Annotated in this window: 51 protein-coding genes (1 of these 51 only partly in view); 14 read left to right on the forward strand and 37 right to left on the reverse strand. The window is 71.9% G+C overall.

Features of this window, described 5'->3' with window-relative positions; translation table 11 throughout:
* Positions 1-116: 116 nt before the first annotated feature.
* Positions 117-2,936, reverse strand: coding sequence for a preprotein translocase subunit SecA (gene secA / locus PZ894_RS22375; RefSeq protein WP_275748195.1), 2,820 nt, complete (start codon positions 2,934-2,936; stop codon positions 117-119).
* A gap of 173 nt (positions 2,937-3,109) precedes the next feature.
* On the opposite strand from secA, the gene PZ894_RS22380 reads away from it, so the two are divergent.
* Both PZ894_RS22380 and PZ894_RS22385 read left to right on the forward strand, forming a co-directional pair.
* Positions 3,110-3,691, forward strand: a complete 582-nt coding sequence (locus tag PZ894_RS22380) for a TetR/AcrR family transcriptional regulator (RefSeq protein WP_275748197.1) — start codon at positions 3,110-3,112, stop codon at positions 3,689-3,691.
* A gap of 10 nt (positions 3,692-3,701) precedes the next feature.
* On the forward strand, positions 3,702-4,811 hold the full coding sequence (locus tag PZ894_RS22385) for a glycosyltransferase (RefSeq protein ID WP_275748199.1): 1,110 nt from the start codon (positions 3,702-3,704) through the stop codon (positions 4,809-4,811).
* Here PZ894_RS22385 and PZ894_RS22390 read toward each other — a convergent pair.
* From PZ894_RS22390 to PZ894_RS22455, 14 genes are all read right to left on the reverse strand, one after another.
* Positions 4,765-5,973 (reverse strand): crosslink repair DNA glycosylase YcaQ family protein, encoded by a 1,209-nt coding sequence (locus PZ894_RS22390; protein WP_275748201.1) that lies wholly within the window; start codon positions 5,971-5,973, stop codon positions 4,765-4,767. The genes PZ894_RS22385 and PZ894_RS22390 overlap by 47 nt on opposite strands.
* A gap of 153 nt (positions 5,974-6,126) precedes the next feature.
* On the reverse strand, positions 6,127-6,810 hold the full coding sequence (locus tag PZ894_RS22395) for a response regulator transcription factor (protein WP_275748203.1): 684 nt from the start codon (positions 6,808-6,810) through the stop codon (positions 6,127-6,129).
* Between the two features lie 123 nt (positions 6,811-6,933).
* Positions 6,934-7,557 (reverse strand): ribosome-associated translation inhibitor RaiA, encoded by a 624-nt coding sequence (raiA, locus tag PZ894_RS22400; RefSeq protein WP_275748398.1) that lies wholly within the window; start codon positions 7,555-7,557, stop codon positions 6,934-6,936.
* A 406-nt stretch (positions 7,558-7,963) separates the two neighbouring features.
* Positions 7,964-8,719, reverse strand: coding sequence for a phosphoribosyltransferase family protein (locus tag PZ894_RS22405; protein WP_275748205.1), 756 nt, complete (start codon positions 8,717-8,719; stop codon positions 7,964-7,966).
* Positions 8,720-8,802: 83 nt separating this feature from the next.
* Entirely contained in the window at positions 8,803-10,548 is a 1,746-nt protein-coding gene (locus tag PZ894_RS22410) for an LpqB family beta-propeller domain-containing protein (RefSeq protein WP_275748206.1), read from the reverse strand.
* Positions 10,545-12,176, reverse strand: coding sequence for an MtrAB system histidine kinase MtrB (mtrB, locus tag PZ894_RS22415; protein ID WP_275748207.1), 1,632 nt, complete (start codon positions 12,174-12,176; stop codon positions 10,545-10,547). The genes PZ894_RS22410 and mtrB overlap by 4 nt, the downstream gene beginning before the upstream one ends.
* 9 nt (positions 12,177-12,185) lie before the next feature.
* Positions 12,186-12,911 carry an MtrAB system response regulator MtrA gene (gene mtrA, locus PZ894_RS22420; protein WP_345799168.1) on the reverse strand — a complete coding sequence of 242 codons (726 nt, stop codon included), beginning with the start codon at positions 12,909-12,911 and terminating at the stop codon, positions 12,186-12,188.
* Positions 12,912-12,993: 82 nt separating this feature from the next.
* Positions 12,994-14,424 (reverse strand): adenosylhomocysteinase, encoded by a 1,431-nt coding sequence (gene ahcY, locus PZ894_RS22425; protein ID WP_275748209.1) that lies wholly within the window; start codon positions 14,422-14,424, stop codon positions 12,994-12,996.
* A 290-nt stretch (positions 14,425-14,714) separates the two neighbouring features.
* The gene (locus PZ894_RS22430; RefSeq protein WP_275748210.1) at positions 14,715-15,659 is read right to left on the reverse strand and encodes a DUF808 domain-containing protein; all 945 of its coding nucleotides are present in this window, start codon (positions 15,657-15,659) and stop codon (positions 14,715-14,717) included.
* Positions 15,660-15,668: 9 nt separating this feature from the next.
* Positions 15,669-16,796, reverse strand: a complete 1,128-nt coding sequence (locus PZ894_RS22435; RefSeq protein ID WP_275748212.1) for an acyltransferase family protein — start codon at positions 16,794-16,796, stop codon at positions 15,669-15,671.
* 29 nt (positions 16,797-16,825) lie between these two features.
* Positions 16,826-17,857, reverse strand: a complete 1,032-nt coding sequence (locus tag PZ894_RS22440; RefSeq protein WP_275748214.1) for an SIS domain-containing protein — start codon at positions 17,855-17,857, stop codon at positions 16,826-16,828.
* 27 nt (positions 17,858-17,884) lie between these two features.
* Positions 17,885-18,043, reverse strand: a complete 159-nt coding sequence (locus PZ894_RS22445) for a Trm112 family protein (RefSeq protein WP_345799171.1) — start codon at positions 18,041-18,043, stop codon at positions 17,885-17,887.
* A gap of 14 nt (positions 18,044-18,057) precedes the next feature.
* Positions 18,058-19,428, reverse strand: coding sequence for a phosphomannomutase/phosphoglucomutase (locus PZ894_RS22450; RefSeq protein WP_275748217.1), 1,371 nt, complete (start codon positions 19,426-19,428; stop codon positions 18,058-18,060).
* A 26-nt stretch (positions 19,429-19,454) separates the two neighbouring features.
* The gene (locus PZ894_RS22455; protein WP_275748218.1) at positions 19,455-19,826 is read right to left on the reverse strand and encodes a DUF3499 domain-containing protein; all 372 of its coding nucleotides are present in this window, start codon (positions 19,824-19,826) and stop codon (positions 19,455-19,457) included.
* Between the two features lie 49 nt (positions 19,827-19,875).
* Between PZ894_RS22455 and PZ894_RS22460 the strand changes: the two genes are divergently transcribed.
* Positions 19,876-20,328 (forward strand): metallopeptidase family protein, encoded by a 453-nt coding sequence (locus PZ894_RS22460; RefSeq protein ID WP_275748219.1) that lies wholly within the window; start codon positions 19,876-19,878, stop codon positions 20,326-20,328.
* A gap of 6 nt (positions 20,329-20,334) precedes the next feature.
* On the opposite strand, the gene PZ894_RS22465 is transcribed toward PZ894_RS22460, so the two are convergent.
* From PZ894_RS22465 to PZ894_RS22475, 3 genes are all read right to left on the reverse strand, one after another.
* Positions 20,335-21,756 (reverse strand): DUF5719 family protein, encoded by a 1,422-nt coding sequence (locus tag PZ894_RS22465; protein WP_275748220.1) that lies wholly within the window; start codon positions 21,754-21,756, stop codon positions 20,335-20,337.
* Positions 21,753-24,608, reverse strand: coding sequence for a glycosyltransferase family 2 protein (locus PZ894_RS22470; protein WP_275748221.1), 2,856 nt, complete (start codon positions 24,606-24,608; stop codon positions 21,753-21,755). The genes PZ894_RS22465 and PZ894_RS22470 overlap by 4 nt, the downstream gene beginning before the upstream one ends.
* A 93-nt stretch (positions 24,609-24,701) precedes the next feature.
* Entirely contained in the window at positions 24,702-24,956 is a 255-nt protein-coding gene (locus PZ894_RS22475; RefSeq protein WP_011754873.1) for a WhiB family transcriptional regulator, read from the reverse strand.
* A 246-nt stretch (positions 24,957-25,202) separates the two neighbouring features.
* On the opposite strand from PZ894_RS22475, the gene cofD reads away from it, so the two are divergent.
* The 3 genes from cofD (at position 25,203) to PZ894_RS22490 (ending at position 28,001) form a co-directional block, all read left to right on the forward strand.
* Positions 25,203-26,216 (forward strand): 2-phospho-L-lactate transferase, encoded by a 1,014-nt coding sequence (gene cofD / locus PZ894_RS22480; protein ID WP_275748225.1) that lies wholly within the window; start codon positions 25,203-25,205, stop codon positions 26,214-26,216.
* Entirely contained in the window at positions 26,213-27,175 is a 963-nt protein-coding gene (gene cofE / locus PZ894_RS22485; protein ID WP_275748226.1) for a coenzyme F420-0:L-glutamate ligase, read from the forward strand. The genes cofD and cofE overlap by 4 nt, the downstream gene beginning before the upstream one ends.
* Positions 27,176-27,248: 73 nt before the next feature.
* Positions 27,249-28,001: a DUF3105 domain-containing protein gene (locus PZ894_RS22490; protein WP_275748227.1), complete on the forward strand. Its 753-nt coding sequence runs from the start codon at positions 27,249-27,251 to the stop codon at positions 27,999-28,001.
* A gap of 60 nt (positions 28,002-28,061) precedes the next feature.
* Here PZ894_RS22490 and PZ894_RS22495 read toward each other — a convergent pair whose 3' ends face one another.
* On the reverse strand, positions 28,062-29,141 hold the full coding sequence (locus PZ894_RS22495) for a mannose-1-phosphate guanylyltransferase (RefSeq protein ID WP_275748228.1): 1,080 nt from the start codon (positions 29,139-29,141) through the stop codon (positions 28,062-28,064).
* A 181-nt stretch (positions 29,142-29,322) separates the two neighbouring features.
* On the opposite strand from PZ894_RS22495, the gene PZ894_RS22500 reads away from it, so the two are divergent.
* On the forward strand, positions 29,323-30,048 hold the full coding sequence (locus PZ894_RS22500; RefSeq protein ID WP_275748230.1) for a TIGR03089 family protein: 726 nt from the start codon (positions 29,323-29,325) through the stop codon (positions 30,046-30,048).
* A 32-nt stretch (positions 30,049-30,080) separates the two neighbouring features.
* On the opposite strand, the gene PZ894_RS22505 is transcribed toward PZ894_RS22500, so the two are convergent.
* The 10 genes from PZ894_RS22505 to PZ894_RS22550 all read right to left on the reverse strand — a co-directional run bounded on the left by PZ894_RS22505 (position 30,081) and on the right by PZ894_RS22550 (position 44,378).
* The gene (locus tag PZ894_RS22505) at positions 30,081-32,897 is read right to left on the reverse strand and encodes an FG-GAP-like repeat-containing protein (protein WP_275748231.1); all 2,817 of its coding nucleotides are present in this window, start codon (positions 32,895-32,897) and stop codon (positions 30,081-30,083) included.
* A 209-nt stretch (positions 32,898-33,106) separates the two neighbouring features.
* A complete protein-coding gene (locus tag PZ894_RS22510) occupies positions 33,107-33,883 on the reverse strand; it encodes an ABC transporter ATP-binding protein (protein WP_275748233.1) in 777 nt (258 codons plus the stop codon).
* Positions 33,883-34,794, reverse strand: a complete 912-nt coding sequence (locus tag PZ894_RS22515) for an ABC transporter permease (protein ID WP_275748235.1) — start codon at positions 34,792-34,794, stop codon at positions 33,883-33,885. The genes PZ894_RS22510 and PZ894_RS22515 overlap by 1 nt, the downstream gene beginning before the upstream one ends.
* On the reverse strand, positions 34,791-36,815 hold the full coding sequence (locus tag PZ894_RS22520) for a glycosyltransferase (RefSeq protein ID WP_275748236.1): 2,025 nt from the start codon (positions 36,813-36,815) through the stop codon (positions 34,791-34,793). The genes PZ894_RS22515 and PZ894_RS22520 overlap by 4 nt, the downstream gene beginning before the upstream one ends.
* A complete protein-coding gene (gene glf, locus PZ894_RS22525) occupies positions 36,812-38,020 on the reverse strand; it encodes a UDP-galactopyranose mutase (RefSeq protein ID WP_275748238.1) in 1,209 nt (402 codons plus the stop codon). The genes PZ894_RS22520 and glf overlap by 4 nt, the downstream gene beginning before the upstream one ends.
* A gap of 6 nt (positions 38,021-38,026) precedes the next feature.
* Positions 38,027-38,995, reverse strand: coding sequence for a glycosyltransferase family 2 protein (locus PZ894_RS22530; RefSeq protein ID WP_275748240.1), 969 nt, complete (start codon positions 38,993-38,995; stop codon positions 38,027-38,029).
* Positions 38,996-39,009: 14 nt separating this feature from the next.
* Positions 39,010-39,966 (reverse strand): glycosyltransferase family 2 protein, encoded by a 957-nt coding sequence (locus PZ894_RS22535; protein WP_275748241.1) that lies wholly within the window; start codon positions 39,964-39,966, stop codon positions 39,010-39,012.
* 108 nt (positions 39,967-40,074) lie between these two features.
* Positions 40,075-41,322 (reverse strand): arginine deiminase, encoded by a 1,248-nt coding sequence (locus PZ894_RS22540; RefSeq protein WP_275748242.1) that lies wholly within the window; start codon positions 41,320-41,322, stop codon positions 40,075-40,077.
* 26 nt (positions 41,323-41,348) lie between these two features.
* Entirely contained in the window at positions 41,349-42,797 is a 1,449-nt protein-coding gene (locus tag PZ894_RS22545; protein WP_275748244.1) for a basic amino acid/polyamine antiporter, read from the reverse strand.
* Positions 42,798-42,923: 126 nt separating this feature from the next.
* Positions 42,924-44,378 (reverse strand): LCP family protein, encoded by a 1,455-nt coding sequence (locus PZ894_RS22550; protein ID WP_275748245.1) that lies wholly within the window; start codon positions 44,376-44,378, stop codon positions 42,924-42,926.
* Positions 44,379-44,509: 131 nt separating this feature from the next.
* Between PZ894_RS22550 and PZ894_RS22555 the strand changes: the two genes are divergently transcribed.
* Together PZ894_RS22555 and PZ894_RS22560 are read left to right on the forward strand one after the other, a co-directional pair.
* On the forward strand, positions 44,510-45,712 hold the full coding sequence (locus tag PZ894_RS22555; protein ID WP_275748246.1) for an LCP family protein: 1,203 nt from the start codon (positions 44,510-44,512) through the stop codon (positions 45,710-45,712).
* A complete protein-coding gene (locus PZ894_RS22560) occupies positions 45,709-46,575 on the forward strand; it encodes a crotonase/enoyl-CoA hydratase family protein (RefSeq protein ID WP_275748247.1) in 867 nt (288 codons plus the stop codon). The genes PZ894_RS22555 and PZ894_RS22560 overlap by 4 nt, the downstream gene beginning before the upstream one ends.
* Before the next feature lie 110 nt (positions 46,576-46,685).
* Here the strand turns inward: PZ894_RS22560 and paaK are convergent, their stop codons facing one another.
* From paaK to PZ894_RS22580, 4 genes are read right to left on the reverse strand one after another with little or no spacing between them, the layout of a single operon-like run.
* A complete protein-coding gene (gene paaK / locus PZ894_RS22565; RefSeq protein ID WP_275748249.1) occupies positions 46,686-47,957 on the reverse strand; it encodes a phenylacetate--CoA ligase PaaK in 1,272 nt (423 codons plus the stop codon).
* Positions 47,954-48,370, reverse strand: coding sequence for a hydroxyphenylacetyl-CoA thioesterase PaaI (paaI, locus tag PZ894_RS22570; protein ID WP_275748250.1), 417 nt, complete (start codon positions 48,368-48,370; stop codon positions 47,954-47,956). Before paaI ends, paaK begins: the two co-directional genes overlap by 4 nt.
* Positions 48,371-48,389: 19 nt before the next feature.
* Positions 48,390-49,124 (reverse strand): dienelactone hydrolase family protein, encoded by a 735-nt coding sequence (locus PZ894_RS22575; protein ID WP_275748251.1) that lies wholly within the window; start codon positions 49,122-49,124, stop codon positions 48,390-48,392.
* Positions 49,125-49,156: 32 nt separating this feature from the next.
* Positions 49,157-50,341 carry an acyl-CoA dehydrogenase family protein gene (locus PZ894_RS22580; RefSeq protein WP_275748253.1) on the reverse strand — a complete coding sequence of 395 codons (1,185 nt, stop codon included), beginning with the start codon at positions 50,339-50,341 and terminating at the stop codon, positions 49,157-49,159.
* Between the two features lie 78 nt (positions 50,342-50,419).
* On the opposite strand from PZ894_RS22580, the gene PZ894_RS22585 reads away from it, so the two are divergent.
* A complete protein-coding gene (locus PZ894_RS22585) occupies positions 50,420-51,082 on the forward strand; it encodes a TetR family transcriptional regulator (protein WP_275748255.1) in 663 nt (220 codons plus the stop codon).
* A 75-nt stretch (positions 51,083-51,157) separates the two neighbouring features.
* Here the strand turns inward: PZ894_RS22585 and PZ894_RS22590 are convergent, their stop codons facing one another.
* Positions 51,158-52,009: an Ig-like domain repeat protein gene (locus PZ894_RS22590; protein ID WP_275748257.1), complete on the reverse strand. Its 852-nt coding sequence runs from the start codon at positions 52,007-52,009 to the stop codon at positions 51,158-51,160.
* Positions 52,010-52,169: 160 nt separating this feature from the next.
* Here PZ894_RS22590 and PZ894_RS22595 point away from each other — a divergent pair, with 160 nt between their 5' ends.
* The 3 genes from PZ894_RS22595 to arfB are packed head-to-tail and all read left to right on the forward strand — an operon-like array spanning position 52,170 to position 53,373.
* Positions 52,170-52,577 (forward strand): CoA-binding protein, encoded by a 408-nt coding sequence (locus tag PZ894_RS22595; RefSeq protein ID WP_275748259.1) that lies wholly within the window; start codon positions 52,170-52,172, stop codon positions 52,575-52,577.
* Entirely contained in the window at positions 52,574-52,945 is a 372-nt protein-coding gene (locus tag PZ894_RS22600; RefSeq protein WP_275748261.1) for a YrdB family protein, read from the forward strand. The genes PZ894_RS22595 and PZ894_RS22600 overlap by 4 nt, the downstream gene beginning before the upstream one ends.
* The gene (gene arfB, locus PZ894_RS22605; RefSeq protein WP_275748262.1) at positions 52,945-53,373 is read left to right on the forward strand and encodes an alternative ribosome rescue aminoacyl-tRNA hydrolase ArfB; all 429 of its coding nucleotides are present in this window, start codon (positions 52,945-52,947) and stop codon (positions 53,371-53,373) included. The genes PZ894_RS22600 and arfB overlap by 1 nt, the downstream gene beginning before the upstream one ends.
* 155 nt (positions 53,374-53,528) lie before the next feature.
* Here the strand turns inward: arfB and metG are convergent, their stop codons facing one another.
* Positions 53,529-55,316 carry a methionine--tRNA ligase gene (gene metG / locus PZ894_RS22610; RefSeq protein ID WP_275748263.1) on the reverse strand — a complete coding sequence of 596 codons (1,788 nt, stop codon included), beginning with the start codon at positions 55,314-55,316 and terminating at the stop codon, positions 53,529-53,531.
* Between the two features lie 53 nt (positions 55,317-55,369).
* Entirely contained in the window at positions 55,370-55,912 is a 543-nt protein-coding gene (locus tag PZ894_RS22615; protein ID WP_275748264.1) for a TIGR03086 family metal-binding protein, read from the reverse strand.
* A gap of 23 nt (positions 55,913-55,935) precedes the next feature.
* Between PZ894_RS22615 and PZ894_RS22620 the strand changes: the two genes are divergently transcribed.
* The gene (locus tag PZ894_RS22620) at positions 55,936-56,616 is read left to right on the forward strand and encodes a GPP34 family phosphoprotein (protein ID WP_275748265.1); all 681 of its coding nucleotides are present in this window, start codon (positions 55,936-55,938) and stop codon (positions 56,614-56,616) included.
* On the opposite strand, the gene PZ894_RS22625 is transcribed toward PZ894_RS22620, so the two are convergent.
* A protein-coding gene (locus PZ894_RS22625) for a DsbA family protein (RefSeq protein WP_275748266.1) crosses the window boundary here: on the reverse strand, positions 56,609-57,141 show its 3' portion. It continues 73 nt past the right edge of the window; 533 of the gene's 606 nt are visible here — the last part of the coding sequence; its start codon lies beyond the right edge, outside the window; its stop codon occupies positions 56,609-56,611. The genes PZ894_RS22620 and PZ894_RS22625 overlap by 8 nt on opposite strands.

Consider the following 57,141-nt stretch of genomic DNA (forward strand, 5'->3'; position numbering starts at 1 on the left):
CCCACGCATCGGCGAGCGAAGCCGCCACCCAGCTCGAAACCACCCGTGAGTCGGTGGTTTCGAGACGGGACTCCGTCCCGCCTCGACCACCGTGCCGGCTCGACCGCCGACGTCGTTCAGGACACCCGGGCCGTCAGTCCCGTCGGGCCGCCGGGGCGGCCGTGGCACATCTTGTACTTCTTGCCCGAGCCGCAGGGGCACTTGTCGTTGCGACCGACCTTCGCGAACTGGTCCTCGGCCGGGGCGTCCTCGGTCTTGACCTCGGCCTCACCGACCTCCGAGGGGGCCGAGTAGGCGAGCTTCTGCGGGGTCGCGGGCCGCTCGAGGCCCCTGGCCCGGATGCTCGGCTGCTCGGCGGACGGCAGGGTCCGCGCCATCGGCTCGACCGCGTCCTCGTCCTCGTCCTCGACCTCGAAGTCGACCTCGCCCTCCGGCTCCTCCTCGACCTGGACCTCGAGGTTGAACAGGAAGCCGACGGACTCCTCCTTGATGCCGTCCATCATCGCGGCGAACATGTCGAAGCCCTCGCGCTGGTACTCGACCAGCGGGTCGCGCTGCGAGTAGGCCCGCAGGTAGATGCCCTCGCGCAGGTAGTCCATCTCGTAGAGGTGCTCGCGCCACTTGCGGTCGAGCACCGAGAGCACGACCCGGCGCTCGAGCTCACGCATGACCGGCTCGCCGATCTCCTGCTCGCGGTCGTCGTACGCCGTGTGGGCGTCGGCCTGCAGCGCGGTGATCAGCTCGTCGCGGTCGACGTGGTCGACGCCGCCGGCCTCCTCGACGATCGCCTTGTGGTCGAGGGCCACCGGGTAGATCTGACGCATCGCGTTCCACAGCGCCTCGAGGTCCCACTGCTCGGCGATGTCCTCGGTCGCGCCGTTGACGTAGCCGGCGACGGTGTCGTCGAGGAAGCCGCTGATCTGCTCCTGGAGGTCCTTGCCCTCGAGGACCTCGCGGCGCTCTGCGTAGATCACCTTGCGCTGGCGGTCCATGACGTCGTCGTACTTGAGGACGTTCTTGCGGGACTCGAAGTTCTGCGACTCGACCTGGCCCTGGGCGTTGGCGATCGCGCTCGTGACCCGCTTGTTCTCGATCGGGACGTCGTCGGGGATCTTCAGGACCTGGAGCACGCGGTCGACCCAGTCGGACTTGAAGAGCCGCATGAGCTCGTCCTGGAGCGAGAGGTAGAAGCGCGACTCGCCCGGGTCGCCCTGACGGCCGGAGCGCCCGCGGAGCTGGTTGTCGATGCGGCGCGACTCGTGGCGCTCGGTGCCGACGACGTAGAGGCCTCCGGCGTCGCGGACCTCGTCGTGCTCGGCGGCGACCTGGGCCTTGATCCGCTCGACCATCGCGGGCCACGCCTCGTCGTACTGCTCGGCGGTCTCGCCACCGGGCTCGAGGCCCTGCCGGCGCAGCTCCTGGTCGGCGAGGAACTCGACCGAGCCGCCGAGCATGATGTCGGTGCCGCGGCCGGCCATGTTGGTCGCGACGGTGACCGCGCCCTTGTGACCGGCCATCGCGACGATCTTGGCCTCGTCGGCGTGCACCTTGGCGTTGAGCACGGAGTGCGGGATGCCGCGCTTGCGCAGCTTCTGCGAGAGGTGCTCGGACTTCTCGACGGAGACGGTGCCGACGAGGACCGGCTGACCCTTCTCGTGGCGCTCGGCGATGTCGTCGACGACCGCGTCGTACTTGGCCTCCTCGGTGCGGTAGACGAGGTCGGCCTGGTCGATGCGGGCCATCGGCTTGTTGGTCGGGATGGGGACCACGCCGAGGTTGTAGATCTTGTCGAACTCCGACGCCTCGGTCATGGCCGTGCCCGTCATGCCGGAGAGCTTGTCGTAGAGACGGAAGAAGTTCTGGAGCGTGATGGTCGCGAGGGTCTGGTACTCCTCGCGGACCTGCACGCCCTCCTTGGCCTCGATCGCCTGGTGCAGGCCGTCGTTGTAGCGGCGCCCGGCCAGCATCCGGCCGGTGTGCTCGTCGACGATGAGCACCTCGCCCTCCATGACGACGTACTCCTTGTCGTTGCGGAAGAGCTCCTTGGCCTTGATCGAGTTGTTCATGAACGAGATGAGCGGCGTGTTCACCGAGTCGTAGAGGTTCTCGATGCCGAGGTGGTCCTCCACCTTGGTGATGCCCGGCTCGAGCACCGAGATCGTCCGCTTCTTCTCGTCGACCTCGTAGTCGACGTCCTTGTCGAGCTTGCGGGCGACCTTCGCGAACTCGGCGTACCACTGCACGTCGTCCTGCGTCGGGCCGCTGATGATCAGCGGGGTGCGCGCCTCGTCGATGAGGATCGAGTCGACCTCGTCGACGATCGCGAAGCTGTGGCCGCGCTGGACGCACTCCTCGATGGAGCCCGCCATGTTGTCGCGCAGGTAGTCGAAGCCCAGCTCGTTGTTGGTGCCGTAGGTGATGTCGCAGTTGTACGCCGCGCGCCGCGCGTCGGGACGCATCTCGGGCAGGATCACGCCCACGGTGAGGCCGAGGAAGTTGTGGACGCGGCCCATCATCTCGGACTGGTACTTCGCCAGGTAGTCGTTGACCGTCACGATGTGGACGCCGTTGCCCCCGAGCGCGTTGAGGTACGCCGGCAGCACCGCGACCAGCGTCTTGCCCTCACCGGTCTTCATCTCGGCGATGTTGCCCAGGTGCAGCGCGGCCCCGCCCATGACCTGGACGTCGAACGGCCGCAGCCCGAGCACCCGGCGCGACGCCTCCCGCGCGGTCGCGAAGGCCTCGGGCATCAGGTCGTCCAGCGACTCTCCGTCGGCCAGCCGCTGCCGGAGCTCGTCGGTCATGCCCCGCAGCTCGTCGTCGCTCATCGCGACGAAGTCGTCCTCGATGGCGTTGACGGCCTGGGCCACGGCCTCGAGCTGGCGCAGGATCTTGCCCTCGCCGATGCGGAGGATCTTGTCGAGAATGGCAGGCACTGGTCCAACTTCCTGAGGTCGCCGTCGGAAGCCCGGTGTCAAGGAGCGGGCGGCGCCACTCTACCCAGCGGGACCCAGCCTCCGAAGCCGTGTAGGTCTCGCGGAGCCGCGCGCAATATTCATGTCAATTGGGGTTGACATGAATGGTCCATTTCGCGTCAATTGTCACTGTCATGAAAACGACGCGCCGCTACACGATGACCGCCAGGGCCGAGGCCGTGGAACGCACTCGGCTCCGGCTGCTCGACGCCGCGATCGAGCTCGCCGAGACCCGACTGGTCTCCGAGATCTCGCTCGACGACATCGCCGCCACCGCTGGCGTCAGCGTGCAGACGCTGCTGCGCCACTTCGGCAGCCGGGCGGGGCTGATCGAGGCCGCCCGCCGGCACGCCCTCACCGTGGTCGGCGAGGAGCGGCGCACGCCCATCGGCGACCCCGACGCCGCCGTGCGCACCGTGCTCCAGCACTACGAGCGACGCGGCGACACCGTGGTCACGATGCTCGCCCAGGAGCACGCCGACGCCGCGACCCGCGAGGTCACCGACGCCGGCCGGGCGTTCCACCGGGCATGGGTGGCGGAGGTCTTCGGACCGCTGCTCCCCGACGTAGGCGCGGAGCGCGAGGTGCTGACCGACCTGCTCTGCGTCGCGACCGACGTCTACACATGGAAGCAGCTGCGCCGTGACCGCGGCCTCGGCCCGGCCGCCACCGAGACCCGGGTCCGCGCGCTGGTGCGCGCGCTCCTGCCTGCCTGAGGGAGAAGCCATGTCCGCACTGCTCTTCGTCACCTGGGACGGCGGCGGCAACGTGCCGCCGGCCACCGCGCTCGCCCACGAGCTGGCCCGGCGCGGCCACGCCGTGCGCTTCCTCGGCCACCCCTCCCAGGAGCGGCCGCTGACGTCGCAGGGCTTCGCCTTCGTGCGGCCGCGGCACGCGCGCGCCTTCGACGCCACCACGGACTACCGGCCGCTCCGGATGCTCGGCGTCCTCGCCGACGTCGGGATGGGCCGCGACCTGCTCGACGCCGTCGCGGCAGAGCCGACCGACCTCGTCGTCATCGACTCGCTGATGTTCGGCGCGCTGGACGCCGCGCGCCGGGCCGGGCTGCGCTACGCGGTGCTCGAGCACATGTACGCCGCGGCGTACCGGTCCGGCATGCTCGGCGGGCCGATGGGCCTCAACCTCAGGCTGCGCGGGCTGGCACCGGCCCGCGCGCTCGACGACGCGGCCCTGCGCCTGCTGATGACGCTGCCGCAGCTCGACCCCGCTCCGGCCGTCGCCAACCTGAGCCAGGTCGGCCCGCTGGCCACCTGGTCACCGCGCGTCGAGGCCGAGCCGACGGTGGTCGTCGGGCTCAGCACGTTCGGCTACCCCGGGATGGCCCCCGTCCTCCAGCGGCTGGTCGACGCGACCGAGGGGCTGTCCGCGCGGGTCCTGGTGTCGACCGGACCGACGATCGACCCCGCGGCGCTGCGCACTCGACCCGGGGTCGAGGTCCATCGCTGGCTCGCGCACGGCGAGAGCCTGCCGGGCGCCTCCGTGCTCGTCACCCACGGCGGCCACGGCTCGACGATGGCCGGGCTCGCCCACGACCTGCCGCTGCTCGTCGTGCCCCTCGACGGCAAGTCGGACCACGAGGTGGTCGGGCGGAGCATCGAGCGGGCCGGCGCCGGGCGGATGATCGGACGGCGGGCGAGCGCCGGGGACCTCCGCGACGCCCTGCGGTCGCTGCTCGAGGAGCCTGCCTACGCGGCAGCGGCCGGCCGCCTGGGCGCGGCGATCCGGGGGACCGACGCCGTCGGCGACGGGGCGACCGCGCTGGAGGCGCTCAGCAACGGAGCGCCGACGCCAGGTCGCCCCGCGGCTCGACCGTGACCGACGCCAGGCCGAGCCACCGACCCAGGCGGACGAGCTCGGCCGACAGCTCCTCCGCGGTCTCCGGCGGCGCGCCCGGCTCGGCGTACGCCGCCTTGACGACCAGCCGGCCGGCGCCCGCGTCGAACTGGCGGTCGGCCTTGAGGTCGACCCGCGCCACGATCCGGTCGCCGAGGAGGAACGGCAGCACGTAGTAGCCGTGCACCCGCTTCTCGGCCGGGACGTAGATCTCGATCCGGTAGTGGAAGTCGAAGAGCGCCTCGGTGCGCGCCCGCTCCCAGACGACCGGGTCGAAGGGGCTGAGCAGGGCACGGGCGGCGACGCGACGGGGCACGCGCGCGTCGCGATGGAGGTACGCCGGGCGCTTCCAGCCGTCGACGGTCACCGGCACCAGCTCGCCCTCCTCGACGAGCACGGCCACCGCCGTCGCGGTGTCGGCGACCTCCATGCGGTAGTAGTCGCGCAGGTCCTGCACGGTCGCCACCCCGTGGGAGCGGGCCGCCCGACGCACGAGCTCACGCGCCGCCTCCGCGCGCGTCGGGACGGGCCGGGCGAGGACGGCGGGCGGGACCACCCTCTCCGGGAGGTCGTAGCGGATCTCGAACTGGCTGTTGCGGCTCGCGATCGCAACCTGTCCCGACGTGTAGAGGTAGTCGAGCATCCGGCGGGTCTCGGACCAGTTCCAGCCCCAGTTGTCCTTCTCCCGGGGCATACCGTCACCCACCCACGAGGCAGCGTCTCGGGCGGTGGCGGCGCCCCGCTCGGCGATCTCGGCCAGCAGGGTCTTCTCCAGGACGTCGTTCTCGGCGACGAACCCCCACTTGCCGCGCTTGGCGCGGTAGTCGTCCATGCGGTGCTGCATCACCGGCCAGAGCTCGACCGGCATGTAGGCCTGGACGTGGGCCCAGTACTCCACGATCCGCCGGGGCCGCCGCTCGGCCGCGCGGCGGAGCAGCTCGACGTCGTAGGGGCCCATCCGCGAGTAGAGCGGCATGTAGTGCGCGCGCTGCAGCACGTTGACGGAGTCGACCTGGAGGACGCCGGTGCGCTCCAGGGTGCGCTGGAGGGTGCGCAGCGTCGGCACGGCGTGCGCCTTGTCGAGGAACCCCTGGGCCGCGAGGGCGATCCGGCGCGCCTGGGGAAGGGAGAGCGAGTCGACCACCCGTGAACTCAACCACGACGCACCGACAGTGGTTGCGGCTGCTTCCCGGCTCACCGGGTTTCGAGACGCGTCACGCAGCCCGTCGCAGGCTCCGGTCTGCGTCGACCCTCCTCAACCTGACTTGCCGTAGACCGGCCTCGTTCCTCGGCCGGTCTACGGCAAGTCAAGCAGCTTCTCCTTGACGGCATACATCACGGCCTCCATCCGGGAGTGCAGCTGGAGCTTCTCGAGGATGTTGCGCACGTGGTTCTTCACCGTGTTGTCGCTGATGTAGAGCTCCTTGGCGATCTCGCGGTTGTTCATGCCGCGGGCGACCAGCCGGAGCACCTCGAGCTCGCGGTCGGTGAGCCGCAGGCCGGAGGTGTGGTCGCGCTCCGGACGCGACATCTGCTTGAACTCGTCGATGAGCTTGACCGCCATCGAGGGGCTGATCAGCGACTGCCCGTCGGCGACGACCCGCACGGCCTGGGCGACCTCCTCGATCGAGGAGTCCTTGAGCAGGTAGCCGGCGGCACCGCTCTTGACCGCCTCGTAGAGGTCGGCCTCCTCGTCGGAGACGGTCAGCATCACGATCTTGGCCGAGGGCACGGCCTCCTTGATCGCCAGGCACGCCTCGATGCCGGAGCGCTTGGGCATCCGGATGTCGAGCAGCACCACGTCGGGCGCCGTGCGCTCGGCGAGGGCGGTCCCCTCGACGCCGTCGCCCGCCTCGCCGACCACCTCGACGCCGGGCTCGGCGCTGAGCAGCATGGTCAGCCCGCGCCGGAACAGCTCCTGGTCATCGACCACCAACACACGGATGGGCTCCCGCCCCGCCTCCGTCGTCTGCTCCGCCACGGGGGCATCATGGCACGACCGGACCCCTGAGTGCCCACATCCGGGGGATCCGACACGACGGCGGGATGACCCGTCCGGGCCACCCCGCCGTCGTTCCACGTCGAATCGGTCTCCAGCGGCGCCTCAGTCGATGGCCCCCACGTCGAGCGAGATGACGCCGTAGTCGTAGCCGCGGCGGCGGTAGACGACCGACGGACGCTCGCTCTCCTTGTCCACGAACAGGTAGAAGTCGTGACCGACCAGCTCCATCTCGTAGAGGGCCTGGTCGAGCGTCATCGGCTCGGCGGCATGGGTCTTCTCGCGGACGACGAGCGGCCCGTCACCGGTCACGGTGATCGGACCGACCTGGCGCTCCTGGGTGACCACGTCGTCGGTCGTCTTCTCGACCGGAGGCGCGCCGTTCGCGAGCGCCTGACCCACGGAGACGGGGGTCTTCCCGCCCCGGTGGACGCGCCTGCGATCCGATGCCCGCCTCATCTGGGTGGCCATCTTGTCGAGCGCCAGGTCGAGCGCGGCCATCTTGTCGGCGGCACTTGCCTCGGCCCGGATCACAGGACCCTTGGAGAGCGCCGTCAGCTGGAGGCGTACCGCACGATCCGCCTGCCGCGGGTTGCGTTCGCACTCCACCTCGACGTTCACCCGGATGATCCGATGATCGTGCTTCTCGAGCCTCGACAGCTTCTCTTCCACGTGACTGCGGAACCGATCAGACAGCTCGCAGTGCCGACCCGTGACCACAACTTCCATGTGAACCTCCCGATTGCACACTTGCTTCTCGGCGTTTCGGCGGTCAGCTCCAGCCGTACCCTCCTCGGGGTACGCCGGAGCACCGGTGCCCCGCGGGGCCCGGCGTCGGGGAGGAGTCCGTCCGGCCGACCTGGTCTTCGACCCCACAATCGCCTGCTGAGGCGCTCGCAGCTTCTCTGCCACTACTGACCTTCTCCCGGCCATCGCCGCATCTGACGACGACGCCGGGGCAGGACTTACCACTAAGCCGCACCGTGATCGACGGTTCGCCCCGCGGGGCGGAGCAGACCGTCTTACGTGGACCGCTTTGCCTGCGACTGGCATCGGCTAGCCGGCCCGGCGCCCGGGTGGACCGGGGCGCCTGGACGACGCAACCACGGACCCGGACGGACTCCATGCAGAGACGTTAGTCCGTCGCCCAAGGAGACGAAAGGGCCGGAGGTCCATTGGCCGGGATCCTGCGGCGTGTCGCGGCCACCGCGGCCACGGCGACCACCTCCAGGCCCACCGCCTCGAGCGCGCGCTGAGCCTCACGGAGGGTGGCTCCGGTGGTCACGACGTCGTCGCAGACCACGACGCGGGCCCGGGTACGCCGGGCCGCCAGCGCTCGCAGCCCGGCGGCGGGACAGTGCATCGAGCCGGCCAGGTTGACCGCCCGCGCGGCGGCGTCGAGCCCGGCCTGGTCCAGGACGCCCGTTCGGCTGCGCAGCACCGGGGCGACGGCGACGTCGGCGCCGGAACGCCGCAGCAGGCGCGCCGCACGCGTCGTGATCCGCAGCGTCGGGTCGTGGCCACGCGCTCGTGCGGTGCCCCGACGCGACGGCACCGGCACGAGCACCACCGGACCCGGCGGCTGGTCGGCGAGCGCGGCGCGGACCGCCTGGACGAGCAGCCGGGCCAGCGGGTCGCGCAGCCCGAGCAACCGGCGCTCCTTGTGGCCGAGCAGCAGGTCCCGGACGACCCCGGCGTACTCCCCCGCCGCGAACGGCGTCGCCAGGCCCGGGGGGACCGGGTCCGGCCAGGCCGGGACCGCGCCGACCGGCAGTGCGTCGGCACAGGCCGGGCAGAGCACCCGGCCCGAGCGCCCGCAGCCCGCGCACCGACCGCCGAGCAGGAGGTCGGCGGCCGCGTCGACCACGCCGACCCAGGAGTCGCGGAGCACGCACCGATGCCACCACCGGCACCGCGCCAGCTCAAGGCCGTCGTCGCCGCACTGTGGATCGGCCCCAGTCGATCGGCGGAGAATCACCCGACGTAGGTGATGCCCGTCGTCCCCTCGGCCACCGGAAGCGTCTGGCGGCCGTCGGCCGAGAGGTTGGTCAGGGCCCGCCGGCTCACGCCGAGAAGGGGGTCGTCGGCCGCCGGGGAGCCGGCGAGCGAGCGCACCGGGCCCTCGCGCGTGGTCGAGCTGCCGTCGGGCGCGGGCGACCCGTCGACCGAGGCGGCGTGCAGCTGGGCCAGCGAGGTCGAGGCGAACGGGCTGAGGATGCCCAGGAGGGTGGGTCGGCGCCACGCGATCGCGCGGATCGGGAGGTCGCGGTCGGGATCGCCCGAGATCCGCCGCGCGGGCGTCGCCCAGAGCACCCTGCCGCTGCGGTCGCGGGCGACCCGGCTGAGGCGGAGCACGTCCCCGGCGGGCGTGCGCACGACCGCGATCAGCCGGGTGCCGTCGCGGGAGACCACGAAGCCGCGCACCTGGCGGCCGCTGACACCGGGCACGTCGAGCTCGTGGTGGCGCTGTCCGTCGACGTAGGACACCACGGCGCCGGCGGCGGTCCGGTCGACCAGCCACATCCGGTCGGAGGCGTCCCACGCGGGCTTGAGGAGATCGGTCGCGCCGGTGACCACCGTGCGCACCTCGCCCTCCTCGGTGCCGCTGACCGGCGCGACGACCACCGAGCTGCCGTCGTCGCTCACGCCGGCGGCCCGGCTCGCGGTGAGGCTCACCCCGACGCTCCGCACCCCGAGCGCGTCGGCGCCCATCGGTCCGCTCACCGGCTCGAGGGTGCCGTCGGTGCCGGATGCCAACCGACCGTCCCGCAGTCCGTAGAGCAGCGGGCTGGCCTGCCAGCCGCTCGGGTCGTACTCGCTGCCGCCGTCGACCCGGTAGGCGCTGACACCGCCGGGCAGCGGGACGGCCTCCCCGTCGATCGAGACCCGCAGGGCCTCGATGGCGGTCTCCTGCCGCAGCGTCCACGCCAGCTGGGCCATCATCAGCTCGATCGACTGCGGAGTCAGGTCACCGGCGTCACCCTTGAGCGCGATGTCGGCGACGCCCTCGTCGGAGATGGGGACCGAGAAGTTGGTCAGGCCGGGCGGGATGAAGCTGCGCACCACGCGGTCGAGGCCCTCACCGGGCCCGAGCAGCAGCGCCTGGGTGAGGGTGCTGGCGAGCTGCTTGCCGGTCGGCACGTAGACCGGCTCGGGCGCGAGGATCGACGCCGTCGGGTCGAAGTAGTAGAGCGAGACCTGGCGGTAGCGGCGGGCGAACCACGACTCCGGCACGATCAGCGCGTTGGGCGCCCGGTCGATGCGCCACTCGCCGTCCTCGAAGGCCATGGGGACCTCGAAGGTGTGCCGGCCGCGGGGCAGCGGCCCCTGCCAGGCGCCCTGGGCGTCGAGGCGCACGGGATCGCTGAGCGAGACCGAGACGCCCACTCCGCTCTCGGTGACGCGGGGCGTCCCCGCGTAGGTGATCGTCTCGTCGTCGGGCGTCCACGACGCCGCGGCGTCCTCGGTGAGGAACTCCCGCGCGGTGTTGGTCTGGATCGGCGTCGCCTGCATCGCGGCCAGGAAGCCCTGGACGATGCCGGCGCGGGTGTCGCCGGTCTGCGGCGGGCGCGGGTCGATGTAGACACCCGGGTCGCCGGCGTCGCCGCCACCGGACTGGGTCTCGACGACCGGGCCGTCGGTGGGTATCCCCACGCACCCGCCGAGCATCACGGCGGCGGCCAGGGTGGCGACGGCGACGAGAGTACGCCGGGACCTCATGTGACGGGCTCCGTCACGTCGACCGGCACCAGTGGCAGCGGGCTGTGCCGCAGTACCCCGCCTGCCCGGCGCGGCAGCGACAGGCGGAACTGCGCGCCCTCCCCCGGCCGGCCCCACGCCTGGAGCCAGCCGCCGTGGAGGTGGGTGTCCTCGAGCGAGATCGACAGGCCGAGGCCGGTGCCGCCACTGGTGCGCGCCCGCGCGGGATCGGCGCGCCAGAACCGGTTGAAGACCATCGCCGCCTCGCCCGGCGCCAGCCCGACGCCGTAGTCGCGCACGGTGATCGCGGCCGCGTGGTCGTCACCGGCGACGGTCACGACGATGTCACCACCCACCCGGTCGGTCCCGGTGTGGTCGATGGCGTTGGTGACCAGGTTGCGCACGACGCGCTCGATGCGGCGCACGTCGGCCTCCGCCAGGCAGGGGTGGCCGGGCGCCTCGACGACGATCCGGACGCCGCGCTGCACGGCCAGCGCCTGGGTGGCGTCGACCACGCGGTGGGCGACGTCGACGAGGTTGAGGTCGTCGAGCTCGAGGACGGCCGCACCGGCGTCGAAGCGGCTGATCTCCAGGAGGTCGGCGAGCAGCGTCTCGAACCGATCGAGCTCGGTCTGCAGCAGCTCCGCGGCCCGCGCCGTGGCCGGGTCGAAGTCGCGACGCGCATCGTGGAGGACGTCGCCGGCCATCCGCACCGTCGTGAGCGGCGTGCGCAGCTCGTGGGAGACGTCGGAGACGAAGCGGCGCTGCAGCCGGCTGAGCTCCTCGAGCTGACGGATCTGGCGCTGCAGGTTGCTGGCCATCTGGTTGAACGACGTCGCGAGCCGCGCCAGGTCGTCCTCGCCCGACACGCGCAGCCGCTCCTGCAGCTGCCCGGCGGCGAGACGCTCCGCGACGCGGCGGGCCATCCGGATCGGGGTGACGACCTGACGGGTCACCAGCCAGGTCATGCCGGCGACCAGCACGACCAGCAGCACCGCAGCCGTCAGCAGGGCCCTGGTGACCAGCGCCATCGTCTCCTCCTGCTCGTCGAGCGGGAAGAGGTAGTAGAGCGTGTAGGTCTGCGCGTCGGCCGGGAGCAGCACCTGCGAGCCGACGACGATGCCCGGCCGCTCCGTCGTCACGCCGGTCACGTCGGTGCTGCGGATCGTGGTGTAGGTCCAGGCCGTCGGCGCCTCGTCGTCGAAGTGCTCCTCGAGGTCCAGCGGGACACTGCCGGTGTCGAGGCCCTGCGAGAAGTTCGTGCCGCCGTCGGCGATGCGGCCTCCGCCGCCCGTCGGACCCGCGAGCACCACCGAGAAGCCGCGGGTCAGGCCGGCCTGGATGATCGAGTCGGCGAGCTGGGTCTTCTGGCCGGCGACGTCGGCGTCCGTGCCTCGCGCGGCCTCGAGGCGCTCGCGGGCCTCCGCGGTCTCGTCGTTGGCCTCCGCGACGACCGCCTGGACCCGGTGGTCGAGCAGGCCGTCGCGGGTCTGCTGGAGCAGGAACCACCCGACGACGCTGATCACGGCCGCGGAGAGCAGCACGGTGCTGGCGACCACCCGCGCCTGGATGGAGCGGCGCCAGAAGGTCAGCGCGCGGCGTACCGGCTCAGGGAGCCAGTGCGACCCGCGGGGGCGCAGGTGCAGCATCGCGGTGCCTCACGCAGTCCCGGCCTTGTAGCCGACACCCCGGACCGTGACCACGATCTCGGGGTTCTCGGGGTCGTGCTCGACCTTGGAGCGCAGGCGCTGCACGTGGACGTTGACCAGGCGGGTGTCGGCGGCGTGCCGATAGCCCCAGACCTGCTCGAGCAGCACCTCGCGGGTGAAGACCTGCCAGGGCTTGCGGGCCAGGCAGACGAGCAGGTCGAACTCCAGCGGGGTGAGGTTGATCGGCTCCCCGGCACGCGCGACGGCGTGCCCCGCGACGTCGATGGCGAGGTCACCGATCGTGAGCGTCTCGGAGGTCGGCGCGTCGAAGCGGCGCATCCGCGCCCGGATCCGGGCCACCAGCTCCTTGGGCTTGAACGGCTTGACGACGTAGTCGTCCGCACCGGACTCCAGGCCGACGACCACGTCGACGGTGTCGCCCTTGGCCGTGAGCATGACGATGGGCACGCCTGACTCGGCGCGGATCTCCTTGCACACGTCGATGCCGTCCTTGCCGGGCAGCATCAGGTCCAGCAGCACCAGGTCGGGCCGGTAGGCGCGGAACGCCTCCAGGGCCTCGTCGCCGCGCGTCACCATCCGGCTGCCGAAGCCCTCCTGGCGCAGCACGATCGTGAGCATCTCCGCCAGCGGCGCGTCGTCGTCGACGACCAGGATCCGCCCCCTGGCGTCGGCGTCCGTGGTGGGGCCGGACGGTGCTCCGGCGGGCTCGCTCATGGCATCCATAGTGCCTCAACGCCCTCGGTCCGGGCCTGCGAAGGCCGCGACCCGAGCATGCGGGCCGCGGCGTACGCAGTCATCAGTAGCGGTACTGCTCCGGCTTGAACGGACCCGCGACCTCGACGCCCAGGTAGGACGCCTGGTCGTCGGTCAGCGTCGTGAGCTTCACGCCGAGCGAGTCGAGGTGCAGCCGGGCGACCTCCTCGTCGAGGTGCTTCGGCAGCACGTAGACGCCGACCGGGTACTCCTCGGTCCTGGTGAAGATCTCGATCTGCGCGAGCACCTGGTTGGTGAAGGAGTTCGACATCACGAAGGACGGGTGGCCGGTCGCGTTGCCGAGGTTCATCAGGCGACCCTCGGAGAGCACGATGATCGACTTGCCGGTCGAGAAGGTCCAGACGTCGACCTGCGGCTTCACGTTCTTGCGCTCCGCGACGCCCGGCGCCTCGAGGCCGGCCATGTCGATCTCGTTGTCGAAGTGGCCGATGTTGCCGACGATCGCGTTGTGCTTCATCGACCTCATGTGGTCGAGGGTGACGACGTCCTTGTTGCCGGTCGCCGTGATGATGATGTCCGCGATCGGGAGCGCGTCCTCGAGCGTGGTCACCTGGTAGCCGTCCATCGACGCCTGCAGCGCGCAGATCGGGTCGATCTCGGTGACGATCACGCGGGCGCCCTGGCCACGCAGCGACTCGGCGCAGCCCTTGCCGACGTCGCCGTACCCGCACACCACGGCGACCTTGCCGCCGATGAGGACGTCGGTCGCGCGGTTGATGCCGTCGATCAGCGAGTGACGGCAGCCGTACTTGTTGTCGAACTTCGACTTGGTGACCGAGTCGTTGACGTTGATCGCCGGGAAGAGCAGCGTGCCCTCGCGCATCATCTCGTAGAGGCGGTGGACGCCGGTGGTGGTCTCCTCCGTCACGCCCTTGATGGAGTTGGCGATCGGGGTCCAGTGGTTCGCGTTCTTCGCCAGGACCTCGCCCAGGACCTCGAAGATGATCCGCTGCTCGTTGCTGGTCGCGGTCGCCGGGTCGGGCGCCTGGCCGGTCTTCTCGGCCTGGACGCCGAGGTGGACGAGCAGGGTGGCGTCACCGCCGTCGTCGAGGATCATGTTCGGCTGCTGACCGCCGGGCCAGTCGAGGATCTGCTGGGTGCACCACCAGTACTCCTCCAGCGTCTCGCCCTTCCACGCGAACACCGGCACGCCCCGCGGGTCGTCGGCGGTGCCCTCGGGGCCGACCGCGATCGCCGCGGCGGCGTGGTCCTGGGTCGAGAAGATGTTGCACGAGGCCCACCGGACCTCGGCCCCGAGCGCCACTAGCGTCTCGATGAGCACCGCGGTCTGGATGGTCATGTGGAGCGAGCCCGCGATCCGGGCGCCCTTGAGCGGCTGGTCCGCGCCGTACCGCGCGCGCATCGCCATCAGGCCGGGCATCTCGTGCTCGGCGAGCTGGATCTCGGTGCGGCCGAAGTCGGCCAGGCTGAGGTCGGCGACCTTGAAGTCCATCGATGCTCCTGGGGCGTGTGGCGGGGCTCTCTTCCTCCGACGAGGTTAGAACGCGCTCCAGGCTTCCGCAGAATCCTCGGCACCGCGCGACGCTGACCCGGCAACCCGGCGCCGGAACCGGCGTGCGGGCGCCACCACGGGTCTGCAGCTTCATCAAGGGATGCAGGTCGAGCCCCGGTTCCCTCGACGAGTTCACCGCGGCAACCGCGACTTCGCCCACATCCCTTGATGAAACGCTGCTTCGTCACCAGGTCGGGCCCGGCCCCGGCGCACCGACCACACGGCGGCCCTCAGTGCGCGTCGGCGGCCTTCCGGCGCGGGAGGAGGTGGAGCACGCCGAGGACGAGCGCGCCGACGAGGAGTCCGAAGACCGCGGAGAGCAGGGTGTTGGTGATCCAGCCCGCGATGCTGCCGAGCGTGCCCTGCAGGGCGTCGTGGACGGCGTGCTCGAGGTCGTGGACCAGGGCGTACGGCGCGTGCCAGCCCAGCTCGTCGAGGCCGTTCAGCTCGATGTGGCCGCCGACCCACAGCATCGCGGCGACGCCGACGACCGAGATGAACGAGAGCAGCTTCGGGGTGCCGACGAGCAGGCCGTGGCCCAGCTTGCCCAGGAGCCCGCGCGAGCGCTGGGTGAGCGCGAGGCCGATGTCGTCGAGCTTGACGATGATCGCAACCACGCCGTACACCGCGATCGTGATGGCGATCGCCACGACGACGAGGATCGCGAGGCGGCTGACGAACGGCTCGTCGGTGACCTCGTTGAGCGCGATCACCATGATCTCCGTCGAGAGGATCAGGTCGGTGCGGATCGCGCCGGAGACCATCGCCTTCTCGGCCTCGGCCCCCTCGGCGGTCACCGGGACCGCGTGGCCGCTGTGGCCGCGCAGGGCGCCCCAGACCCGCTCGGTGCCCTCGTAGCAGAGATAGGCGCCACCGACCATGAGGATCGGCGTGAGCAGGCCCGGCACGAACTGGCTGAGCACCAACGCCACCGGCAGGATGATGACGAGCTTGTTGCGCAGCGAGCCGACGGTGATCTTCTTGATCATCGGGAGCTCGCGGTCGGCGGTCACGCCGTGGACGTACTGCGGCGTGACGGCCGTGTCGTCGACGACCACGCCCGCCGCCTTGGTGGTCGCCCGGCCGGCGGCGGCGCCCACGTCGTCGATCGACGCAGCGGCCAGCCGAGCGAGGGCGGCCACGTCGTCGAGCAGTGCGAACAGCCCTCCAGCCATGCAGTCACACTATCGGGAGGGCGCTCCCGCCTGGTGGTCCAGGCCGGCGTCGACTCCCGCCTCGATCTCGGCCTGCACCCGGGGCTGCACCCGGTCCTTCGCCGCGGTCAGCGCCACGGCGTGCTTCACGTGCCGCTCGGCGTAGCCGAGCGGGTCGACGAGCTCGGTCAGCCGGGAGGACACCGGCCGCCACGCGAGCAGCAGCGCGAGCACCACGGCGCCGACGGTGGTGACGCCGAAGGCGATGACGGGGTGCCCCTCGGCCCAGCCGCCGAACCCGGCGTACCCGGCGCCCTTCACGAAGAAGCCGTGGAACAGGTAGACGACGAGCGTGGCGGCGCCCATCCGGGCGAACCAGCCGCCCACCCGCGGCACGAGGGCGAAGAACGCCCAGGCCCCGAGCGTGCCGATCGCGAGGACGAGCGTTCGCGTGAGCAGCGCCTGCACGTCGTCGGCGTACCCCATCTCGTCGTACCGCGAGCGGTAGTAGAGCCACTCGGTGCTCGCCCAGGCGTCGGTCCACGTCGTCAGCACCCAGATGCCGACGAAGACCGCGACCGCGACCGCCTGGGCCGGCTTGCGGCGCAGCCACTCGAGCCGCTCCGGGGTGGCCTTGAGCCCCATCACGAAGAACGGCAGCAACCCGAGCACCCGCGCCAGGTCGAGGGTGTCACCGGCCTGCAGGCCGGCGGCGAGGCTGACGCCGACCGCCAGGGCGAGTCCGCCCCACATCGGCCGGAAGACCGGCGTGAGGAGACGCCAGAAGAAGAGGGCGGAGAGGTACCACATCGGCCAGTGCGGGTCCTGGAAGAGGCCGTCCATCTCCTCGCCGCCGACGTAGATGCGGAAGAGCGCCAGCGCGGTCTCGAAGAGCAGGTAGGGGACCACGACCGTGCGGAAGAGCTGCCACATCCGCACCCGGCTGTACACGAAGCTGCGGGAGAGGTACCCGGTCACGAACACGAACGCCGGCACGTGCCAGGCGTACAGGAAGTCGTAGAAGTGCTCGACGACGGCGTCGTCGGGCAGCAGGACCCAGGAGTGACCGACGACGACGAGCGTCACCAGCATCATCTTGGCGTTGTCGAACCAGGGGTCACGGACGACAGCGGTCGCGGGCGCTGGTTGGGTCGGCATCCCTTCCGCTTACCCGGCCGCGCGGGCGATCAGTCGTCCACGAGGCCGATTCTCAGGTACTCCGCGGCGTAGGTTCCGCTCAGCAGAAGGGAGGCGTACCGCGCCACCTCGGTCGTCGCGTCGGTCGTCACGGTCTCGACGCGCACCCCGCGCTCGGAGGCCGCGGCGGTCAACCGTCCCCGCTGCTCGCGTACGACGGGCTCCTCCGCGCCGTCGTCGAGCACGACCAGCACCGGCCGTCGGTCGCCGGACCCCTCCGCGAAGGGGTCGTCGAACACGTCACGCTGGCGGGCCGCCTCGATCACCGGCAGCAGGTGCTCCGCGTCGCCGGCGAGCGACGAGCGGCCAGTGGCGCGCCGGATCGACTCGGCGACCCGGCGCGCCGCTCGCGCGGCGAGCACCGAGCCGCCCCACACGACGGGGTTGGTGTCGGCGAGCGCGATCGCCAGCATCTTCGCCGGGTTGACGGCCAGGTCGCGGTGCGGCGAGCACGCGATCGCGACCGCGTCGAGGGCCTCCGCGACCTGCTCGGCGTCGGCGCGAGGGCCGAGCGAGACGCGGTCGAGGTACTCCAGGACGACCACGGCCGTGGCGAGCGGGTCACGGGTCGACGTCGGCAGGATCGCGCTCCACCGGCCGGCGGCGTGATCGGCGACCAGAGATCCCGGAGGGCAGGCCACGACCAGCTGGCAGCCACGGCGTACCGCCTCGGCGACCGCGGACGCGGCCCCGGTGTCGGCGCCGTCCGGAGCCAGCACGACGACGAGGTCGAGGCTGCCGGCCCAGCCCGGCAGACCGGCCGCCGGCCAGGCCACGAACGGGACGGGGCACCACGGCTCGAGCACCGCGCGCAGCAGCCGGGAGTCGGGGCCGGCGGCCAGCACGGCGCGCGGGCGGGCGAGGTCGTCGGCCCGGGTGACGGCCTCGGCGGTCGCTGCCGCCGCCTCACCCGCGGTACGACGCACCCGGGAGCCCGACTCGGCCAGCGTGCGCAGCACGAGGTCGCCCGCCTCCAGCGCGGCGGCGTCGTCGAGACGGGACTCGTCGAACCAGGTCGCCATCGCCCCCACCCTCCTCGTCGCCGCCCGTCAGGACGGCTTGCGCGCCTCGTCGACCAGCAGCACCGGGATGTCGTCGCGGACCGGGTAGGCCAGCCCGCAGCCCTGGCAGACCAGCTCCTCCCCCACGACGGACAGCTCTGCGCGGCAGGCCGGGCAGACGATGATCTCGAGCAGTGCGGGATCGATGTTGACGGGCGAGCTCATCGGTGACTCCTGATCTGGGCGAGCACGGTGTCGCGCACGTGGGCCATGGTCTCCTCGTCGCGGCCCTCGGCGTTGAGGCGGAGCAGCGGCTCGGTGTTCGAGGGACGGACGTTGAAGGTCCAGTCGGCGTGGCTGACGGAGAGGCCGTCGAGCCGGTCGGTCGTGACGCCGTCCTGCGCGGCGTACGCCGCCTCGATCTCGGCGGTCACCGCCGCCTGGTCGGCGACCTGGGAGTTGATCTCGCCGCTCAGCACGTAGCGGTCGAACTGCGCGAGGAGCCAGGACAGCGGCTGCTCGGTCTCGGCCAGCGCGGCGAGCGTGTGCAGGGCGGCGAGCATGCCCGAGTCGGCGCGCCAGAAGTCGCGGAAGTAGAAGTGGCCGCTGTGCTCGCCGCCGAAGATCGCGCCGGTCTCGGCCATCGTCGCCTTGATGAAGGAGTGTCCGACCCGGGTGCGCACCGGGTTGCCGCCCCGCTCCGTGACGATCTCGGGGACCGAACGGCTCGTGATCAGGTTGTGGATCACCGTGGCGCCGGGCTCCTTGGCGAGCTCGCGGGACGCGATCAGGGCGGTCAGGGTCGACGGCGAGACCGCCCGGCCGCGCTCGTCGACGATGAAGCAGCGGTCGGCGTCGCCGTCGAAGGCGAGACCCACGTCGGCGCCCTCGGCCAGCACGCGCTCCTGCAGGTCGACGAGGTTCGCCGGCTCGATCGGGTTCGCCTCGTGGTGGGGGAAGGTGCCGTCGAGCTCGAAGTACATCGGCACCAGCGCCACCTGGTCGCCGAGCCTGCCGAAGACCGCCGGCGCGGTGTGGCCGGCCATGCCGTTGCCGGCGTCGACGACGACCGTGAGCCGCCGACCGTCGACCGGCGCGAGCGTGAGCAGGTGCGCGGCGTACTCCTCGAGCACGTCGCGCCCGCTGACGGCGCCGCGCGGACCGACGACCGGACGCGGGTCGAGCACGAGGTCGCGGATCTCGGCGAGGCCGGACTCCAGCCCGATCGGTACGGCGTGGGCGCGGCACATCTTGATGCCGTTGTACTGCGCCGGGTTGTGGCTGGCCGTGAACATCGCGCCCGGGTGGCCGAGGTGGCCGGAGGCGAAGTAGAGCTGGTCGGTCGACGCCAGGCCGATCATCACCACGTCGGCGCCCGCCTCGGTGGCGCCCTGCGCGAAGGCGTCTGCCATGCCGGGCGAGCTCGGGCGCATGTCGTGGCCGACGACCACCGTCGCCGCACCGACGACCTGGGCGAACGCGCGGCCCGTGGCGCGGGCGAGGGGCTCGTCGATCTGGTCGGGGACCGTGCCGCGCACGTCGTACGCCTTGAAGACGGCGTCGACGTTCGCCGGGTCCAGGGAGTCGGCCATGCAGTCAGGTTAGTGGGGCGGGGCCGTCACTCGGACGTCAGGACGCGCAGGTGCCCACGGCGCCCGGTCTCGCGGCCGGCCCCGCGAGCGCTCTCCTCGGCGGGGGCGACGCGCAGCGGGGTGACCGGGCGGCCCGCCTCGCGCACCGCGTCGGCCAGGGCGAGGAGGTCGTCGCTCGACGGGCCCGGCGCCGTGAGGTCGCCGGCCAGCCGCAGCACCTCCCACCCGCGGGGCGCCGAGAGGCGCTCGCTGTGGACCTCGCACAGGTCGTAGGCGTGGGGCTCGGCGTAGGTGGCGAGCGGGCCGAGCACCGCCGTCTGGTCGGCGTAGACGTAGGTCAGCGTGGCCACCGCGGGACGGCCGCAGGCCGTGCGCGAACAGCGGCGGGCAGGACTCACGTCGCAGACGGTACCTCCCGCGGCCGGTGGCGCCGATTAGGCTCGCGGCGTGGACGACGCGAGCGGATCCCAGGGGCCGGCGAGGCGGCGCAGCCGGGACCGCCGGGGGCGCGGGATGCGCGGCCCCGCGGTGCTGCCGCGGGTGCCCGGCCACCCCGAGCTGCGCACGGCCCGCGAGCGGTTCGACGACCTCGCACTCGACATCGTCACCGAGATCGAACGGCGCTGGCAGGACCGGCTGGGCCTGGTCGAGTACGCCGTCGAGGACACCCCGCACCTGCCCGACGACTGGTCCCCGGGCACGGTGCCGCTCTCCTCGCTGGTGCGGGGCGCCGGCGCGACGCCGACCCGGCTCGTGCTCTTCAGGCGTCCGATCGAGCACCGCTGCGACAACCGCGCCGAGCTCGAGGCCATGGTGCTGACCGTCGTCGTCGAGCAGGTCGCCGAGCTCCTCGGCATCGACGCCGAGGACGTCGACCCGCGCTACGAGGGCGGTCTGTAGGGACTGCTACGGCAGCCCGGGCCGCACGTCCGGCACCAACCCGTTGCGCACCGGGACCGTCAGCGGCAGCACCGAGTCGCCGCCGCGGGAGCTGGTGAGCACCGCCCCCGTCACCGACGTGCGCGCGGGCAGCACGGCGACCAGCCGCGCCCGGGCCGGCACCTTCACGACCTTCCCGCGGTCGGGCACCACCTCGACCTTGGTGTGCCGGATCCGGTCACCGCCGGCGGTGCGGGCGACGACCGTGACGGTGCCGGCCGCGGTCGCGCCGGCGAGCACGACGCGACGCTCGGCGGCCCGGCTCCCCTCCTCGGGCTCCTCGGGGACGAGCACGGTCGCCTCGTCGGCGAACGCCGTGCCGGCGGTGGCGAGCGACAGGTCGTTGTCGACGATGGAGCGCAGGGTCGTGGTCACCGGTCCCGACGAGGTCACCAGCAGGCCCAGCGCGCCCTGCCGCACGGCTTCGTTCACGATCGAGGACACCGGCACCCGCTTCACGCTCTGCGGCGGGATCCGGATCTCGTCGGCGCCGTCGGGGGCGAACACCGACTCGGAGTCGATCACCTTGATCCCGGCTCGCACCTCGTCGGTGCCGGGGTTGGCGATCGCGAGGGTCCGCTTGCCCTTGCCGGGTGCGAGGCCGGGGAGCAGGCTGCTGGTCGCCGGTGTGGTCTCGGCCGGCATCCAGTCCTGGGTCAGCGCGGCGCGACCGGGACGGTCGAAGCGATCCACCAGCGCGGCGCCGACCCGGCCCCGGGCCGCGACGACCTCGAGGGCCAGCTCGTCGGTGCGCGGGACCTGCGCCGCCAGGTCGAGCCGGACCGTCGAGCCGCCGGGCACGGACACCCCGCGCAGGCGCGGCGAGTCCACGACGCCGTTGCGGCCGAGGACCGTGACGTCGGCGACCGCCGTGCCGGCGTCGGGGTTGGTCAGCTCGAGCACGGACCGGTGGCTGGCGCCGGCGCCCACCCCGGTGAACCACTGACTGGCCGCCGGCGGCAGGCAGCCGGCCACCGCCTGTTCGGCGCCGCCACCCCGCCCGGCGACCAGACCGGGGGCCGCGTCGCCCTCCCCGGTGACCGCGACCGCATCGGGGTCGTCGACCGACGTGACCCGGCCGGATGCGAGGTCGGCGTCCTTCGCATCGTCGCCGGACCCGACGCCCACCGAGCCGTCGACGTCGTCGGCCACCGTCGTGAGCGAGACCTCCGGCGCGTCGGGCAGCGCGGCGGGGCACACCAGCGTCGCGGTGGTCAGCGTCGTCCGGGCGGGCGGATGCGTCGTCGTGCCGGCCTCGTCCGTCTGCACCAGCAGCAGGACGGCGACGCTGAGGAGCGGCAGCAGCAGGGCGAGCACCGTGGTCAGGTTGAGACGGCTCTTCCTGCGGGCAGTACGCCGTCCGCCGCGCGTGGGCTGTGGCTGGCTCATCGCTCTGCCCGCCTCGGGTTCGTGGTCGGCAGGCAGAGCACGACGACGACCAGCGCCGTGGCCCCCTGGACCACCAGCAGCACGATCCGCAGCCACGACACCGGGCCTTCGAGCAGCGAGCCGTCGAGCGGCCGGTCGACCTGCCAGGCGCGGGTCGTCCGCTCCTCGGCACTCGCCTGGACCAGGCCGGACGCGGCGTCGAGCACGGCCGCCACGTCACCGTCGGCGGGCGAGGGCAGCACGACGTACTCGATGCCGCTGCTGCCCAGCGCGTCGACCACGTCGGGCGTGGGGCGCGAGACGAGCGCCTGGACCTCGGCGGAGAACCGCTCGTCCTCGGAGGTCAGGTTGATGACCTCGTCCTCGCCGAGGGTGATCCCGTCACCGCGACGGACGGTGTAGGTCAGCCCCTCGTCGACGCTGCCGCGGATCGCGAGGATGCCGTGCTCGGGGCCCTCCTCGGCGCTCTGCACCATGTAGACGGGGATGTCGGTCTCGATGCCGTCGTCGATGGCGGGGTCGGAGCCGACCCACCAGACCAGGCCGCCGACCGGCACGGCCGCCGCCACGACCACGAGGACCCCGGAGACCACGCGGCGCCAGGGGACGGTCTCCACGCCCAGGCCGACCGCACCGATCGACGCGGCGACGACGAAGGCGCCCTGGAGCACCAGCAGCAGCGCGCCGAGGCCCGCGCCGACCGAGATGGCGGCGAGGTCGACGGTGAACACGCCGAGCACCGCGGCGAGGACGGCCGCCACGAGCGCGACGACCCAGCACACGAGCACGGGGATCCGGGTCGCCCGCGGCAGGAGGGCGAGCACCGCGAGGGCGGCGAGGACGACGCCGAGCCACCACGGCGCCCCCAGCCCGTCGAAGCGTCCGCTCAGCAGGTCGAGGGTGTCCACGGTGGGCGTCGGCAGGCGGCCGGTGTCGAGCAGCATCCCCTCCGCGGCGGAGCGCTGCACGGCCGGCACCCACCACGGCGAGAGCAGCACCGGACCGAGGCCGAGGGCGACCGCGGGCGGTCCCCAGACCGAGCGGTCCCGCACCGCGCCGCGCACGACGAGGGCGGCCGCGGCGGTGACGACCAGCCCCAGCACCGCGGCCAGCAGCCACAGCACCGGCGCGAAGGCGCTCGCCACGGCCAGCAGCAGGCCGACCCGCCACGCGGCGCGCCACCGGCGCGCGGGCGCCGGCTCGGCGAAGCCGAGTGCGGCGTGCGCCAGCCAGGGCAGCAGCGCCGCGACCACGACCAGGCCGAGCCGGCCGTCGCCCCAGGCTCCGCTCGCGGCCGGCACCAGGCTCCACGTGGTGGCGCCCCACAGCAGCACCCAGCGCGACGCGCCCGTGAAGACCACCAGTCGGCCGACCACCCGCAGGAAGCGCCACGCGCCCCACAACCCGAGTGGCACCGCCGCCACGAAGACCACCGAGACCGCCGCCGACGGGCTGCCGCCGAGCAGGGTCGCGAGCAGCGCCATGGGGAGGACGTACGCCGGCGCCGGCACCGCGGTGCCGGTCCCCAGCGGGTGCCAGGTCTCCACCTGCAGCCGCCACCAGTCGCCGGCGTCCGGCGGGGCCGGCGACAGGCCGCCGCCGGCGATCGAGCCGTACGCCGTCCGCGTCGCCACCAGCGCGACGACCACGACCAGCGCCGTGAGCAGCGCCACCGGGTTCGTGAGGAACCGGGCCAGCAGGCCGGAGTCCTCGGCGATCAGGTCCTCGTCCTCGGGACGGGGTCGTGACGCGTAGCTCGCCGGCGCGCGCTCGGCGGCCGCCGCGCGGCGTCGCTCGGCGACGTCCTGCGCCTGGTTGGTCGCGGCGGCGGCCAGGTCGCCGACGAAGTCGAGCCCGTGCCGGTAGGGCACCCACCAGGGGGAGAGCAGGGGCGCGGCCCGCCGCGGGTCGGCGCCGGGCTGCTCGCGACGGACGCGGCGTGCCCGCCGTACCTCGCCGGGGTGGGAGTAGAGGGAGAGCAGCGCGGCGAGGTCGTCGAGCGCCTCACCCACGGCCCGCACGACCAGGAAGCCGATCATCCGCAGCACGGTGCCGAGGGCCAGCCGGACCACCAGCCAGGGCAGTTTGCGGCCCGGGGCGTTGGCGAGCAGCGTGAACAGCGCGGCGCGACGCTCTTGGTAGTGGGTGTGCCGTCCGGTGAGCGGCGTACGACGCACGCCCCGGTGGGCCGCCTCGGCGTGGAAGACCACGGCGTCGGGGACGATGAGCGTCCTGTGGCCGGCCGCGGCGGCCCGCCAGCCGAAGTCGATGTCGTTGCCGAAGATCGGCAGCTGCTCGTCGAGGCCGCCCAGCGACTCGAGCACCGAGCGGCGTACCAGCATGCCGGCGGTGTTGACCGCGAGCACCTGGCGCACCTCGTCGTGCTGGCCCTGGTCGTACTCACCGCGCTCCAGCCCGGTCTCACGTCGCCCGGTGCCGCTGAGGGTGACCCCGAGCTCGAGGAGCCGCTTGAGGGAGGGCCACTCGCGCAGCTTGGGACCGAGGACGTCGGCGTCGGGGTCGGCCGCGGCGACCTCCAGCAGGGCCGCCAGCGCGCCGGGGTCCGGGTTCGCGTCGTCGTGCAGGATCCAGACCCACTCCGGCGCCTCCTGCCGCTCGCGCAGGCGGTCGAGCCCCAGCGCCACCGCCGCCGGGAAGGAGGTCGCCCCGCTCACGCGGAGCACGTCGCCGAACGCGTTGGCGAGCAGGTCGGCGCTGTCGTCCTTGCTGCCGGTGTCGACCGCGACGACCGTGGAGATCGGTGCCCGTTGCGCGCGGATCCCGTCGATCACGGCGGGGAGCCAGCGCCCCCCGTCATGACTGACGAGCAGGGCCGCGACGGAGGAAACCACGATCGAGAACCCTAGCCGGGGCGCGCCAGCGGACCGGCTGACGGTGGTCGAGCGAGCCGCGCGACCGAGGGACGAGGTCGCGCTGCGGTGCGCTCAGACGGCGCGCTTCTTGAGCTTGCGACGCTCCCGCTCGGAGAGCCCGCCCCAGATCCCGAAGCGCTCGTCGTTCATCAACGCGTACTCGAGGCAGTCGTCGCGGACCTCGCAGGTGAGGCAGACCTTCTTCGCCTCCCTGGTCGATCCCCCCTTCTCAGGGAAGAAGGCCTCGGGATCGGTCTGCGCGCAGAGCGCTCGCTCCTGCCATCCAGCTTCCTCGGCGTCCCCGTCGAGGAGAAATAGTTCTCTCACGGCTTTCGCCCTTTCGACCCGGTGTTGCTCCCACATCCCCGAGTCCTGCGCGGCTCCCGGTGGAGACCACCGGGCCCGGATGACCGCGCCGAGACTCGCGAACGACACTGTGGGAATTACATGCCTGTCGTACCCCGAAAGTCAACCCCGCATGTGCTATCGCACCCCGGGTACCTACCGGTTCCCCTCGACCATCGGCGGGCACCGCGCGAACCTGAGCAACAGCCCGTGGGGCAAGGTATCCGCATGCAGAACATCACGGTGCTCTCGGGGGGGATGGGTGGTGCCCGCTTCCTCCAGGGCCTGCTCCACGGCATCGCCTGCGGCCGGCTGCCGGGCGTCGCGCCCGACGCGAGCGTCACGGTCGTCGCGAACACCGCCGACGACCTCTGGATCCACGGTCTCAAGGTGTGCCCCGACCTCGACACCGTCATGTACACCCTCGGCGACGGCATCGACCCGGGGCGCGGCTGGGGTCGCCGCGACGAGACGTGGAGCGTGAAGGAGGAACTGGCGGCGTACGGCGTGGAGCCGACCTGGTTCGGCCTCGGCGACCGCGACATCGCCACCCACCTGGTGCGCACCCAGATGCTCGAGGCGGGCTATCCGCTCTCGGAGGTGACGACCGCGCTCTGCCGGCGCTGGCTCGCCCCGGCCCACGCCGGCCGCGTCCGACTGCTGCCGATGACCGACGACCGCGTCGAGACCCACGTCGCGATCGCCGACCCCGAGTCCGCGAGCGGTCGACGCGTGGTGCACTTCCAGGAGTACTGGGTGCGGCTGCGGGCCGCCGTGCCGGCCGAGCTGCTCGTCTTCGTGGGGCTCGACGAGTCCACTCCGGGACCCGGCGTCATCGACGCGATCACCGACGCCGACCTCGTCGTGCTGCCGCCCTCCAACCCGGTCGTGTCGGTCGGCACGATCCTCGGGGTGCCGCGGCTGCGTGACGCGCTCGTCGCCACGAAGGCACCGGTGGTCGGGCTCTCCCCCATCGTCGGCGGCACCCACGTGCGCGGCATGGCCGAGCAGATGCTGACGTCGGTCGGCGTCGAGGTGAGCGCCGCGGGCGTCGGGCTCCACTACGGCGCGCGCACCGACGGTGGCGTCCTCGACGGCTGGCTGGTCGACGAGGTCGACGCCGACCAGGTCGCGCGGGTCGAGGCCGCGGGCCTCCCGTGCCGCGCCGTTCCGCTGATGATGACCGACCCGGACGCCACCGCCGCGATGGCCGCCGCCGCGATCGAGCTGGTCGCGCGATGACCCGTCTCGAGGTGACGGCCCCCGACGGCGTTCCGGAGGTGGTGCCGGGCGACGACCTCGTCGAGCTCGCGCTCGCCTTCACCGAGCTGGTCGACGGCGACGTGGTGGTCGTCACCAGCAAGGTCGTGAGCAAGGCCGAGGGGCGGATCCGGAGCGGCAGCCGCGACGATGCCCTCGCCGGAGAGACGGCCCGGGTCGTGGCCCGCCGCGGCGAGACCGCGATCGTGCGCAACCACCTCGGCCTGACCATGGCCGCCGCTGGCATCGACAACTCGAACGTGCCGCAGGGGCAGGTGGTGCTGCTGCCCGAGGACCCCGACGGGTCCGCGCGCCGGATCCGCGAGGGCATCGACGAGCGGAGCGGCGTCAACGTCGCCGTCGTCGTCAGCGACACCGCCGGTCGTGCCTGGCGCGAGGGCCAGACCGACATCGCCATCGGCGCCGCGGGACTGCTCGTGGCCGAGGACTACGCCGGGCGCACCGACGCCCACGGCAACGAGCTGGCCGTGACCCTGCCGGCCGTCGCCGACGAGCTCGCCGGCGCCGCCGAGCTCGCGACCGGCAAGCTGGGTGGGCGGCCCTTCGCCGTCGTTCGCGGCCGGGTCGACCTGGTGCTGCCCCGCGGCGAGCACGGCCCCGGCGCGGCGGCGCTGGTGCGGCCCGACGGCATGGACCTCTTCGGGTACGGCGCCCGCGAGGCCGTCGTCCGCGCGCTCCTGGCGCGGCCGGAGGACCGCCGCCCGTTCGGGGCACCGGCCGCACCGACCGAGCTCGCGGCCGCGATCCGCGACGTCATCGGCCTGCTGCCCTCGCACACCGGGGCCCCCGACGGCGCCCTCGTGGTGACGTATCCGCGTGGGCTGAGCCGGGCGCTGGCGGCCCTGACCTTCGCGCACGGGTGGACCGTGAACGCGACCGACCACCCGCACGAGGCCCGGTTGAGGCCTGCGGACGACTGAGCCCCCCGTAGACTCTGCCGACGACGACCGACCCCGCGAGCGCCGACCGCTCCGCACGACCGAGGAACACGACGTGGCCAAGCCCGCCAAGACCGACCGCAAGGCGGTCATCGACAAGATGCGCAAGCAGCAGAAGAGCGCCGAGCGACGCCGCGGCGCCGTGATCGTCACCGTCTGCGTCCTCGTCGCGCTCGGTATCGTCGCCGCCGCCGCCGTGCCGATCTTCATCGACAAGTGGAACGACCGCGAGCTCGACAACACCGCGCTGGCCGACATCGGCGGGCCGGCCTCGACCTGCCAGGAGATCGAGACCAAGAAGGCCGACGGCAACCAGCAGCACGTGCCGGTCGACACCCCGGTCGACTACACCACCGCCCCGCCGGCGTTCGGCCCCCACTGGAACCAGGCCGGCGTCGCGCCCGCGCCGTTCTCGCGCAAGTTCTACACCGCCGACGACCGTCCCGCCCTCGAGTCGCTCGTGCACAACCTCGAGCACGGCTACGCGATCCTCTGGTACGACGAGACCATCGCCGACGACCAGCAGGCACTCGACGACATCGAGGCGATCTCGCGCAAGTTCGGCGAGGACAACTTCCGCGACAAGTTCATCGCGGCCCCGTGGCTCTCGAGCGACGAGGACGGCAAGAAGTTCCCCGACGGTCAGCACGTCGCCCTCACCCACTGGTCGGCCGGCGGCAACGGCGTGACCGACGTCAGCAAGCAGGTCGGCGTGTTCCAGTACTGCTCCGGCGTGAGCGGCGAGGCGGTCGAGGCCTTCATGAAGGAGTACCCCTACACCGACTCGCCCGAGCCCGACGCCATGTGAGCGCCGCACCCGCCCGATGACGCCGACCCGCCCGAAACGTTCGGGCGGGTCGGCGTCATTTCAGGTGAGGTGAGTGCGGCCGGACTCCTTCAGGGCCGCGACGACCTGCTTGACGTCCTGCGCGCGGGCGCGGGTGGTGACCAGCAGCGCGTCGGGGGTGTCGACGACGACCACGTCGTCGAGCCCGACGACCGCGACCACGCGCTGGCCGGCCGGCACGACGAGGCCGGTGCTCTCCACGGTCAGCACCTGCGCGGCGTCGCCGAGCACGGTCCCCCCGGTGCCGTCCGCCCCCAGCAGCGCGGCCAGCGCGTCGAAGTCGCCGATGTCCTCCCACGGGAACGACGACGGCACCACGGCGACGCGGCCCGCGTCGGCGGCCGGCTCGGCGACCGCGTGGTCGAGCGCGATCCTCGGCAGCCCCGGCCACAGCTCGGGCAGCCGGTCGGGGTCGGCGGCGATCGCGCGCAGGTCGGCGGCGAACCCGGGGTGCCACTCGCCCAGCAGGTCCAGCAGCACTCGCGGGCGTACGACGAACATGCCCGCGTTCCAGCGATACCGGCCGGTCGCGAGGTAGCCCTCCGCGGTCGCCGCGGAGGGCTTCTCGACGAACTCCCGCACCCCGGCGGCGCCCTCGTGGCCGGGCAGCGGGTCGCCGACGTGGATGTAGCCGAACGCGGACGACGGGAAGGTGGGCGCGATCCCGAGCGTGGCCAGCCAGTCGTCCCGGGCGACCGCGACCGCGCGGCGTACCGCCTCCTCGAAGGCGGCGGCGTCCGCGATCACGTGGTCGGCGGCGAAGGAGCCCATCACCGCGTCCGGGTCGGACCGCTCGAGCAGCGCGGCCGCGAGGCCGATCGCGGCCATCGAGTCGCGCGGCGAGGGCTCGGCCACCACGGACCCCGCGGCCACCTCCGGCAGCTGGTCGACCACGGCCTCGCGGTGCGCCTCGCCGGTCACGACCATGATCCGGTCGTCGGCGAGCGGCGCGAGCCGGTCGCGGGTCTCCTGCAGCAGGGTCCGGCCGTGGCCGCGCAGGTCGTGGAGGAACTTCGGCGCCGACGAGCGCGACAGCGGCCAGAGTCGGGTGCCGGCTCCCCCGGCCGGGATCACGGCCCAGAAGTGGTCGATCGAGGTCACGATGAAACCCTAGTGCCGCGCGTCGGAAGTTCCTGTGCGCTTCGCGCACACATGGCACGCGCTCTGCTGCGTTGCCGAAGCTCGCGAGACGGGCGGGTATGGCGTCGCTCCGGCGCCTTGCAGCGCACGCACCCTGAGCACGCCAACCGTTCAACAACATCCGACACACGACACTAGGCCCATGACGACCTTCGCCGACGTGCTGGGAAGCCAGCTGCGACAGGACCCGGGCCGGCCACTGGTGACCTTCTACGACGACGCGACCGGCGAGCGGGTCGAGCTCTCGGTCACCACGTACGCGAACTGGGTGGCGAAGGTCTCGTCGCTGCTGGCCGACGAGCACGACCTCGAGCGCGGGCAGCGGCTGTGCCTCGACCTGCCGCCGCACTGGCTGGGACCGGTGTTCCTGGGCGCCGCGTGGACGGTCGGACTGACGCTGGTCGGCCCCGACGACACCGGGGCGGACGCTGTCGTGTGCGGGCCGGACACCCTGGCGACCTGGGCGCCGCGCGCGGACGAGATCCACGTCCTGGCGTGCTCGCTGCTGCCGCTCGGGGTCCGGTTCGCCGACCCGGTGCCGCCGGGGGTGCACGACGTCGGTGCCGAGGTCTGGTCGCAGCCGGACGCGTTCGCGCCGTGGGACCCGCCCACCGGCGCCGACCTCGCGACCGCGGGCGGGTACGGCGAGCGCGGTCACGCCGAGGTGTGGACGGCGGCCGCCGCCGGGAGCATCGTCACCGACGGCGGCCGCCTCCTCTCGGAGGCGAACCCGGCTTCCCCACCAGGACTCGCCACCTTCACCGAGCCGCTCAGCAAGGGCGGCTCGCTGGTGCTGGTCGTCCACTCCGGCCCGGAGCGGCTCGCCGCGACGTACGCGGCGGAGCGCGCCACGGCCCGCTTCCCTTGAGAGGCGCACAGCACCACGTCTGATCACCGGCGTCACCCGGCCAGGTCGTAGCCCCCCATCCCCTGTGCGAGGTAGCGCGGCTTCGCGAAGCCCTTCCTCGTGGCGCGGATCAGGTAGAGCGCGCCCGACGACTCGCGGCGGACGACGAGGTCCGCGTGGCCACGCAGGCCGATGTCGCTGATGCCGATCACCCAGTCGTACGGCGTGAGGTCCACGCCGACCGAGCGGCCCCTGGTGAGGCCGCCCGGGCCGTTGCCGGGGTAGAGCAGCGTGCGCTTCCCCGACCGGAAGAGCGAGTCCGGGGCGCCGTCGCCGTTCCAGCGTCCGACCGCGACCTGCGCGGTGGCGTCGATCGCGCTGTGCGCCACGTATCCGGCGCGCAGCCCGTCGACCCCGTTGCCGGGGTAGATCCGGATCGCGCCGCCCGCGGGCTGGCCCATCAGGTCCGGCCAGCCGTCGCCGGTCATGTCGCCGACCGCGGCCAGCAGGCTCACCGAGCCGAAGCCGGTGCCGAGGACGATCGGGGCCCCGAAGTGGCCCGCACCGTCGCCGCGGCGCAGCTCGAGGACGCCGCCGGTGGTGCGGGAGACGAGGTCGCCGACGCCGTCCCGGTCCCAGTCACCGGCGTTGAGCAGCGCGTCGGCGTCGTCGAGCACGAGGCCGGTGTCGATGGGGGCCAGCATCTCGGTGCCTCCGGCGTTGCCGATCACGCGGATCGACCCCCGCGACCGGACGACGACGTCGGGTCGGCCGTTGCGGACCAGCTGGGCGACGCCGATGACGCGGCCGGACCGGGCGAAGACCCGCAGCGGGCCGTGGGCGTGGCCGAAGGTGCCGTCGCCGCGGCCCGGGAGCACCCGGCCCACGCCGTTGCGCTTGAGCCGGACGAAGAGGTCGTCGGCGCCGTCGCCGGTGAAGTCGCCGAGGCCGCTGATGCTGGCGTACCGCTGCCACGCCCCCGCGAGCTTGACGGGCGTGCCGAAGCGGCCGTGGGCGGCACCCGGGAGCAGCCACAGCCGCCCGGCACGGTTGCGTGCGAGCAGGTCACGACGACCGTCGTCGGTGACGTCTCCGATGCCGGTCATCAGGTTGAAGCGGGAGCCGTCGACCTTGGTCTTGCGCACGACGAACCGGCCGTGGCGCACCCCGAGCAGCGTGTCGACGCGGCCCGTCCGCGTCGCGCGGGCGACCAGGTCGTTGCGGCCGTCTCCGTTGAGGTCGCCGGCGGGAGTGACCAGGTCGCGTCCGGCGAGCCGCCGGATCGCCCGCCCCTCGGGCGCCGCGAAGGTGCCCGCGTCGGTGCCCGGACGCACCACCGCCACCCCGCTCCTGCGCTGGACGACGAGGTCGGCGACGCCGTCGCGGGTCAGGTCCGGGGAGACGACCGTGCGTTGCCGTGCCTTGATCCCGGTGGCGGCGGCGACCGGCTTGCGGAAGCGGGTCAGACCACCGGTCGGCAGCACGAACACGCGCCCGTCGGCCGCCCGGCGTGCGACCAGGTCCGGGTGCGGAGTCGCCGCGAGGTCCGACTCGAGCTCGCGTCCGGCCCAGCCCCGCTGCGCCTCGGCCGCGATCCTGCGGATGTCGGGGAGCCGGGCATAGAGGTACTTCCCCGGGCACGCGGTGGCGCCGGCGTCGCGGTGACCGTTGATCGCCGGGAACGTGCGGGAGCCGACGACCTGTCGCGACGACGAGGCGTCGACGCCGTGCAGTGACAGCTTCCAGGCGAAGAGCGCGCCGTACGCCTCGACCATCGCGTTCGAGGGCCGGGCGGTCTCGTAGTTGCCGATCGCCGACATCGCGAACGAGTAGTCGTTGTAGTGCAGCGTGTGCGCGCCGACCACCGGCCGGTCGACGCCGCCGTACCGACCCTCCCAGATCCGTCCGAACCGGTCGACGAGGAAGTTGTAGCCGATGTCCGACCAGCCGCGGCTCTGCGTGTGGTAGGCGTAGATGCTGCGGATGATCCCCGGCACCTCGTCGCGGCTGTAGTCGTTGGCGTTGACGGTGTGGTGGACGAAGCCCGCGTGCACCTCGAAGTAGTGCAGCGAGCTCTTCTCGCGCATGCTCTCGTCGGCGCCCCACTGCGCGCGGGAGTAGATCTGGGGGCTCCGGGTGTACGCCGCGCGCGCGGCCGCGCCGACCCGTCGATCGCCGCCCGGCGCGCCGCCTGAAGCGGTGTCCAGCGCCGGTCGCTCCACGGCCGTCCGCGCCGTGCGGCCGGGGTCGACGACCGCGAGCCGCAGCCCCGGTGGCAGGTCGCGGGACTCGGTCCGCACCCGCACCTGGACGTCGTCGACGTCGCCCACCAGCAGCGCGTCGGTGCCGGGGCGGGCGCGCCGCCCCTCGGCGGAGTCCGGGTCGGGGCCGTGCTCGGCGTCGTACTGCAGGTCCATCCACGACGACCAGTCGGCGCCGGTGCGGGTGCGCACCTGGAGCGAGACCTCGTCCTCGTCGACCCGTGCGCCGCGCTCCCAGGTCACGCCGACGGCACCGTATCCGACGACGGGCTCGGGCACGCTGGTGACCGCGCGGTGGTCCGCCCGCTCGGCCGCGAGCATGCCCGCCTTCGTGCGGGCGCGGGCGCGCGACCCCGCGGTGGACGTCAGCGCATACTCCGTCACCTTCGGGTCGACGGCCCGCGCCGGGACCCGCGACGCGCGGCGTGCCTCGGCCGTGTAGGCGCGCAGCTCGACCGCCGCCTCGGGCGCGACGAAGCCCTCCTGCGGCCGGTCGTGCACGACGTCGAGGCTGATCACGCTCGCCGCCGGCGTCAGCACCGCGAGCACGGCGCCGAGCGCCAGGACCTGTTGGCAGGCCGTGACGAAGCGGATCTTGCTGGGTGGCATGAAGAGGCTGCTCCGGTGCGGGGGAAGTTCACACGGGACAGCAACTTTCACACGCGTCACAGCGGACGCGGAAGGGATCGTGAGTAACTACAAGACTGTAATTTCCACTCGACACGCCGACGTTCTCGAGAATTGTCAAGAAACTTCAGGCGTGTGATTCACCGGTCGCGCCGAGCCGGCGCCAGCTTCTCGCCGAGTATCTAGCTCCGCTAGATGTCCGCGCCGAGCTCCTCGTCCTCCTGCTCGGTGGCGTCGTCGGTGTCGCCGTCGTACTTGACGTACTTGATGCCGGCGTCGACGTCACCGTCGAAGCCCAGCTTGCCGTGCTCGAGCACGATGACCCGGTCGCACATCTTGCGCACCGAGCCGGCGGCGTGGCTGACGTAGACCAGGGTGCGACCGCTGTCGCGGACCTCCTGCATCCGCTGGAGGCACTTCTTCTTGAAGGGCTTGTCCCCCACGGCGAGCACCTCGTCGGCCAGGAAGATGTCGGAGTCGACGTGGATGGCGACGGAGAAGCCGAGGCGGGAGTACATGCCGGACGAGTAGTGGCCGACCTCGGTGTCGAGGAAGCGGCCGACGTCGGCGAACTCCACGATCTCGTCGAACTTCCGCTTGGTCTCCGCCTCGCTCATGCCGAGGATGGCGGCGTTGAGGAAGATGTTGTCGCGGCCGGTGAGCTGCGGGTGGAAGCCGGCGCCGGTGGCGATCAGGCCGGCGATCCGCCCGCGGGTCAGCACCCTGCCCTGGTCGGGCCGCATGATGCCGTTGACCAGCTTGAGCAGCGTGCTCTTGCCGGAGCCGTTAAGACCCATCAGACCGATCGACTCGCCCTGCTCGACGGTGAAGGAGACGTCGTCGACGGCCGTGAACGTGTTGCTGACCTGCTGGCGCTTCAGGCGGGCCATGGCGACCTGCTTGAAGGTGCGGTGGTAGCGGAGCGTGAACTCCTTGGTCACCTGGTCGACGACGATCGACTCGGTCATCAGAGGCGCTCCGGGATCTTGTTCTCGAGCCGCGAGAAGACGAGCTGCCCGAAGCCCAGGAGCACCAGCGACAGCAGCAGCGCCATGATCCCGCGGGTGAAGAGGTGGTCCGGGAGGTGCGTGCTGGCGGTCGCAGCGGGATCCTCGGTGCTGCCGACCCAGAAGGCTCGCTGCATGAGCAGCACCGAGCTCGCGAGCGGGTTCGCGAGGTAGATCTCGGTGTGCCCGTGGAACCGCTGGGCGACGAGGATGTAGGGGTAGATCATCGGGACGCCGAAGCGCACCAGGTTGTTGACGATCTGCACGACGTTCGAGATGTCGCGGAAGAAGACGTTGGCGGCGCTGAGCATCAGCGCGCCCGCCATCCCGACCGTGACCGTGATGAGCACCGAGAGCACCAGCGCGACCATGCCGAGCGGATCGGGCGTCCAGCCGGTCCACACACAGGCGATCGCCAGGATCACGATCTCGGGCAGCACGTGGTACGCCGAGACGAGGACCGCCGCGACCGGGAACATCTCCCGGGGCAGCGCCATCTTCTGCACCAGCCCCTTGTTGCGCACCACCGAGCGGGTGCCCGCGCTGAGGCACTCGGTGAAGATGCCGGTGATGATGATGCCCGCGAACATGTGGATCGCGAAGTTCTCCACGTTGTCGTGGAGGTTGAGGATGAACCCCATCACGAAGTAGTAGATGAGGAACTGCGACAGCGGGTTGATGTAGGACCAGATCATCCCGAGGGCGGAGCCCTGGTAGCGGGCCGCGATCTCGCGGCTGACCAGCAGCCGGAGCAGGTAGCGACGGCGGAAGACCTCGAAGAGCCCGGTGGTGGCCGACGGGGGCGCGAGCTGGGGCTGGACCCCCTGGCCGCCCGCGTGGCGGGCCTCGCGCCGGTCCGCCACGTGGCTCATGCCGGGTCTCCGGGGTCCCCGGTCCAGGGACGGAAGGTCTCCTCCCACGCCTCCGGAGATGTGATCTGCGGCAGCTTGGCGCGGTACTCGGCCGAGAGCTCGGGCCACCGGCGGTAGAGCTCCAGGTGCAGCTGCACGATGCGGCGCGCCTGGTCGCGGAACAGCTCGGGGTCGCGCGTATAGAGGGCGGCCGCGGTCTGGTCGGGCATCGACACGATCGCGGAGTCGTAGCGCGCGAGGCGGTACCAGCGGGCGTCCATCGCGGCGATCTCGGTCTCGGGGAAGTCCCGCGACAGCTTGCGCGGCGGGCGCAGCTGCCGCAGCGGCGCGAGCGCCGCCGTGATCAGCTGGGAGCGGCGGGTCGGCACCTCGAGCTCCTGGTGGGAGCGGCGCGTGGGCTTGCGGCGTACGGGCGGGAATGCGTCGGGGTCGGCCTGCAGCTGCGCGTCGGAGAACTGCTTGCGGAAGGCGTTGACCTCGGCGAGACGGGTCGGCAGCACCTCGTGCAGCGTGTCGGGCCCGGCGAGCACCTCCTCGAGCGCCTGCTGGCGCAGCTCGACGGTCGAGTACTGCATCGACACCAGGTGGGCGATGGAGTGGTTGAGGCTCTCGCGGACCACCCGGCCGCCGTGCGGGTACGGCGAGTGCAGCAGCGCGGAGACCAGCCGGTTGCGCTGGTGGAAGAACGCCTGCCAGTCGAGTGCGTCGTTCTTGTCGGTCCACGGCACGTGCCACACGGCCGCGCCGGGGAAGGTCACCGTCGGGTAGCCGGCCTTCTTCGCCCGGACGCCGAACTCGCTGTCGTCCCACTTGATGAAGATCGGCAGGGACAGCCCGATCTCGTCGAGCACGGCCCGCGGGATCAGGCACATGAACCAGCCGTTGAAGTCGACGTCGACGCGCCGGTGCAGCCAGCGCGTCGAGCGCAGGTTGCGAGCGCCGAAGTCCCACTCGGGTAGCACGTGCTCGGGCGACATCCACCACCAGCGCCAGGTCTGGATGATCTCGCCGAAGCTGTGCAGTCGGGAGCGCGAGTAGAGGCTGAACATGTGGCCGCCGACGATCGTCGGCCGGCGGGCGAGGTCGCCGAAGGTGACGGCACGCAGCAGGCTCTCGGGCTCGCAGACGACGTCGTCGTCCATCATCAGTGCGTACGTCGAGACGCCGGCGCGCACGGTCTCGAGCTGCCCGCGGGCGTAGCCGCCGGAGCCGCCGAGGTTGCCCTGCTCGATGATCCGCAGCCTGCCCTCGAGTACCTTCTCGGCGGCCGGGAAGTCCGCGGAGTCGACGACCTTCCTGGTCCCCTGCTCCATGACGAGCACCTCGTCGAGCAGCGCCAGCACGTCGTCGTCGGCGCCGAGCTGGGCGAGGAGCTTCGCACAGAAGTCGGGCCGGTTCATCGTGGTGATCGCGACCGCGACCGTGCCGGACTCGGCGCGGTCGGCGGGCACCTCGGCGTCCCAGGTCGCGTTGACGACGACGTCGTGGTCGCCGGCGGCGACGTCGTACCAGTACCAGCCACCGTCGGCGAAGGGGCCCAGCGGGAGCTCGAACACGAAGGTGCCGGTGTCGCCGTCGTCGACCTGGCGGGCGTCGACGCGCTGGGACCGGCCGTTGGCCATGGACTTGTAGACGGTGACGCCCGCACCGCGACCCCGCAGCTCGACGGTGAGCCGGACGGTGTCGACGACCGTCCAGCGCCGCCAGTAGGACGCCGGGAACGCATTGAAGTAGCTGCCGAACGACAGGCGGTCGCCCTGGAGGACGCGGACCGCGTGACGGTCGACGATCTGGTCGGGGTGGATGGTCTCCCCCGAGCTCACGGCCTGCCGCAGCGACGCCCAGTTGAGCTCCTTGGCGGCCTTGTTGCCGCCCACGGCGTACTTGTCCGCGTCGAGGACGGCCGCGTCGGGGTCGACGTACAGCGGCAGGACGTCGACGTCGCGGTCGAGCGGCATGATCTGCCGCTGCAGGACGCGACGCACGCTGCCAGTGGTCGGGCCGCTGGTGGAGTTGTTCATTCGTCGACGCCTCCGCTGGTCAGCGGCGCGCCCTCGGCGAAGTGCGGCCGCAGCTTGTTCTCGAACATCGACAGCGCCGACCCGATCGCCATGTGCATGTCGAGGTACTTGTAGGTGCCGAGGCGGCCGCCGAAGAGGACCATCGGCTCCTGCTTCGCGAGCTCGCGGTACCTCAGCAGCTTGGCCCGGTCCTCGGCGGTGTTGATCGGGTAGTAGGGCTCGTCGCCGTCCTCCGCGAAGCGGGAGTACTCGTGGACGATGACGGTCCTGCCGGGCAGGTGGGTCTTCTCGCGCTCGGGGTGGAAGTGCTTGAACTCGATGATGCGCGTGAACGGCACTTCCCGGTCGTTGTAGTTGACCACGCCGGTGCCCTGGAAGTCGGCGACGTCCTCGACCGACTCCTCGAGGTCGACGGTGCGCCAGGAGAGGCGGCCCTCGGAGTTGCCGAAGTACTCGTCGACGGGCCCCGTGTAGACGATCGGGACCTTGCCGACGTACTCGTCGCGTACGTCAAAGAAGTCAGCCTCGAGACGGATCTCGATGTTCGGGTGGTCCGCCATCCGCTCCAGCCACGCGGTGTAGCCGTCGACCGGCAGCCCCTCGTGGGTGTCGCTGAACCAGCGGTTCTCGAACGTGTAGCGGACCGGCAGCCGGGTGATGATGTCGGCGCTGAGCCTCGTGGGGTCGGTCTGCCACTGCTTGGCGGTGTAGCCCTTGATGAACGCCTCGTAGAGCGGCCGGCCGATCAGGCTGATCGCCTTCTCCTCGAGGTTGGTCGCGTCCTCGGTGCGGATCTCGCTCGCCTGCTCGGCGATCAGCGCGCGGGCCTCGTCGGGGGTGTGCGACTTGCCGAAGAACTGGTTGATCAGCCCCAGGTTCATCGGCAGCGAGTAGACCTGCCCCTGGTACTTCCCGAAGACGCGGTGCTTGTAGTCGGTGAAGTCGGTGAACCGGTTCACGTACTCCCAGACCTTCTCGTTGGAGGTGTGGAAGAGGTGGGCGCCGTACTTGTGCACCTCGATGCCGGTCTCGGGCTCGCGCTCGGAGTAGGCGTTGCCGCCGAGGTGGTGGCGCCGCTCGAGGACCAGCACCCTCAGCCCCAGCTCGGTCGCACACCGCTCCGCGATGGTCAGGCCGAAGAAGCCGGAGCCGACGACGACCAGGTCAGGGCTCGGCTCTGCTGCACTTCGCGGAGGGGTCGACACGGTTGGTCAGTCTACGGATCCGGTGGGCGCGATCCGCATTCCCCGCGCGTCGCGCATGGCCCGGATCACATTGGCCGCCTCCGCCCTCCCGCCGCGCACGGGGCAGAGCAGGACGACGGCCGCCGTGACCAGCCACGGCTTCAGCCGCACCAGCACGTTCTCGCCGTACCGCAGATGGACCACGAAGAGGTTCCGGTACATGTAGTAGCCCTTCCAGCCGCTCAGGTCGTGCTGCTGGTCGAAGTCGAGCTGGCGCACGAGCACGGCGTCGCGGACCGCCCAGATGCGGAAGCCGGCGCGGCGGGCGCGGACGGCGAAGTCCACGTCGTCGTAGAAGATGAAGTACGACGGGTCGGGCAGCCCGATCGCGTCGACCACCGACCGGCGGACCATGAAGCCCTCGAAGGCGACGTTCTCGACCTCGACGACCTCCGGCATCCGGTCGCGTCGGCCGTAGTCGGTCTCGACCATCGCCTTCTTGGGGCGGATCGCGATCGGGTTGCGCAGGTCGAAGCGGGTCGCGGCCTTCTCGACCAGCCGCCCGGCGGTGTCCTCGCGGACCGCCATCAGGCAGTCGTCGTCGCGCGCCATCAGCACGGTCAGGCAGTCGGGGGCCGGGACGACGTCGTCGTCCATCAGCCAGATCCGGTCGAACCCACGGGCGTAGGCCTCGCGCACGCCGTGGTGGAAGCCGCCGGCGCCGCCGAGGTTCTCCTCGGTGCGGAGCACCTCGAGCCCCGCGACGTCGCAGGCCTCGAGCACCTCGGCGGTGTGGTCGGTGCTCGCGTTGTCGACGACGATGACGGCGTCGGCGGGGCGCTCCAGCGCCGCCAGCCCCTCGAGCATCCGGGCGAGCAGGTCGGCGCGGTTGTAGGTGACGACGACGACCGCGACGGTCTCCGCCCCGGTGGTCGAGGAAGGCGCGCCAGCGCCTGCCCTTCGAGACGGCTGCTGCGCAACCTCCTCAGGAGCCATCTCGGAACCCCCGGTCACGACAGATACCTCTCGTGGCCGGTGAAGTCGCCGCGCAGCCCGGCGTACATGCCCCGGGCGCTGGTCGCCAGCCGCCGGACCGACGGCCTGGTGAAGGCGTAGAACCAGGTGGTCTTGGCGACGAAGGCCAGGGCGTGCGGCCAGCCCCTGTGGTCGCGCAGGTTCACGAGGTTGTTGCGGGCCATGCAGTAGTGCTTGAGCTCGCTCGGGCTGTGGTTGTACGTCGTGCGCCCGAACATCATCGGCGTCCCGAGATCGCCCACGGCGGGGTGCCGCACCTGCGCGTCGACCAGCGTCGCGATCCGGGCGCCGGCGGCCTCGGCGCGCAGGCGGTACTCGTGGTCGTCGCCCCAGATGAAGAACTCCGCGCGCGGCAGGCCGATCCGCTCCACCAGCGCGCGGGTCACCAGCACGCCGTTGAAGGGGATCACGATGCCGTCGATGCGGCCACCGGTCGCGGCGCGGCGTACATCGTCGAGCCGGTGCACCACGCGGGCACCCCCGGGCAGCCGGATCGGGAAGACCAGCCGGGCGGGGTCGCGCTCGTCGACGACGAGCGGGCCCCAGAAGTCCAGGTCGGGCTCGGCCAGCAGCCGGCGCAGGCAGTCGGGGTCGGGCAGCCCGTCGTCGTCCATCAGCCACACGAGCTCGGCCCCCCGCTCGAGCGCCCACCCCAGGCCGTCGTGGAAGCCGCCTGCCCCGCCGCCGTTCCGGTCGAGCGTGCGGCCGAGCACCGGCGTCACGGGGTGGTCGGCGCCGCCGTCACGGTCAGCCAGCCCCGCCAGCCACTCCCCGGTGCCGTCGGTCGACGCGTTGTCGACCACCAGCACCTCGCTGAGCTCGGGCACCGCGTCGAGGCGCTCCACCAGCCGCCGCAGGAGCTCCAGCCGGTTGAAGGTGACGACCACCGCGACCACGCGAGCGCCGTCGCGCGGAGTGGGCTGGTCGGACACGCGGACCACCCTAGAGGGCGGGACGTCCGATCCCCCGAAGCGGGTGAACGCCCCCGTCCGCGGTGCGGAGCGATCATGCGGATCCGGTGGTCCGGCCGCCCACGGACGTCAGAAGTCGACCGGATCCCGGATGATCGGGCAGGTCATGCAGTGGCCGCCGCCCCGGCCGCGACCCAGCTCGGCGCCGACGATCGTGATCACCTCGACCCCGGCCTTGCGCAGCAGCGTGTTGGTCAGCGTGTTGCGGTCGTAGGTGAACACCACACCCGGCTCGAGAGCGACCGCGTTGTTGCCGCTGTCCCACTGCTGGCGCTCGGACTGGTAGACGTCGCCGCCGGTGTCGATGACCCGGATGGACGGCAGCCCCAGCTCGCGCGCGACGACGTCGACGAACGCCGCCGCGCCCTCGTCGCGCACCTCGACGCCCGGCGCGCGGTCCGAGGGCGTCAGCGTGAAGGTGTGCACGCCGTCCATGATCGTGGGGTAGAGCGTGACGATGTCGCGGTCGACGAACGTGAACACCGTGTCGAGATGCATCGCGGCGCGCAGCTTCGGCATCCCGGCCACGACCACGCGGGTCGCGGCGCCCTGCTCGAAGAGCGCCTTCGCGACCTGGGTGATCGCCTGCCGCGACGTGCGCTCACTCATGCCGATCAGCACGACGCCGTTGCCGACCGGCATCACGTCGCCGCCCTCGAAGCTGGCCTGTCCCCACTCCTGCTCGGGGTCGCCCCACCAGACCGTCGAGCCGACGAAGTCGGGGTGGTGCAGGTAGATCGCCTTGTAGAGCAGCGTCTCCTCCTTGCGGGCCGCCCAGTAGAGCGGGTTCATCGTCAGCCCGCCGTACAGCCAGCAGGTCGTGTCGCGGGTGTAGAGCGTGTTGGGCAGCGGCGGCATGAGGTACTCGCGGGCGCCGGTCGACTCCCGCGCCAGGCTGAGGTAGTCGGTGCGGAAGCCGTCGGGCAGGTCGTTGGTCGCGAGGCCGCCGACGAGGAACTCGGCGAGCTGCCGGTCCGGCAGGCTCTCGAGGTAGCTCCGGGTGTCGTCGACGAGGCCGAGGCCGACCTGGTTCGGCACGATCTTGCGGTCGAGGATCCAGTCCCGGGCACCGGGGACGGCGACCGTCTGCGCGATCAGGTCGTGGAGCTCGACGACCTCGACGTCGCGCTGCGTCAGCTTATTGACGAAGTCGGCGTGGTCGCGCTGGGCGTTCTCCACCCACATCACGTCGTCGAACAGCAGCTCGTCGTTGTTGCTCGGCGTCAGTCGGCGGTGCGCGAGGCCGGGCGCGCAGACCAGCACCTTGCGCAGCCTGCCGACCTCGGAGTGGACGCCGTACGTCGCGGAGAGGCTCATGAGGAGTTCCTTCCTGGTTCCACGGGTCAGAGGGTGATCCGTCCGGTCCAGAGCCCGACGGCCCCGACGACGCCGCCGGCGACGATCAGGGCGAACAGCGCGGCCTCGGCCGGCGTGAACAGCCGGCGATCGTTCTCGCTCCGCGCCTTGATGTAGAGCAGCGACGCGGGTGCCAGGAGGACGGTCATCAGGAGCACGAACTTCATGCCGGCCGCGTCGAAGAGGAAGATCGTGTACGCCGTGGCGGCCCCGGCGAAGATCGTCTCCTTGCGGCGGATCCGCCCCGCCACGCCCTCGTAGGTCTCCCCGGTCAGGCCGAGCTTGAGGGCGTACGCCGCGGCCAGCAGGTAGGGCAGCAGCGCGAGGCTCGTCGAGAGGTCGAGCATGAAGTTCAGGGCGTCGTTGACGAAGAGGGTCAGCGCGAGGAGCCCCTGCACCGCGAGCGAGGTCACGACGAGGGCGGTGATCGGGGTGCCGGCGGCGTTCTCCTGGCCGAGGAACTCGGGGAAGTCGTCCTGCCGGGCGGGGATGTACATCACCTCGGCCGCCATCAGCGTCCACGCGAGGTAGGCGCCGAGGACCGACACGATCACGGCGACGCTGATGAAGACCTCGCCCCAGTCGCCGACGACCGACTCGAACACGCCGACCATCGACGGCTGCCGCGTCTCGGCGAGTTCGGGCTGCGGGACGACGGAGTAGCTGGACAGGGTGACCAGCGCGAAGATCGAGAGCACGCTGAGGAAGCCCATGACCGTCGCCCGACCGACGTCCTCGCGGCGTCGCGCGTAGCGGGAGTAGACGCTCGCGCCCTCGATGCCGATGAAGACGAACGTCGTGATCAGCATCGTGTTGCGGATCTGCTCGTTCAGGTCGCCGAGGTCGCCGTACCCGTAGGCGGTCCAATTGTCGGAGAAGACCCCCGCGTCGAAGTTCACGAACAGCACCACGATGAACACCAGGATCGGGATGACCTTGAAGACCGTGACGATCCGGTTGATGACTGCGGCGTCGCGCACCCCGCGGGCCACCATGGCGTGGAAGATCCACACGCCGACCGAGCCGACCGCGACGGCGAGGAAGGTGTCGCCGTCGCCGAAGGACTCGAAGAACGCGCCGACGGTCGCGGTCATGAAGACCCAGTAGAAGGTGTTGCCGGCGACCGTGCTGGCCCAGAACCCGATGGCGGAGTTGAAGCCCGCGTAGTCGCCGAAGCCGGCCTTGGCGTAGATGAAGACACCGGAGTCCAGGTCGGGCCGGCGGATCGCGAGGTTCTGGAACACGAACGCGAGCATCAGCATGCCGGCACCGGCCACGGCCCAGGCGATCAACGACCCGAGGATCCCGGTGGCCACGCCGAAGCGCGCCGGGAGCGAGAACACGCCGGCTCCGACCATGCCGCCGACCACCATCGCGGTCAGGGTCGGCAGACTCAGCTTGGCGGCGGGCGTCGCGGTCTCCACCTCGGTGCTCATCTCATCTCCTGAGCGTCTCCGGTCCGTTCGCAGCCCACCCGGGCACCCGGGCACCTCACACGGTGGCGGAGTTCCGCGCTCCCCGGGTCACCCATATCGGACGAACCGGGGCGGTGAGGTGCGGGATCAGCAGGCAGCCCCGAGGTCGTCGGACTCGTTGGCCGCGTAGCCGGTGGCGAGCGAGCCGATCGAGCCGCCCGTGACCGCCTGCTGCTGCTTCTTCTGCTTCTTCTTGCCGCCACCGGCGTCCGCGCCCGCCGAGCCGTCGCCGCCGGCCCGATCGATCGCCTCGGCGACCTTCGCCTTGACCAGCTTGATGTCGGGGTCCGCGGTGTCGACCATCGGCGGCACGAGCGACAGCGTCGACACCTTCTGCCCGCGGGCCTTGAGCGCGAGCTGGGCGAAGGAGTCGAACTCTCCGGCCGGGATGTTCGTCGAGACCATCGCCGAGCTCGCGGCCGCGATCCGTGCGAACTTCGTGACCGCGGTCTGCGGGCTGATCTGCTGCAGCATCGCCCCCATCACGCACTTCTGCCGCGCCATCCGCGAGTAGTCGTCGGAGTCGTCGCGGGCCCGGGCGAACCAGAGCGTGTCGTGGCCGTCCAGCTTGCGGGTGCCCGGCTCGATGTAGCCGGTGACGTCGGAGCCGAGGCCGCCGACGGGGATGGGCTGCCGGACGTTGAGGGTCACGCCGCCGACCGCGTCGACGAGGTCCTTGAACCCCTCGAGGTTGACCATCGCCCAGTAGTTGATCTTCAGCCCGGTGATGCCCTCGACCGCCATCACCGTCGCGTCGACGCCGGGGTGGTCGGAGTCCGGGAAGAGCTGCGCGTTGTCACCCGCCCAGGTGCTGACCCCGTTGAGGTAGTCGGCGTCGAACCCGTCGGGGAACTGCTCGTGCATCACCGAGCCCTTGACGAACGGGAAGTTCTGCATGTTGCGCGGCAGCGAGACCAGCACGGTCCGGCCGCTGTCCGCGTCGATGCTCGCGATCGTCATGGAGTCCGGCCGCAGGCCCCAGCGCCCGGCACCGGCGTCGCCGCCGAGCAGCAGCACGTTGAAGCGACCGTCGTGCGCGCCGGTGACGCCACCGTCGCCCGACATCGCCAGCACGAAGGAGCGCTGGACCCCGAGCAGGTGCGCGCCGAAGAGCAGTCCGGCGGCGATCGAGAGGCACAGCACGCCGTTGACCCCGACGGCGGCGCGACGGTGCCGCAGGCTCAGCGTCAGCGGCTGCCCCAGGCGCCACGCGTCGACGAAGAGGTAGGCCCAGCCCACCGCGAGCCCGGTGAGCAGCAGCCTCAGCCACAGCAGCGCCGACGGGTCGAAGGTCAGCCAGAAGAAGAAGCCGTGTGAGACGTACCCGACCAGCAGCGTGGTGAGCGCCGCCGCGACCAGCACAGCCCAGGTGCGCAGCGCGATCCGACCGACCCGCTTGTTGCCGTACACCAGCTGCGCCGACCCCGGGAGGACGAGCGTGATCAGCATCAGGGCCACCGCCCGGCGGAAGCGGACGCGGGCGGCACGCTCGCCGGCGGTGAAGCGGGAGGTGTGCGACCCGGGGGAAGGGGCGGGCGGCATCGAGATTCCTCTCGAGAGCGTCGTACTGGGGAAGGGGGTGCTGCCCCGCAAGTATCACCAGTCACAGGCGCAACAGGCGTCACGACGCGCCGATCACCGCCGACGTGGGACGACCCGGTACGGTCGCGTGCATGAACGACCGTCCCCGCAGCGACGGCGAACCCGGGGACGGGACGCCGGACTTCCACTGGCTCTACGGCGGCGACGGCAGCGACCAGGACCAGGACCGCCCGGGCCGGCGCGAGCCGCGCCCCGATGAGACCCGGGTGATGCCGACGATGCCGCGCCCCTCCGAGCAGCAGGCAGCCCCGCACCCGCCCCGCGAGCGGGCCGGGACCCCTCCGACGCCGCCCCCGCTCGCACCGACGCCCGGCGGCGAGCGCCCGCGCCGCCGCCGGGGACCGCGGTTCTACCTGCGGATCGTGCTGGTGCTGCTCCTGCTGTGGGTGGTCTACCTCGTGGCGGTGCCGCTGTGGACGTGGAAGTCGGTCGAGAGCGTCGAGTGGGAGCCGAAGGGCGATCGCCCTGCCGACCAGCCCGGCACGACGTACCTCATGGTCGGCAGCGACTCCCGCGCCGGACTGTCCGCCGAGCAGCGGAAGGAGTTCGCGACCGGCAACCCGAAGAGCCAGCTGTCCGACACGATCATGATCCTGCACACCGGCTCCGGACCGAACCTGCTGGTCTCGCTCCCGCGCGACTCGATCGTCGACATCCCCGGGCACGGCAGCACCAAGATCAACGCCGCCTACTCGTACGGTGGGCCGAAGCTCCTCGTGCAGACGGTGGAGCAGAACACCGGCATCCGCATCGACGACTACGTCGAGATCGGACTCGGCGGCGTGGCCGGCGTGGTCGACGCGGTCGGTGGCATCGAGATCTGCCCGACCAGCGACATGACCGACAAGCTGGCCGGGCTGGAGATCGAGAAGGGGTGCCAGGAGGTCGACGGCAAGACGGCGCTCGCGTACTCCCGCTCGCGCCACACGTCGGCGACCGGGGACATCGACCGCGTCAAGCACCAGCGCGAGGTCGTCGCCGCGGTCGGCGACAAGGTGATCTCGCCGTGGACCTTCATCAACCCGGTCCGCTACTGGCGCCTCGCCAACGCCGTCCCGGACTTCTTCGCCTTCGGCGAGGGGACGGGCCCCGTCCAGGCCGGGAAGTGGGCGCTGGCGATGACCAACGTCGACCTCAGCTGCGTGGTGCCGCTGGCCAGCCTCGAGGTCCGATGGGACGAGGAGCGGTCGCAGCGGATGTTCGACTACATCAAGGAGGACGACGTGGCCGACATGCCCAAGGGTCTGTGCCGGGCGAACGGCGGTCTCTCGTGACCTACGAGACCCTCCGCTGGGAGGTCGACGACGACGGTGTCGGCACGCTGACGCTGCACCGCCCCGACCACCTCAACGCCTTCGACCTGACGATGGCGGGCGAGCTCGAGCAGTTCTTCCGCGAGGACGCAGTGGACGACGCGGTGCGCGCCGTCGTCGTCACCGGTGCCGGCCGTGCCTTCTGCGCCGGCATGGACCTGTCGGCCGAGGGCAACGTCTTCGGCCTCGACGAGTCGGTGCGCCCGACCGTGGCCGAGTTCCGCGCGTCGTACGACGAGGCGCCGTACGACGAGGGTGTCCGCGACACCGGCGGCAAGGTGACGCTGGCGGTCCACGCGCTGCCGAAGCCCGTGATCGCGGCCATCAACGGACCCGCGGTCGGCATCGGCGCCACGATGACGCTGGCGATGGACCTGCGCCTGGCGTCGACGAAGGCACGGATCGGCTTCGTCTTCGGCCGGCTCGGCATCGTGCCGGAGGCGGCGTCGACATGGTTCCTCCCGCGGATCGTCGGGATGCAGCAGGCGCTGGAGTGGGTCTACTCCGCCGACATCCTCGACGCCGACGCCGCGCTCGCCGGACGCCTGGTGCGCAGCGTGCACGAGCCCGACGACCTGGTGCCGGCGGCGCAGGAGCTGGCCCGGTCATTCGTCGTGGACCGCTCGCCCACCGCACTCGGCCTCGCGAAGCGGCTGCTCTACCGCAACAGCGCCGTCGCCGACCCCCTCGAGGCACACCTCTCCGACTCTCTCGCGATGTACTGGCAGTCGATCGGCGACGGCAAGGAGGGCGTCGCGGCGTTCCTCGAGAAGCGCACCCCCTCCTTCACCGGCCGCGCCTCCGACCTCCCCGACGTCTTCTGAACGTTGAATCGGGAGTTCCGACGCTCGAATCGGGAGTTCTCGACAACCGCGCCGCCAGAACTCCCGATTGAACCGTCAGAAGTCCCGATTCAACGTGAGAAAGTCCCGATTCAACGTGGTCGCTGGTCGCTGATCCGCTTCGCCTTGCCGAGCGAGCGCTCCAGGGCGTACGGCGCGACCACCTCGACCCGCGCGGTCACGCCGATGCGCTGCTTGATGCGCTCCTCGAGGCGGGAGCCGAGCCCCGCGTCGTGCGCCTCGTCGACGGCCTCGACCCGCACCGTGAGCTCGTCGAGGCTGGCGGGCCGGGAGAGGACGCAGAGGTAGTGGGGAGCCAGCCCCTCGACCGCCAGGATCTGCTCCTCGACCTGGCTGGGGAAGACGTTGACCCCGCGCACGATCATCATGTCGTCGGTGCGGCCGGTGACCTTCTCCATGCGCCGGAAGGCGGGGTACGCCGTGCCCGGCAGCAGCCGGGTCAGGTCGCGCGTGCGGTAGCGGACCACCGGCATCGCCTGCTTGGTCAGCGACGTGAACACCAGCTCGCCGCGCTCGCCGTCGGGCACCAGCTCCAGCGTCACCGGATCGACGACCTCCGGCAGGAAGTGGTCCTCCCACACGTGCAGACCGTCCTGGGTCTCCCCTGACTCCTGCGAGACGCCCGGCCCCATCACCTCCGACAGCCCGTAGATGTCGACGGCACGGATGCCCGAGCGCGCCTCGACCACTCGGCGCATCTCGTCGGTCCACGGCTCGGCGCCGAAGATGCCGACCTCGAGGGCCGTCGAGCGCGGGTCGACGCCTTGCCGGTCCATCTCGTCGAGGATCGCGAGGAAGTACGACGGGGTCACCATGATCACGCGAGGGCCGAGGTCGACGATCAGCCGCACCTGCCGCTCGGTCATCCCGCCGCTGACCGGCACCACCGTGCAGCCGAGCCGCTCGGCGCCGTAGTGGGCGCCGAGCCCGCCGGTGAACAGGCCGTAGCCGTAGGCGACGTGCACCACGTCGCCGGGCCGGCCACCGGCCGCGCGGATCGAGCGCGCCATCAGCTCCGCCCACGTGTCGACGTCTGCCTGCGTGTAGCCGACGACGGTCGGCTGGTCCGTCGTGCCGCTGCTGGCGTGCAGGCGCGCGACCCGCTCGCGCGGCACCGCGAACATGCCGAAGGGGTAGCCCTCCCGGAGGTCGGCCTTCGTCGTGAACGGGAAGCGCGCGAGGTCGGCCAGCGACCCGAGGTCGTCGGGGTGCACGCCGGCGGCGTCGAACGACCGGCGGTAGTGCGGCACCCCGTCGTACGCCGCGCGCAGCGTCGTCCGCAGGCGTTCGAGCTGCAGGGCCTCCAGCTCGGCCCGGCCCAGGGTGGGGATCTGACCACTCACCAGAACGACCCTCCGATCTCGCGGGAGTGCCCCACGAACGTCGCCACCACCGCGTCCCCCACGGTCACCGTCACGTCGTAGGTGCCGTCGCGACCCTCGCGCTCGCGCTCGACCGCCGTGGCGACCAGCTCGTCGCCCGCGCGGGTCGGTGCCCGGAAGCGGATCTCGGCGCCGGCCGCGACCGTGCGGCGGTTGTAGGAGTTGCAGGCGAACGCGAAGGCCGAATCGGCGAGCGCGAACGTCAGCCCGCCGTGCCCGATGCCGTGCCCGTTGACCATGTCGTCGCGCACCGTCATCCGCAGCGTCGCGCGGCCCGGGCCTACCGCCTCCAGGCACATCCCGAGCGCCCGGCTGGCGTGGTCGTTGGACCACATGGCGTCGGCGCTGCCGCGGGCGACCTCGTCGGGGCTCACGCCCCTCAATCTAGGAAGGTCAGAGCGTCCGGTCGAGGAGGCCACGGAGCACGTTGAAGTGCCGCTCGGTGCCGGCCTCGTCGTACACCGAGGTGTCGGCCATCGTGTAGCCGTGCGCCGCACCCTCGTAGACCTCGTTGAGGTGCGGGCGTCCGGCGGCCGTGAGCGCCTCGTCGAGGGCGGCGACGGCGTCGAGGGGCATCCCGCGGTCCTGGTCGGCGTGCCCGAAGGCGTACTCCGCCGTGGACGTGGCGATCGAGCGGTGCGGGCTGTCGTCGGCGTCGGTCACCAGGCCACCGCCGTGGAACCCACCGACCGCCGCGACGGTCCCCGGGAACTCGCCAGCGGTCCACACGGCCATCCGGGCGCCCATGCAGTAGCCGGTGACGCCGACCGGCCCGTCGCCCGCGTGCTGGCCCAGCCTGGCGAGCCAGGCCGGAGCGTCCGCCAGGGTGCGGTCCCGGCCGTGTGCGGCGACCCGCTCGCCGACGCCGCCGGCGAAGAACGCCTCGCGCTCCCCCGCCTCGCGGAGGTCGGCCTTCGGAGCGAGGTCCGCCGCCCGGCCGTCGCGGTAGAAGACGTTCGGTGCGAGGACGACGTACCCCCACGAGGCGATGCGGTCGGCCATCTCCTCGATGCGCGGCCGCAGTCCGATCGCGTCCATGTAGAGGAGCACGCCCGGCCTGCCGGCCTCGCCGGCGAGGTAGGCCTCTGCGGCGCCGTCCGGTGCCTCGATCTCGATGGTCTGGTGCATGCCGCGACGCTATCGCCCGCGCCGCAGCGCCGTCACAGCTGGCTCTGGGCTCCTGCGAGCAGCTGCCGCGCCATCACGATCCGCTGGACCTGGTTGGTGCCCTCGTAGATCTGGGTGATCTTGGCGTCGCGCATCATCCGCTCGACCGGGTAGTCGCGCGTGAAGCCGTAGCCACCGAGCACCTGCACGGCGTTGGTGGTGACCTCCATGGCGACGTCGGCGGCGAAGCACTTCGCGGCGGCACCGAAGAAGGTCAGGTCCTTGTCGGCGCGCTCGGACTTGCCAGCCGCGGCGTAGGTCATCTGGCGGGCCGCCTCGACCTTCATGCCCATGTCGGCGAGCAGGAACTGCAGGCCCTGGAAGTCGCTGATCGGCTTGCCGAACTGTCGGCGCTCCCGGGCGTAGCCGAGCGCGTAGTCGAGCGCGCCCTGGGCGATGCCGACCGCCTGCGCGGCGATCGTCACCCGGGTGTGGTCGAGCGTCCTCATCGCGGTCTCGAAGCCGGTGCCCTCCGCGCCGATCATGCGGTCGGCGGGGATCCGGACCGCGTCGAGGTAGACCTCGCGGGTGGGGCTGCCCTTGATGCCGAGCTTCTTCTCCGGGGCACCGAAGGAGACGCCCTCGTCGGACTTCTCGACGACGAACGCCGAGATGCCGCGGCTCCGCTCCCTCCCCGTCAGCTCGGGATCGGTGACCGCCATGACCGTGTAGAACTCCGAGACGCCCGCGTTGGTGATCCAGCGCTTCACGCCGTCGAGCACGTAGTGGTCGCCGTCGCGAACCGCGCGGGTCTTCATGCCGAGGGCGTCGGAGCCGGCGTCGGGCTCGGAGAGGCAGTAGGAGAAGCCGCCCTCGCCGGCGGCGAGCCGACCGAGATAGCGGGCCTTGAGCTCCTCGGAGCCGGCGAGCTGCACCGGCAGCGAGCCGAGCTTGTTGACCGCCGGGATCAGGCTGCTGCTCGCGCACGCCCGCGCGACCTCCTCGATCACGATCACGGTCGCGAGCGCGTCGGCCCCGGCGCCGCCGTACTGCTCCGGCACGTGGGGGGCGTGGAAGTCGGCCGCCTGCAGGGCGTCGGCCGCCTCCTGGGGGTAGCGCGCGTGCTCGTCGACGTCGCCGGCGTACGGCGCGACCTTGGCGTCGCAGAGGTCGCGCACCGCCGCACGCACGGCCTGGTGCTCCTCGGAGCGGGCGAACATCGGGAGGTCGGAGCTCATGTGCGGGCCTTCGTCTGGACGGAACGGTACTGAGTACCATATCTGCAGGACTCGATCCCGCCAACGTAAGGTCCCGCCATGGTCGCCTCGGTCGTCACCACCCGTCGCCGGCTCGTCGACAGCGCGATGACGCTCTTCACCGAGCAGGGCTTCGAGAGCACGAGCGTCGAGGACGTCGTGGCGCGGGCGGGCACGGGGCGCACGACGTTCTTCCGCTACTTCCCCACGAAGGAGGACGTGGTCTTCCCCGACCACGACGGGCTCCTGGCCAAGGTCGGTGCGCGGCTCGCCACCGGGACCGCGGCCACCGCGCGCACCGCGTTGGCGGAGGCCAGCGCGATCGTCCTCGCGCACTACCTCGCCGAGGGCGAGACCGCTCGCCAGCGCTACCGCCTCACCCGGACCGTCGCCCCGCTGCGGCACCGCGAGCTCGCCAGCGTGCACCGCTACTTCCGACTGTTCAGCGGACACCTGCGCGCCTGGCTCGGCGACGAGCCGGACGCGGCCCTGCGCGCCGAGCTGATGGCGTCGGCGGTGATCACGGCGCACAACCACGTGCTCCGCGGGTGGCTGCGCGGCGAGATCGACGACCCGGAGCCGGCCCTCGCGTCCGCGCTCGACCGGGCGCTGTCGCGGCTGCCCGACGAACCCTCCGGCGCCCCGGTCACCGTGGTCGTGACCAGCGGCAGCCGCGACGTCGAAACCGTGCTGGGCGAGGTACGCCGCGCGCTGCTCGGCTGACAGTCGTACGCCGCCCGGACGCGCGAACGCCCGGCCGGGGCGACCCGGCCGGGCGTTCGAAGGGTGGAGCCAGGGTCACTTGACCTTGACGACCGCCTTGTCCTTGCTGGACTTGAAGCTGCCGCCGCCCGCGAACGAGACGGTGACCTTGTGCTTGCCCTTGCCGAGCTTGCCGAGCTTGACCTTCGCCTTGCCGTTCTTGACCTTGGCCTTGCCGAGGACCTTCTTGCCCTCCTTGACGACGACCTTGCCGCTCGTCGCCGGACCGGCGTTGCCCTTGACCTTGACGGTGAGCTTGGCGACCTTGCCGGCCTTGACCGAGGTGGACTTGGCCTTCGTCTTCGTCTTCTGCTTGGCCAGCGCGACCTCACCCAGCGACTGGGCGCTCTGGCCGGCCTTCAGCTCGCACGGGATCGGGACGTCGCCGAGCGAGGCGGTCTCGGCGGTGAAGGTGAACTCGGCCGGCAGCAGCGCGTTCACCTTGCCCGCGGCCGGGGTCACGAACTTCTTGTTGGCGCCGGTCGCCGACCAGGTCGTCGTGGTGCCGTCGCTGGTCACGGCGCCGGACAGCGGGATCGGGGCGTCGCCCTTGCCGAGCTCGAGCGCGAAGTCGTCGGAGCGGGCGTTGCTGACGGCGAAGTCCTTCAGTGCCTGCTGGATGGCCGGGTCGGAGACGACGGCCGTCGCCTGGAGCTTGAGGGTGCCGGCCGGGACCGTCCAGCCCGCCGGGGCCTCCGCCGGGGCGCCACCGGTCGCGGTGAGCACGGTGTCGAACGACGCGCCGAGGGCGGCGACGGTGCAGTTGTAGGTGTTGGTGACCGTCGCGGCGCTGGCGGTGCCGGCACCGCCGGCGACGAGCGCGCCGGCCGCGAGAGTGGTGGCGATGCCCGCAACGGCGGTGCGGGCCGTGAGACGACGAAGGTTCATGAAGAGTGCTCCCTCCCGAGCAACCTGGTTCGCTACCGGGTGGTAGCAGAGACGGGCGTCACAGTAACCCCTGATCGGAGCCGACGGCACGCGACCCCCGGTATTTCCTCCGGCGCATGTCCGGAACTTCGCGCGCACCCGCGCGGCCTAGGCTCGACGCATGGCGAACTGGCACGACCCGGAGTGGGTCAGGTTCATGCTCGACGACTGCACGACCTGGGCTGTCGTGGGCCTCTCGGGCGACCCGTCGCGCACGGCGTACTCGATCGCGTCCCTCCTCCAGCAGCGCGGCAAGCGCATCGTCCCGATCCACCCGTCGGCCGCGACCGTGCTGGGCGAGCAGGGCTACCCGATGCTCGCGGACGTGCCGTTCCCGGTCGACGTCGTCGACGTCTTCCGGCGCTCGGAGGCGGCCGGCGAGTTCGCCGACCAGGCGGTGAAGGTCGGCGCGCGCGGCGTATGGCTCCAGCTCGGAGTCGTCGACGAGGACGCGTTCGCGCGCACGGTCGAGGCCGGGGTCCCGATGGTCATGGACACCTGCCCGGCGATCGAGTGGCGGCGCCGATGACGGTCGCCTTCGGCTGGCTCGTGCTGCTGCTGGTCTTCGTCGACGAGGTGCTGGCGATGGCGGCGTTCGGGGTGTGGGGCTGGCAGCAGGACGCGCGCTGGCTGCTGGTCTGGCTGCTGCCCGTCGTCGCCTGCGCCGCCTGGTTCCTCTTCGCCTCCCCGAAGGCGCAGTACGGCGGACCCCTGCGCCGCCCCCTCGTGAAGGTCGCGGTCTTCGGCCTCGCCTCGCTCGCCCTCTGGGACGCCGGCCACCCCGGCTGGGCGGCCGCGCTCCTCGCGTTCTCCGTCGTCGTCAACGCGCTCGCCCAGATCCCCGCCATCGCCCGGCTGCCGGACCAGATGCGGACCGCGAGCGAGACCGTGGATTGATGGACGTCCGGGTGCTGCCGGGGCCGGGAGTCCCCGAGGGCTTGCTGATCCCGGCGGGCGAGCTGGTCGAGCGCTTCAGCCGCTCCCCCGGCCCCGGTGGCCAGTCGGTCAACACCACCGACAGCCGGGTCGAGCTGGAGTGGGACGCCGGCTCGTCGACCAACCTCACCGACGCCCAACGCTCCCGGTTGCTGTCGCGGCTGCCGTCCCCCGTCCTGCGGGTGGTCGCGACCGAGCACCGCTCCCAGCACCGCAACCGTGCCGCGGCTCGCGAGCGGCTGGCCGAGCGGGTCCGCTCCGCCCTCGCCCCGCCGCCCCCGAAGCGGCGCCCGACCCGGCCGACCCGCGGCTCGAAGGAGCGCCGGCTCGAGGCCAAGAAGCAGCGCGGCGAGACGAAGTCGCTGCGCGGTCGCGTCCGCGACGCCTGAGCGGCTGAACCCTCCGCCGGCGCCCGCCGCAGGTTCGTCAAGGGATGACGGTCAAGTCACGCTTCCCCGGCCGCGTTCACCGAGGGAGGCGCGACTGCGGCTGCATACCTTGATGAACCGCAGCGCGGCCGCAGCCCGGCCCGAAGCCGTCCGGGTCACCCACCCAGGCGGGCCAGCTCCTCGTCGACCACCGACGGATCGAGCTTGCGGAAGATCGGCGTCGGCTTCTCGACCGGGGTGCCCGGCACGATCGGCCGCCGCTCCCAGGCCGGGAAGCCGGAGTACTCGCCGGTGATGATCGGGTACGGCGCGCCGCCGTCGAGGTCCTCGACGTCCTCGATGCGCGGCATCGGGGCGACGTCGCCGGCACCGCCGAGGGCTCGGTCGACCTCGTTGGCCGCGAACGGGAGGAACGGGCTCAGCACCAGGTTGAGGTCGGCGACGCACTGCGCCACGACGTGCAGGATCGTGCCAAGGCGCTCCGGGTCGTTCTTGACCTTCCACGGCGCGGTGTCCGACACGTACTTGTTGACTTCGGCCACGGCGCGCATGGCCTCGCCGATCGCCTGCTTCTGCCGGTGCCGGCCGATCAGGTCGCCGACCACGCCGAAGGCCGCCTTCGACGCGTCGAGCACCGCCTGGTCCTCCGGCGTCAGCTCGCCGGCCTTCGGGAGCTCGCCGAAGTTCTTGGCGATCAGCGTCGCCGTGCGGTTGACGAGGTTTCCCCAGCCGGCGACGAGCTCGTCGTTGGTGCGCCGCACGAACTCCGACCAGGTGAAGTCGGAGTCCTGGTTCTCCGGGCCGGCGGCCGCCACGAAGTAGCGGAACGCGTCGGGCTGGTAGCGGCTGAGCAGGTCGCGCACGTAGATCACCACGCGCTTGGAGGAGGAGAACTTCCGACCCTCCATCGTCAGGAACTCGCTGGAGACCACCTCGGTCGGCAGGTTGAGCTCGCCGTACTGCCGCGGGCTGCCGCCCTTGCTTCCCTTCCCGGAGTAGGCCAGCAGCTCGGCCGGCCAGATCTGGCTGTGGAAGGTGATGTTGTCCTTGCCCATGAAGTAGTAGGACAGCGCGTCGGGGTCGTTCCACCACTCGCGCCAGCGCTGGTCGTCGCCCAGCCGACGGGCCCACTCGATCGAGGCGGACAGGTAGCCGATGACCGCGTCGAACCAGACGTAGAGCTTCTTCGTCGGGTTCTCGCGCCAGCCCTCGAGCGGCACCGCGATGCCCCAGTCGATGTCGCGGGTCATCGCGCGGGGCCGGATCTCCTTGAGGATGTTCTGGCTGAAGCGGATGACGTTCGGACGCCAGGTGCCCGAGGCCTCGCGGCCGTCCAGCCACTCGGAGAGCGCCTCGGCGAGCGCCGGCAGGTCGAGGAAGAAGTGCTGGGTCTCGATGAACTCCGGCGTCTCGCCGTTGATCTTCGACCGCGGATCGATGAGGTCGTGCGGGTCGAGCTGGTTGCCGCAGTTGTCGCACTGGTCGCCGCGCGCGCCGTCGTACCCGCAGATCGGGCAGGTGCCCTCGATGTAGCGGTCGGGCAGCGTGCGGCCCGTGGACGGCGAGATCGCGCCAAACGTCGTCTGCTCGACGAAGTAGCCGTTCTCGTAGACGCCGAGGAACATCTCCTGCACGACCTGGTGGTGGTTGCGCGCCGACGTCCGCGTGTAGAGGTCGTAGGTCAGGCCGAGCGACGTCAGGTCCTCGGCGATGATCCGGTGGTTGCGGTCGGCCAGCTCCTGCGGGGTCAGCCCGGCCTCGTCGGCGGCGATCAGGATCGGCGTCCCGTGCTCGTCGGAGCCGGAGACCATGAGCACCTCGTGGCCCGCCATCCGCATGTACCGACTGAAGACGTCGGAGGGCACGCCGAAACCGGCCACGTGGCCGATGTGGCGCGGGCCGTTGGCGTACGGCCAGGCGACTGCGGACAGGACTCGGGTCATGACCCAATCCTAGGGATCGACCGCCAACCGATATCGGCCGCGTCCGGCTGTGCTCAGCGGACGGTGCGGCCGGCGTACGCCGCGAGCCGCTGGTAGGACCCCGCGTCGTCGGAAGCCGTCTGCTCCGCGCCGAACGCCGGGCCGCGGTTGTCGGCGGTGAGGTTGGCGCGCATGAACGCGAGCCCCCGGTCGGCCACCTCCTGGTCGAGCCGGTCCACCCGCGCACCGATCGCGGTCGCGAGGTCCCACGTGTGGACGGCGACCTCCGCGGTCTGCCAGTCCGCGCTGACCGGCGCATCGCCGACACCCTCGTGCCAGGCGTGGATGAGGTCGTCGCCGGACGCCCGGAACGCCGGGCCCCATCCCTCGCCGACGTGTGCGGCGGGCGCGGACCAGTCGGGTTCGCCGCCCCGCATCATCGTCAGGAACTTCCCCGGTGCCGCGATCAGGTGGTCGGCAAGGGCGGCCACGTCCCAGTCGCCGCACGGAGTGGGACGGGCGAGCAGGTTCGGGTGCACCTGGTCGAGCACGTCGCCGGCCTGGTCGAGCGCCTTTGCGAGCACTCGCACCTCGTCGCCCCAGTCGGCGTCGGCCATGGACCCTATCGTAGCGTCGTTCCATGGCCATGTTGATCGCAGAAGACCTGCTGCTGCTGGTCCTCGACGACGACAAGGGCACGCTGACGACGGCCCACCCGCAGCCGGCACTCGGCGGGGCGCTCCTGGTCGAGCTCGCCCTCACGGACGCCGTGCACGTCGAGGAGAAGACCAGCGTCTGGCGGTCGGCCAAGGTGCAGGCGGTGCCTGGTGCGCGGCCCGACGACGACGTGTTGGGGACGGCGTACGACGCGGTGGCGGAGCGGCCCCGCACCGCGCAGGACCTCGTCGACCGCCTCGGCAAGGGCCTCAAGGACCGGCTCGCCGAGCGGCTCGTCGACCGCGGGCTGCTCGAGCGGGAGGAGGGCCGGGTGCTCGGGCTCTTCCCGCGCACCCGTTGGCCCGCGGCCGACTCCACCCACGAGCAGCAGCTACGCAGCTCGCTGAGCGCCGCGCTCGTGCAGGGGCTGACGCCCGACGAGCGCACCGGCGCCCTCGTCGCGCTCCTGCACGCCATCGACAAGGCCCACAAGGTGGTCGACCGCGACCGGCTCCCGGCCCGGGAGGTGCGCAAGCGGGCCAAGTCGATCGCCGAGGGCGAGTGGGCGGCCAAGGCGGTCCGCGACGCGATCAACGCCTCCACGGCCGCCGTCGCCGCGATGACGGCGTCGACCGCGGCGGCCGCGGGCGCGGCCTCTAGCTGAAGTCGAGGTCCTCGGTGCGGCTGCGCTTGAGCTCGTAGAAGTGCTCGAACTTCGACAGGGTGACGAAGGAGTCCCACATCCGGCCGGCGTCCTCGCCACGGGGTGACTTGCTGATCACCGGCCCGAAGAAGGCACGACCCTCGAACGCGATCGTCGGGGTGCCGACCTCGTTGCCGACTTGGTCCATGCCGCGCCGGTGGGAGGCCGCGATCGCGTCGTCGTAGGACGAGTCGTCCATCGCGTCGGCGAGGGAGACGTCGAGGCCGGCGTCCACGAGGGCCGCCTCGATCATTGCGCGGTCCTTCTCCTGCTGCTCGACGTGGATCCGGGTGCCCATCGCGGTGTAGAGCGGCAGCAGGACCTCCTTGCCGTACTTCTGCTCCGCGGCCATCAGCACCCGGACCGGCTGCCAGGCCGTCGCCAGGAAGGCGCGGTAGTCGTCGGGGATGTCCTTGTCCTGGTTGAGGTAGGCGAGGCTCATGATGTGCCACGTCACCGAGATGTCGCGGACCTCCTCGACCTCGA

The organism is Nocardioides sp. YIM 152315 (genome assembly GCF_029210375.1).
Taxonomy (GTDB): Bacteria; Actinomycetota; Actinomycetes; order Propionibacteriales; family Nocardioidaceae; genus Nocardioides.

Coding starts and splice junctions, on each gene's coding strand:
- PZ894_RS22380 (WP_275748197.1), top strand. CDS start 3,110: ATGAAAACGACGCGCCGCTACACGATGACCGCCAGGGCCGAGGCCGTG.
- PZ894_RS22385 (WP_275748199.1), top strand. CDS start 3,702: ATGTCCGCACTGCTCTTCGTCACCTGGGACGGCGGCGGCAACGTGCCG.
- raiA (WP_275748398.1), bottom strand. CDS start 7,557: ATGGAAGTTGTGGTCACGGGTCGGCACTGCGAGCTGTCTGATCGGTTC.
- PZ894_RS22410 (WP_275748206.1), bottom strand. CDS start 10,548: ATGAGGTCCCGGCGTACTCTCGTCGCCGTCGCCACCCTGGCCGCCGCC.
- mtrB (WP_275748207.1), bottom strand. CDS start 12,176: ATGCTGCACCTGCGCCCCCGCGGGTCGCACTGGCTCCCTGAGCCGGTA.
- mtrA (WP_345799168.1), bottom strand. CDS start 12,911: ATGAGCGAGCCCGCCGGAGCACCGTCCGGCCCCACCACGGACGCCGAC.
- ahcY (WP_275748209.1), bottom strand. CDS start 14,424: ATGGACTTCAAGGTCGCCGACCTCAGCCTGGCCGACTTCGGCCGCACC.
- PZ894_RS22430 (WP_275748210.1), bottom strand. CDS start 15,659: ATGGCTGGAGGGCTGTTCGCACTGCTCGACGACGTGGCCGCCCTCGCT.
- PZ894_RS22435 (WP_275748212.1), bottom strand. CDS start 16,796: ATGCCGACCCAACCAGCGCCCGCGACCGCTGTCGTCCGTGACCCCTGG.
- PZ894_RS22440 (WP_275748214.1), bottom strand. CDS start 17,857: ATGGCGACCTGGTTCGACGAGTCCCGTCTCGACGACGCCGCCGCGCTG.
- PZ894_RS22450 (WP_275748217.1), bottom strand. CDS start 19,428: ATGGCCGACTCCCTGGACCCGGCGAACGTCGACGCCGTCTTCAAGGCG.
- PZ894_RS22465 (WP_275748220.1), bottom strand. CDS start 21,756: ATGAGCCAGCCACAGCCCACGCGCGGCGGACGGCGTACTGCCCGCAGG.
- cofD (WP_275748225.1), top strand. CDS start 25,203: ATGCAGAACATCACGGTGCTCTCGGGGGGGATGGGTGGTGCCCGCTTC.
- cofE (WP_275748226.1), top strand. CDS start 26,213: ATGACCCGTCTCGAGGTGACGGCCCCCGACGGCGTTCCGGAGGTGGTG.
- PZ894_RS22500 (WP_275748230.1), top strand. CDS start 29,323: ATGACGACCTTCGCCGACGTGCTGGGAAGCCAGCTGCGACAGGACCCG.
- PZ894_RS22505 (WP_275748231.1), bottom strand. CDS start 32,897: ATGCCACCCAGCAAGATCCGCTTCGTCACGGCCTGCCAACAGGTCCTG.
- PZ894_RS22510 (WP_275748233.1), bottom strand. CDS start 33,883: ATGACCGAGTCGATCGTCGTCGACCAGGTGACCAAGGAGTTCACGCTC.
- PZ894_RS22515 (WP_275748235.1), bottom strand. CDS start 34,794: ATGAGCCACGTGGCGGACCGGCGCGAGGCCCGCCACGCGGGCGGCCAG.
- PZ894_RS22520 (WP_275748236.1), bottom strand. CDS start 36,815: ATGAACAACTCCACCAGCGGCCCGACCACTGGCAGCGTGCGTCGCGTC.
- PZ894_RS22530 (WP_275748240.1), bottom strand. CDS start 38,995: ATGGCTCCTGAGGAGGTTGCGCAGCAGCCGTCTCGAAGGGCAGGCGCT.
- PZ894_RS22540 (WP_275748242.1), bottom strand. CDS start 41,322: ATGAGCCTCTCCGCGACGTACGGCGTCCACTCCGAGGTCGGCAGGCTG.
- PZ894_RS22545 (WP_275748244.1), bottom strand. CDS start 42,797: ATGAGCACCGAGGTGGAGACCGCGACGCCCGCCGCCAAGCTGAGTCTG.
- PZ894_RS22550 (WP_275748245.1), bottom strand. CDS start 44,378: ATGCCGCCCGCCCCTTCCCCCGGGTCGCACACCTCCCGCTTCACCGCC.
- PZ894_RS22555 (WP_275748246.1), top strand. CDS start 44,510: ATGAACGACCGTCCCCGCAGCGACGGCGAACCCGGGGACGGGACGCCG.
- PZ894_RS22575 (WP_275748251.1), bottom strand. CDS start 49,124: ATGCACCAGACCATCGAGATCGAGGCACCGGACGGCGCCGCAGAGGCC.
- PZ894_RS22580 (WP_275748253.1), bottom strand. CDS start 50,341: ATGAGCTCCGACCTCCCGATGTTCGCCCGCTCCGAGGAGCACCAGGCC.
- PZ894_RS22585 (WP_275748255.1), top strand. CDS start 50,420: ATGGTCGCCTCGGTCGTCACCACCCGTCGCCGGCTCGTCGACAGCGCG.
- PZ894_RS22590 (WP_275748257.1), bottom strand. CDS start 52,009: ATGAACCTTCGTCGTCTCACGGCCCGCACCGCCGTTGCGGGCATCGCC.
- PZ894_RS22595 (WP_275748259.1), top strand. CDS start 52,170: ATGGCGAACTGGCACGACCCGGAGTGGGTCAGGTTCATGCTCGACGAC.
- PZ894_RS22600 (WP_275748261.1), top strand. CDS start 52,574: ATGACGGTCGCCTTCGGCTGGCTCGTGCTGCTGCTGGTCTTCGTCGAC.
- arfB (WP_275748262.1), top strand. CDS start 52,945: ATGGACGTCCGGGTGCTGCCGGGGCCGGGAGTCCCCGAGGGCTTGCTG.
- metG (WP_275748263.1), bottom strand. CDS start 55,316: ATGACCCGAGTCCTGTCCGCAGTCGCCTGGCCGTACGCCAACGGCCCG.
- PZ894_RS22615 (WP_275748264.1), bottom strand. CDS start 55,912: ATGGCCGACGCCGACTGGGGCGACGAGGTGCGAGTGCTCGCAAAGGCG.
- PZ894_RS22620 (WP_275748265.1), top strand. CDS start 55,936: ATGGCCATGTTGATCGCAGAAGACCTGCTGCTGCTGGTCCTCGACGAC.